The sequence below is a fragment of the Janthinobacterium sp. FW305-129 genome (assembly GCF_020858115.1).
Classification (GTDB): Bacteria; Pseudomonadota; Gammaproteobacteria; order Burkholderiales; family Burkholderiaceae_D; genus Janthinobacterium.
In genome coordinates, this window is the sequence record NZ_JACYMM010000005.1 from 55,770 (window position 1) to 112,866 (window position 57,097).

General features: G+C 63.1%; 51 protein-coding genes (2 of these 51 only partly in view). 30 read left to right on the forward strand and 21 right to left on the reverse strand.

Annotated elements, in window-relative coordinates:
* The 3 genes from flgA to IGS61_RS11375 form a co-directional block, all read left to right on the forward strand.
* On the forward strand, positions 1–179 hold the 3' portion of the coding sequence (gene flgA, locus IGS61_RS11365) for a flagellar basal body P-ring formation chaperone FlgA (RefSeq protein ID WP_230539686.1). It extends 517 nt beyond the left edge of the window; 179 of the gene's 696 nt are visible here — the last part of the coding sequence; its start codon lies off the left edge, out of view; it ends in the stop codon at positions 177–179.
* A 111-nt stretch (positions 180–290) separates the two neighbouring features.
* Positions 291–599, forward strand: coding sequence for a flagellar biosynthesis anti-sigma factor FlgM (flgM, locus tag IGS61_RS11370; protein WP_034787161.1), 309 nt, complete (start codon positions 291–293; stop codon positions 597–599).
* An 8-nt stretch (positions 600–607) separates the two neighbouring features.
* Positions 608–1,075: a flagella synthesis protein FlgN gene (locus IGS61_RS11375; protein ID WP_230539687.1), complete on the forward strand. Its 468-nt coding sequence runs from the start codon at positions 608–610 to the stop codon at positions 1,073–1,075.
* Positions 1,076–1,093: 18 nt separating this feature from the next.
* On the opposite strand, the gene IGS61_RS11380 is transcribed toward IGS61_RS11375, so the two are convergent.
* From IGS61_RS11380 to IGS61_RS11430, 11 genes are all read right to left on the reverse strand, one after another.
* Positions 1,094–1,948 carry a hypothetical protein gene (locus tag IGS61_RS11380; protein WP_230539688.1) on the reverse strand — a complete coding sequence of 285 codons (855 nt, stop codon included), beginning with the start codon at positions 1,946–1,948 and terminating at the stop codon, positions 1,094–1,096.
* A 72-nt stretch (positions 1,949–2,020) separates the two neighbouring features.
* A complete protein-coding gene (locus IGS61_RS11385; RefSeq protein WP_230539689.1) occupies positions 2,021–2,383 on the reverse strand; it encodes a translation initiation factor Sui1 in 363 nt (120 codons plus the stop codon).
* Between the two features lie 50 nt (positions 2,384–2,433).
* Positions 2,434–3,222 carry a flagellar motor protein MotD gene (gene motD, locus IGS61_RS11390; protein WP_230539979.1) on the reverse strand — a complete coding sequence of 263 codons (789 nt, stop codon included), beginning with the start codon at positions 3,220–3,222 and terminating at the stop codon, positions 2,434–2,436.
* A gap of 16 nt (positions 3,223–3,238) precedes the next feature.
* Positions 3,239–3,985 (reverse strand): flagellar motor protein, encoded by a 747-nt coding sequence (locus IGS61_RS11395; RefSeq protein WP_099377957.1) that lies wholly within the window; start codon positions 3,983–3,985, stop codon positions 3,239–3,241.
* Positions 3,967–4,698, reverse strand: a complete 732-nt coding sequence (locus IGS61_RS11400; protein WP_230539690.1) for an RNA polymerase sigma factor FliA — start codon at positions 4,696–4,698, stop codon at positions 3,967–3,969. Before IGS61_RS11400 ends, IGS61_RS11395 begins: the two co-directional genes overlap by 19 nt.
* A gap of 44 nt (positions 4,699–4,742) precedes the next feature.
* Positions 4,743–5,606, reverse strand: coding sequence for a MinD/ParA family ATP-binding protein (locus IGS61_RS11405; RefSeq protein ID WP_230539691.1), 864 nt, complete (start codon positions 5,604–5,606; stop codon positions 4,743–4,745).
* Positions 5,599–6,927, reverse strand: coding sequence for a flagellar biosynthesis protein FlhF (gene flhF / locus IGS61_RS11410; RefSeq protein ID WP_077407863.1), 1,329 nt, complete (start codon positions 6,925–6,927; stop codon positions 5,599–5,601). The genes IGS61_RS11405 and flhF overlap by 8 nt, the downstream gene beginning before the upstream one ends.
* Positions 6,928–7,267: 340 nt before the next feature.
* Positions 7,268–9,364 carry a flagellar biosynthesis protein FlhA gene (gene flhA / locus IGS61_RS11415; RefSeq protein ID WP_230539692.1) on the reverse strand — a complete coding sequence of 699 codons (2,097 nt, stop codon included), beginning with the start codon at positions 9,362–9,364 and terminating at the stop codon, positions 7,268–7,270.
* Positions 9,361–10,554, reverse strand: a complete 1,194-nt coding sequence (gene flhB, locus IGS61_RS11420) for a flagellar biosynthesis protein FlhB (protein WP_230539693.1) — start codon at positions 10,552–10,554, stop codon at positions 9,361–9,363. Before flhB ends, flhA begins: the two co-directional genes overlap by 4 nt.
* A gap of 139 nt (positions 10,555–10,693) precedes the next feature.
* Complete coding sequence (locus IGS61_RS11425; protein ID WP_230539694.1) at positions 10,694–11,692, reverse strand: fumarylacetoacetate hydrolase family protein; 999 nt, start codon at positions 11,690–11,692, stop codon at positions 10,694–10,696.
* Between the two features lie 86 nt (positions 11,693–11,778).
* Positions 11,779–12,489 carry a pseudouridine synthase gene (locus tag IGS61_RS11430; RefSeq protein WP_230539695.1) on the reverse strand — a complete coding sequence of 237 codons (711 nt, stop codon included), beginning with the start codon at positions 12,487–12,489 and terminating at the stop codon, positions 11,779–11,781.
* A gap of 256 nt (positions 12,490–12,745) precedes the next feature.
* Between IGS61_RS11430 and IGS61_RS11435 the strand changes: the two genes are divergently transcribed.
* Positions 12,746–13,138: a hypothetical protein gene (locus tag IGS61_RS11435; RefSeq protein ID WP_230539696.1), complete on the forward strand. Its 393-nt coding sequence runs from the start codon at positions 12,746–12,748 to the stop codon at positions 13,136–13,138.
* Between the two features lie 407 nt (positions 13,139–13,545).
* Here the strand turns inward: IGS61_RS11435 and IGS61_RS11440 are convergent, their stop codons facing one another.
* From IGS61_RS11440 to IGS61_RS11455, 4 genes are all read right to left on the reverse strand, one after another.
* Positions 13,546–14,547, reverse strand: coding sequence for a S49 family peptidase (locus IGS61_RS11440; RefSeq protein ID WP_230539697.1), 1,002 nt, complete (start codon positions 14,545–14,547; stop codon positions 13,546–13,548).
* Between the two features lie 40 nt (positions 14,548–14,587).
* Complete coding sequence (locus IGS61_RS11445; RefSeq protein ID WP_230539698.1) at positions 14,588–14,965, reverse strand: Rieske (2Fe-2S) protein; 378 nt, start codon at positions 14,963–14,965, stop codon at positions 14,588–14,590.
* Complete coding sequence (locus IGS61_RS11450) at positions 14,962–15,621, reverse strand: HAD-IIIA family hydrolase (protein ID WP_230539699.1); 660 nt, start codon at positions 15,619–15,621, stop codon at positions 14,962–14,964. Before IGS61_RS11450 ends, IGS61_RS11445 begins: the two co-directional genes overlap by 4 nt.
* Positions 15,622–15,710: 89 nt before the next feature.
* On the reverse strand, positions 15,711–16,706 hold the full coding sequence (locus tag IGS61_RS11455) for an RluA family pseudouridine synthase (protein WP_034785281.1): 996 nt from the start codon (positions 16,704–16,706) through the stop codon (positions 15,711–15,713).
* 696 nt (positions 16,707–17,402) lie between these two features.
* Here IGS61_RS11455 and IGS61_RS11460 point away from each other — a divergent pair.
* The 6 genes from IGS61_RS11460 (at position 17,403) to IGS61_RS11485 (ending at position 27,066) form a co-directional block, all read left to right on the forward strand.
* Complete coding sequence (locus tag IGS61_RS11460) at positions 17,403–20,573, forward strand: Rne/Rng family ribonuclease (RefSeq protein ID WP_230539700.1); 3,171 nt, start codon at positions 17,403–17,405, stop codon at positions 20,571–20,573.
* 88 nt (positions 20,574–20,661) lie between these two features.
* A complete protein-coding gene (gene chrA, locus IGS61_RS11465) occupies positions 20,662–22,002 on the forward strand; it encodes a chromate efflux transporter (protein WP_230539701.1) in 1,341 nt (446 codons plus the stop codon).
* A 29-nt stretch (positions 22,003–22,031) separates the two neighbouring features.
* Positions 22,032–23,153, forward strand: coding sequence for a GTP 3',8-cyclase MoaA (gene moaA, locus IGS61_RS11470; RefSeq protein WP_230539702.1), 1,122 nt, complete (start codon positions 22,032–22,034; stop codon positions 23,151–23,153).
* Between the two features lie 62 nt (positions 23,154–23,215).
* A complete protein-coding gene (gene moeA, locus IGS61_RS11475; protein WP_230539703.1) occupies positions 23,216–25,075 on the forward strand; it encodes a molybdopterin molybdotransferase MoeA in 1,860 nt (619 codons plus the stop codon).
* On the forward strand, positions 25,075–25,863 hold the full coding sequence (locus IGS61_RS11480; RefSeq protein ID WP_230539704.1) for a hypothetical protein: 789 nt from the start codon (positions 25,075–25,077) through the stop codon (positions 25,861–25,863). Before moeA ends, IGS61_RS11480 begins: the two co-directional genes overlap by 1 nt.
* 294 nt (positions 25,864–26,157) lie before the next feature.
* The gene (locus tag IGS61_RS11485) at positions 26,158–27,066 is read left to right on the forward strand and encodes an MHFG family PEP-CTERM protein (protein ID WP_230539705.1); all 909 of its coding nucleotides are present in this window, start codon (positions 26,158–26,160) and stop codon (positions 27,064–27,066) included.
* A gap of 9 nt (positions 27,067–27,075) precedes the next feature.
* Here IGS61_RS11485 and rmuC read toward each other — a convergent pair whose 3' ends face one another.
* A complete protein-coding gene (gene rmuC / locus IGS61_RS11490; protein WP_230539706.1) occupies positions 27,076–28,443 on the reverse strand; it encodes a DNA recombination protein RmuC in 1,368 nt (455 codons plus the stop codon).
* Positions 28,444–28,447: 4 nt separating this feature from the next.
* Positions 28,448–28,843, reverse strand: a complete 396-nt coding sequence (locus IGS61_RS11495) for a group II truncated hemoglobin (RefSeq protein WP_034785429.1) — start codon at positions 28,841–28,843, stop codon at positions 28,448–28,450.
* Positions 28,844–28,975: 132 nt separating this feature from the next.
* Between IGS61_RS11495 and IGS61_RS11500 the strand changes: the two genes are divergently transcribed.
* From IGS61_RS11500 to IGS61_RS11510, 3 genes are read left to right on the forward strand one after another with little or no spacing between them, the layout of a single operon-like run.
* A complete protein-coding gene (locus tag IGS61_RS11500) occupies positions 28,976–30,244 on the forward strand; it encodes an MFS transporter (protein ID WP_230539707.1) in 1,269 nt (422 codons plus the stop codon).
* A gap of 12 nt (positions 30,245–30,256) precedes the next feature.
* On the forward strand, positions 30,257–30,604 hold the full coding sequence (locus IGS61_RS11505; RefSeq protein ID WP_230539708.1) for a GIY-YIG nuclease family protein: 348 nt from the start codon (positions 30,257–30,259) through the stop codon (positions 30,602–30,604).
* A gap of 60 nt (positions 30,605–30,664) precedes the next feature.
* On the forward strand, positions 30,665–31,129 hold the full coding sequence (locus IGS61_RS11510) for a MarR family winged helix-turn-helix transcriptional regulator (RefSeq protein ID WP_230539709.1): 465 nt from the start codon (positions 30,665–30,667) through the stop codon (positions 31,127–31,129).
* Positions 31,130–31,139: 10 nt separating this feature from the next.
* Here the strand turns inward: IGS61_RS11510 and cqsA are convergent, their stop codons facing one another.
* Positions 31,140–32,387 (reverse strand): alpha-hydroxyketone-type quorum-sensing autoinducer synthase, encoded by a 1,248-nt coding sequence (cqsA, locus tag IGS61_RS11515; RefSeq protein ID WP_230539710.1) that lies wholly within the window; start codon positions 32,385–32,387, stop codon positions 31,140–31,142.
* A 197-nt stretch (positions 32,388–32,584) separates the two neighbouring features.
* On the opposite strand from cqsA, the gene IGS61_RS11520 reads away from it, so the two are divergent.
* The gene (locus IGS61_RS11520; protein WP_230539711.1) at positions 32,585–33,841 is read left to right on the forward strand and encodes a sensor histidine kinase; all 1,257 of its coding nucleotides are present in this window, start codon (positions 32,585–32,587) and stop codon (positions 33,839–33,841) included.
* An 11-nt stretch (positions 33,842–33,852) separates the two neighbouring features.
* Positions 33,853–34,860 carry a response regulator gene (locus IGS61_RS11525; RefSeq protein WP_230539712.1) on the forward strand — a complete coding sequence of 336 codons (1,008 nt, stop codon included), beginning with the start codon at positions 33,853–33,855 and terminating at the stop codon, positions 34,858–34,860.
* Positions 34,861–34,872: 12 nt separating this feature from the next.
* Here the strand turns inward: IGS61_RS11525 and IGS61_RS11530 are convergent, their stop codons facing one another.
* Both IGS61_RS11530 and IGS61_RS11535 read right to left on the reverse strand, forming a co-directional pair.
* On the reverse strand, positions 34,873–37,404 hold the full coding sequence (locus IGS61_RS11530; RefSeq protein WP_230539713.1) for an ABC transporter permease: 2,532 nt from the start codon (positions 37,402–37,404) through the stop codon (positions 34,873–34,875).
* A 23-nt stretch (positions 37,405–37,427) separates the two neighbouring features.
* Entirely contained in the window at positions 37,428–38,459 is a 1,032-nt protein-coding gene (locus IGS61_RS11535; RefSeq protein ID WP_230539714.1) for an adenosine deaminase, read from the reverse strand.
* Between the two features lie 554 nt (positions 38,460–39,013).
* Here IGS61_RS11535 and IGS61_RS11540 point away from each other — a divergent pair.
* From IGS61_RS11540 to IGS61_RS11605, 14 genes are all read left to right on the forward strand, one after another.
* The gene (locus tag IGS61_RS11540) at positions 39,014–40,936 is read left to right on the forward strand and encodes a PrkA family serine protein kinase (protein ID WP_034785249.1); all 1,923 of its coding nucleotides are present in this window, start codon (positions 39,014–39,016) and stop codon (positions 40,934–40,936) included.
* Positions 40,937–41,005: 69 nt separating this feature from the next.
* Positions 41,006–42,274, forward strand: coding sequence for a YeaH/YhbH family protein (locus tag IGS61_RS11545; protein ID WP_230539715.1), 1,269 nt, complete (start codon positions 41,006–41,008; stop codon positions 42,272–42,274).
* On the forward strand, positions 42,274–43,875 hold the full coding sequence (locus IGS61_RS11550) for a SpoVR family protein (RefSeq protein WP_230539980.1): 1,602 nt from the start codon (positions 42,274–42,276) through the stop codon (positions 43,873–43,875). Before IGS61_RS11545 ends, IGS61_RS11550 begins: the two co-directional genes overlap by 1 nt.
* 539 nt (positions 43,876–44,414) lie before the next feature.
* Positions 44,415–45,071, forward strand: a complete 657-nt coding sequence (locus IGS61_RS11555; RefSeq protein ID WP_077407913.1) for an energy transducer TonB — start codon at positions 44,415–44,417, stop codon at positions 45,069–45,071.
* An 86-nt stretch (positions 45,072–45,157) separates the two neighbouring features.
* Positions 45,158–46,087 carry a MotA/TolQ/ExbB proton channel family protein gene (locus IGS61_RS11560; protein ID WP_230539716.1) on the forward strand — a complete coding sequence of 310 codons (930 nt, stop codon included), beginning with the start codon at positions 45,158–45,160 and terminating at the stop codon, positions 46,085–46,087.
* A 3-nt stretch (positions 46,088–46,090) separates the two neighbouring features.
* Complete coding sequence (locus tag IGS61_RS11565; protein WP_230539717.1) at positions 46,091–46,519, forward strand: ExbD/TolR family protein; 429 nt, start codon at positions 46,091–46,093, stop codon at positions 46,517–46,519.
* A gap of 105 nt (positions 46,520–46,624) precedes the next feature.
* Positions 46,625–47,056, forward strand: a complete 432-nt coding sequence (locus IGS61_RS11570) for an ExbD/TolR family protein (protein ID WP_170840419.1) — start codon at positions 46,625–46,627, stop codon at positions 47,054–47,056.
* A 78-nt stretch (positions 47,057–47,134) separates the two neighbouring features.
* The gene (locus tag IGS61_RS11575; protein ID WP_230539718.1) at positions 47,135–48,346 is read left to right on the forward strand and encodes a hypothetical protein; all 1,212 of its coding nucleotides are present in this window, start codon (positions 47,135–47,137) and stop codon (positions 48,344–48,346) included.
* A 284-nt stretch (positions 48,347–48,630) separates the two neighbouring features.
* Positions 48,631–49,602 (forward strand): bifunctional riboflavin kinase/FAD synthetase, encoded by a 972-nt coding sequence (locus IGS61_RS11580; RefSeq protein ID WP_230539719.1) that lies wholly within the window; start codon positions 48,631–48,633, stop codon positions 49,600–49,602.
* Between the two features lie 67 nt (positions 49,603–49,669).
* Positions 49,670–52,570: an isoleucine--tRNA ligase gene (ileS, locus tag IGS61_RS11585; RefSeq protein WP_230539720.1), complete on the forward strand. Its 2,901-nt coding sequence runs from the start codon at positions 49,670–49,672 to the stop codon at positions 52,568–52,570.
* Between the two features lie 83 nt (positions 52,571–52,653).
* Entirely contained in the window at positions 52,654–53,163 is a 510-nt protein-coding gene (gene lspA, locus IGS61_RS11590; protein ID WP_035821479.1) for a signal peptidase II, read from the forward strand.
* Positions 53,164–53,180: 17 nt separating this feature from the next.
* A complete protein-coding gene (gene coaBC / locus IGS61_RS11595) occupies positions 53,181–54,401 on the forward strand; it encodes a bifunctional phosphopantothenoylcysteine decarboxylase/phosphopantothenate--cysteine ligase CoaBC (protein ID WP_230539721.1) in 1,221 nt (406 codons plus the stop codon).
* Positions 54,402–54,436: 35 nt separating this feature from the next.
* The gene (dut, locus tag IGS61_RS11600) at positions 54,437–54,886 is read left to right on the forward strand and encodes a dUTP diphosphatase (RefSeq protein ID WP_230539722.1); all 450 of its coding nucleotides are present in this window, start codon (positions 54,437–54,439) and stop codon (positions 54,884–54,886) included.
* A gap of 60 nt (positions 54,887–54,946) precedes the next feature.
* Positions 54,947–56,002: a M48 family metalloprotease gene (locus IGS61_RS11605; RefSeq protein WP_329958051.1), complete on the forward strand. Its 1,056-nt coding sequence runs from the start codon at positions 54,947–54,949 to the stop codon at positions 56,000–56,002.
* A 117-nt stretch (positions 56,003–56,119) separates the two neighbouring features.
* Here the strand turns inward: IGS61_RS11605 and IGS61_RS11610 are convergent, their stop codons facing one another.
* Positions 56,120–56,260 (reverse strand): hypothetical protein, encoded by a 141-nt coding sequence (locus IGS61_RS11610; protein WP_162835767.1) that lies wholly within the window; start codon positions 56,258–56,260, stop codon positions 56,120–56,122.
* Between the two features lie 100 nt (positions 56,261–56,360).
* On the opposite strand from IGS61_RS11610, the gene IGS61_RS11615 reads away from it, so the two are divergent.
* A protein-coding gene (locus IGS61_RS11615; RefSeq protein WP_230539724.1) for an XdhC family protein crosses the window boundary here: on the forward strand, positions 56,361–57,097 show its 5' portion. It continues 271 nt past the right edge of the window; only the first 737 of its 1,008 coding nucleotides appear in the window; it begins with the start codon at positions 56,361–56,363; the stop codon falls past the right edge of the window.

The following is a 57,097-nucleotide window of genomic DNA, read 5'->3' on the forward strand; positions in this document are numbered from 1 at the left end:
TGGTGATGCAGGGCCAGCTGGTACGCGTCGTTTCCAGTGGCAACGGTTTCCAAGTGGCATCAGAAGGACGCGCCATCGGCAGCGCCGGCGATGGCCAGACGGTGCAGGTACGCACGCAGAGCGGCCAGCAGATCAGCGGCGTGGCGCGGGCTGGCGGGCTGGTGGAGGTGGCGTTCTAAACACGGATGGATAGCGATATTGTAGTCTGGCGCACTAAAGTTCCTGGATAAGATGCCGATAAGAAGTCATATCCCGGAGTTTTTTGACTTCGACCAGACGAGGATCACGCTGTGAAAATTACCGACAACACCATTAAAAGCAATCCCGGCCTGCCGGTGGCGCCCGCGAGCACTTCCGGCGCCCGGAATGCCGAGAAAGCCCAGGCAACACCGACGACGTCGGACAATGTACGCCTGTCGCCGCAAGGACAGGCATTAGCGGCCAGTGCAACTGCCGGCAGCGGCGCCGTGTTCGACACGAAAAAAGTCGAACGCATCAAGCTGGCGATCGCCGACGGCCAGTTCCAGGTCAACTCTGAAAAAGTGGCGGACGGGCTCCTCGACACAGTCAAGGACTTGCTGCACTCACGAAATAGATAGGTTCCCTCATGCAATCAGTGACTCCGTTTTCCAGCCTGCGCGACGAGCAACAGCTCATGACCACATTGCTGGCATTGATGAAAGAAGAACAGCGGCATCTGGTTGCGGCTGACATCGATGCAATCACGGAGCTCACCGTACGCAAGACGGCACTCGTCGGACAACTGAGCCAGCTGGCGGCGCAACGCCACCAGGCGCTGGCGGCAGCCGGCTTCACGGCCGCCGAAGCGGGCATGGAAGACTGGCTGACCGGCGCCAATGAAGCCGAAGCGGCGCCCCTGTGGAAAGCCCTGCTCGAGACGACGCGCGAAGCCAAGGAACAAAACCGCCTGAACAGCCTGCTCGTCAACAAGCACATGGTTCATACGCAAGGCGCCCTGAACGCCATGCGCCCCCCGGCCCAGAGCGGCAATTTCTACGGCCCCAGCGGCCAGGCGACGACAAACACGGCCAGCCGCCGCGTCGTCATCGGCTAGCCCCCCTTCTTTGCCCGTTCAGCCGTGCGCGGGACGCCCCGTGTGCTGGCGGAATTTTGCCGCGATGGCCTGCCCCTTCGCCGCGGCGGCGGCTTGCTGCTCCGGCGTCAGTTCCGCCTGCAGCCAGTGCCAGTATTCATCCTGATACGGATTGGTGACGCCGGGCGCCAGGATATCGTCATACACGAGGCGCAGGGCCAGCAGATAGCCGTACGCTTGCGGCGCATCCTTCTGCACCACCTCGCCGTCGCGCAGATACGCCATCATCAGGGTAGCCACGCTGGAGAGTTCAGCCTCGTCCGCCTGCGCCGTCAGCTGGGCGATGGCTTGCCGCTTCCACGCCTGCACCAGCGGATCGTCGGGACGGTTGCGCAGGGCGCTGCGGTCGCCGAACGGCCCTTCCGACAGGAACAGGGTGGCCGCACCGGGCACGCCGCCTTGCGCGGCGCTGGCCAGGTAAGCCAGGCGATCGTCGCGCTGGCGCTGCGTCAGCCCCCCGCACAGCTGCTGCTGGGCGGCTTTTTCTTCCGCCGTCATCTCGCGTCCCAGCTCGAATTCCAGCCCCGGCAAGCGGTTTTCGCGCTGGAAGACGATGCAGTCGTCGATCAGGTTGAAGGCAGCATACGCGTCTTGCGCCCTGCCGCTGGCAGCCAGGCGTTCGAGCCGTTGCGCCAAGGAAACGACAACGGGCGCTTCAGCCGCAGGGACGGCGGCATCGATAGTCAAATACGATTCCAGGCTGCGTCCCGCCGGCGCGCTGGCGGCAGCGGTGGAAGATTCCGGCGCCCCGCCGCCGGGTGCGGGCCAGTACACGAGCGCCAGCACTGCCGCGATGGCAGCGGCGATGGCGATACTGGTGAATTTGACGTTCATGGTGAGGATGCGCGTGGACGGAAGCGCACGTTACCACAGGCCTGCGGCAGCGGGCCGCACGCCTGCGCACGCTCAGCCGCCGGCCTTTTTCGGCTGGTGGCCCAGCTTGGCCAGCGCGGCCATCACCGTCTCGACGTGGTCGCCCTGCACTTCGATCACGCCATCCTTGACCGTGCCGCCCGAGCCGCACTGCGTGCGCAGCTGCTTGCCCAGCAGGGCCAGCGCGATGGCGTCCAGCGGCAAGCCTTTCACCACAGTGACGCTTTTGCCGCCGCGGCCCTTGGTCTGGCGCGACACGCGCACCACGCCGTCGCCGATTGGTGCCGCCTTGGCTTGCGCCTGGCAGGCGCACTGCGCCAGCGGCTGGCGGCAGGCGGGGCACATGCGGCCCGTTTCAGTGGAATACACGAGACCGCCCAGGGAACTGCTTTTCATGATGAAGAGATAAAAAGGGAGAAGGCCGCGATTGTACCAAGCGCCGGGGTTCAGTTGGCGGGAGCCGGAGCAGGTGCTATGGGCGGCGTCGGCACTTCCGTCACCGTTTCCGGGATGCCCGACAAGATCGTCACGGCCACGCGGCGGTTGCGCGCACGCCCTTCCGGGGTTTCGTTGGGCGCCACGGGGATGTTGTCGGCGTGGCCGACGGCCGTCAGGCGCGTGGCCTTGACGCCGCTGGCGATGAACAAACGCACCACGGCGCTGGCGCGCGCGGCCGACAGTTCCCAGTTCGAGGCAAAGGTCGAATTGCTGATCGGCTGGACGTCCGTATGCCCTTCCACCTGCACGTCGTGCGTGTCATCCTTGAGCAGCACGGCGACGGCGCGCAAGGCCTGGTCCGATTCCGCCGTCAGGCCCGCCGCGCCCGGGTCGAACAGCACGCTGGCGTTGATTTCCACGCTCACGCCGCGGCTCGTCTGCGTCACGCGGACCTTGCCTTCCTTCACCAGCGGCGCCAGGGTGGATGTGAGGTCCTGCGCCAGGCGCGTCATGTGTTCGCGCTCGCGTCGGATGGCTTCCGTGCGGCGTTTCAGGGCGGGGTTCGGCAGCGGAATGGCTTGCGGCGCTTCCATGATGATGGGCGGCGCGCCCTTTTCCAGGCTGAAGGCCTGGCCGATGGCATTCTGGAAGACGCGGTATTTTCCTTCGTTGACTTGCGAAATCGCATACATGACGACGAAAAAGGCGAACAGCAGGGTGATGAAGTCGGCGTACGAGATCAGCCAGCGGTCCTGGTTGTCCGGTTCCTCGTCATACTTCCTGCGCGCGCGCCGCATCATGGTCAGTGCTCGCTCAGTGCTCGTGAAGCAGGCTGGCGACGCGCTCTTCGATGATGCGCGTATGGTCGCCCGTGGCGATGTCGTACAGCACGGCGGCCGTGATTTCGTACTGCAGCACGCGGCGCGAGACGATGGCCTTGAGTTTATTGGCCACCGGCAGGAACAGCAGGTTGGCCAGGCCCACGCCATAAATCGTCGAGACGAAGGCCACGGCGATGCCGCTGCCCAGCTTGCTCGGGTCGGTGAGGTTTTCCATGACGTGGATCAAGCCCAGCACGGCGCCCAGGATGCCGATGGTGGGTGAATAACCGGCCGCCGATTCCCACACCTTGACGGCCTGGCGCTCGGCCATTTCGTAGGCGGAGATTTCCACGTCGAGCAGCTGGCGCAGCTTGTCTGGCGCGATGCCGTCGACGATCATGCGCAAGCCCTTGGCATTGAAGCGGTCGGCCGTGTTTTCCATCAGGCGTTCGAGCGCCAGCGGGCCGTCGCGGCGCGCCGTCAGGCTCCATTGGCCGATGTCGCGCGCCAGCGCGGCGCGCGTGTCGGACGGCGGCAAGAACACCCAGCGCAGCATTTCCAGGCCGCGCACGAAGGTGCGCAGGCGCGTCTGCAGCAGCACGGCGCCGAAGGTGCCGACGATGACGATGGCGAAGGCGGCCGGCTGCAGCAGGGAGGCCATCTTGCCGCCTTCCAGTGCCTGGCCGACCAGCAGGCCCGCCAGCGCCAGCGCCAGCCCGATTACGCTGGACCAGTCCACGCCAGCTCCCTCAAGGTTGCGCGCAGGCGCGCGACGGCCTGGGTATGCAGCTGCGAGACGCGCGATTCCGATACGCCCATCACCGCGCCGATCTCCTTCAGGTTCAGCTCTTCTTCGTAATACAGGCCCATGAGTATTTTCTCGCGTGGCGGCAGCGCGTCGATGGCATCGATCACGGATTGCCGGAAATCGGTGTCAAGCAGGGAACGCAAGGGGTCGCTGCCCTCGTCCACGCAGTGGCGGTCGAGGAAGCTGTCATTGCCGTCCGGATCATGAAAGTCTTCGTAGTACACCAGTTGGTGGCCGCCGCCGTCGCCCAGCATTTCCTGGTAGTCGGCCAGCGACATTTTCAGCAGTTTCGCCACTTCCGACTCCGTCGGCGGGTGGCCCAGGCGCTGCTGCAGGATGCTCATCGCCTCTTCGATCTTGCGCATGTTCTGGCGCATGCTGCGCGGCAGCCAGTCGCTGGTGCGCAATTCGTCGAGCATGGCGCCGCGGATGCGCAGCACGGCATACGTCTCGAACTGCGCGCCATGCGTCTCTTCATAGCGGGTAATGGCATCGAGCAGGCCGATCATGCCGGCCTGGATCAGGTCATCGACCTCGACCGAAGGCGGCAATTTCGCCTTCATATGGTGCGCCAGACGCTTCACCAGCGGAATATGCTCCGTCAGCAAATAGTCCTTGTTCGATTTCCCTTTGACCGTGTACATAGGCTGCTTATTGTTTTAACTGCTATCGTGTGCGGATGATGGAATCAGGCGCTGAACTGGTGCGGGCTCCCCGTCTGGTACAAGGTACCGCCGAGCACCGGCGCCGCCGAACGGGCCAGCCGCTCGGCCAGACCGCGAAACGCCACCGAGGCGCCCGCCAGCGGAAACGCATCGACCACGCTGCGGCCCAGACGCGCCGCGCGGTGCAGATACTCATCGGCAGGCACCGACCCCATCGAGGTCAGCTTCACGGCCAGGTAACGGCTTGCCGCCTGCGCCATATTATCGTACACCACTTTTGCCTCGGATTCGGAAGCGCCGGTGACGAGAATGCCGAACGGACGGCGCCCCAGCTCCTGGCTCAGGCGCTTGATCAGGCAGTAGGCCGCCTTGATCGAGGTGGCACTGGTCGACACTTGCACCACGATATCCGACGAAGCCATCAGCGGCACGGGGAAGCAATCGCCCTCGTCGGCCACGACGCCGTCGACCAGCACGATGCCGCTCTGGCGCGCCAGCACCTCGAAAGTCTTGCCCAGGCGGCGCAGTTCATCCGCGCCCGCATAATCCATGCTGTCCATCAAATGGTTGCGCGCGCCCAGGCTGGCCACGCCGAAGCCTTGCGGCACCTGGTGGATGACCTGGTTCAAGCCGCACTGCTGGCGCGCCACGTCGCGCAGGCTGGCGCCGTGCGCCAGTCCCAGGCGCGATGCCACGCCATCGCTGCCGCCGCTGGCGTCGAGCAGCAGCACGTCATTGCCGCCATAGACGAGCGACGCGCCCAGGTTGACCAGCATGGCGCCCTTGTCGTCCTGCGGCGTGGCCGAGAGGAACGTCATGACGCGCGGCTGCGGGCCGGCCAGCATGCGGCGCAAGCCTTCGGCCTGGTCGAAATCGAAATTAGCCAAGGTGCACCCCGCGCGCTTCATTGTTGCGGGCGGCCGCCTGCGCCATCAGCAGCGGCAGTTCGGCATCGGAAAACTGCGTCGCCGCCGCATCGCGCTTGAGCTTGAAGGCGCGGTCGATCAGGTAGCCGCGGTCGGCCAGGTACAGGTCTTCCGGCACGCGCTGGCCGTTCGACACATAAAACAGGTTCAGCTTCTGGCGGATCACCACGTCGAGCACATTGCCGATCGAGGCCGCTTCATCGAGCTTGGTCATGATGCAGCCGGCCAGGCCGCTGCCCTGGTAGGCGCGCACCACTTCGTTCAGCGTTTCCTGCGTCGCCGTCGAGTTCAGGCACAGCAGGCGCTTCACGTCGGCGCCGGCGCCCGACAGCATGGCTACCTGCTCCGTCACCATCTGGTCGCGCTGGCTCACGCCCACCGTATCGATCAGCACCGTGTGCTTGTTTTTCAATTCTTTCAGGGCGATGCGCAAGTCCGCCTCGTCCTTCACCGAATGCACCATCACGCCGAGGATCTTGCCGTAGATGCGCAGCTGTTCGTGCGCGCCGATACGATAGGCGTCCGTGGTGATCAGGGCCAGTTTTTCGGGGCCATGGCGCATCACGCAGCGCGCCGCCAGCTTGGCCGTGCTGGTGGTCTTGCCGACGCCGGTCGGGCCCACCAGGGCGAATACGCCGCCCTGCTCCAGCATGGCGTCTTCGTTAGCCACAGTATTGAGGTTGCGGCTCAGGACCGTCTTGATCCAGCGCATGCTTTGCGCGCCGTCGAGGCCGGCAGGCAGCTTGTCGATCAGGTAGCGCGCCAGGCTGGCCGAGAAGCCGGCGGCCAGCATTTCGCGCAGCACGACGGCTTTTTGCGGCTCGCGCTGCTGCGTCGAACCCCACGAGATTTCCGCCAGCTGGGTTTCCATCATGCCGCGCATGGCGCGGATTTCATTCATCATGCCGCTCATTTCGGCGGCGGCGTTTTCCTTGACGTGCGCCAGCGCGCTGGCCATCATCTGCTGCATGCGGGCCATGTCCACTGGCTCGGAGGCAGCCTGGCGCGGTGCGGCAGGACGTGGCGCGGCCGGGCGCTGGGCCGGGGCGGCCGCACGCTGCGGCGTGGCGAACTGGGTCTGCAACTGGGGACGGGGCTGGGCCATTTCGGAGGCGGCCGGCGGCGACGCCAGCGAAGCGGCATCGTCATTGGCCAGCGCGAGGATTTCCACCACGCCATCGGCCTGGCGGTTCGACAGGATCACGGCATCGGGGCCCAGCGCTTCGCGCACCTTGCGCAGCGCATCGCGCGACGAGGCGCCCGTAAATTTCTTCACATTCATGACCGGCCTCCCGGGGCGGGGGTGGCGCAATATGGGCTGAACTGTGTGACCATCATCGACTCCTGTTGCTTGAGTGCTGTCTTCCACATGGACACAGATCACCCGGACAGTTTCCATTATTAGCGATGCTTGGAGGAAATGATCGAAGGAACAGGACGGGAAAGTACCCGTTATTCAGTTTGCCAGCAGGAAATTGATGAAAAAATAAGCAAAAAGGTGGCAGGGACCGTCGTCAGGTGACCGACATCCCCCATTCAAAACCCCAAGGCGGCAACTGGGGTCGAACCCTGAGGGTTCGACCCCGGCCCTTCGCTTGGGTTTGCGGTCTTAACGATGCCGACTATTGCGCCCCCACCAGCGCCGTGACGCGGATCGTCTTGGTTTCCGGCACTTCCGCATGCGACAGCACTTTGAGCTGCGGCAAGGCGCGGCGCAGGAAGCGCGACAGCAGGGCGCGCAGCGGCGCCGGCACCAGCAGCACCGGCGTCAGGCCCAGCGCTTCCTGCTGTTGGGCCGCCAGGCCCGCCTGGTGCGCGATGGTGTCGGCCAGGCCCGGTTCGATGCCGGCGCCGTCGCCGCCATTGCCCATCGCCTGCATCAGCAAACGCTCCAGGCGGCTGTCGAGGGTCATCACGGACAGTTCGGCCGAGCCAGGGAACAGTTGCTGCACGATGGCGCGGCCCAGGGCCACGCGCACCAGCGCCGTCAGGTCGTTCGGGTCTTGCGTGCTGACCGTGTGCTCGGCCAGGGTTTCGATGATGGTGCGCATGTCGCGGATGTGCACGCCCTCGGCCAGCAGGTTCTGCAGCACCTTTTGCAGGGTCGACAAGGACAGCATCTTCGGCACCAGGTCTTCCACCAGGCGCGGCGACTCCTTGCCCAGGTGGTCGAGCAGCGACTGCACCTCGGCGCGGCCCAGCAGCTCCGACGCGTGCGAGGTAATCAGATGGTTCAGGTGCGTGGCCACCACGGTGCCCGCATCGACCACCGTGTAGCCCATCGATTGCGCCTGGTCGCGCAGGCTGGCGTCGATCCAGGTGGCGGGCAAGCCAAAGGCGGGGTCGCTGGTGCTCAGGCCCGGCAAGGTGCCGCTGGCCATGCCGGGATTAATCGCCAGGAACTGGCCGTTGAACGCTTCGCCCACGCCCACTTCCACACCCTTGAGGGTGATGCGGTAGGCCGACGGCTTCAATTCCAGGTTGTCGCGGATATGCACGGGCGGCGCCAGGAAGCCCACTTCCTGGGCGAATTTCTTGCGGATGCCTTTGATGCGTTTGAGTAATTCGCCGCCCTGGGTCTTGTCGACCAGGGGAATCAAACGGTAGCCCACTTCCAGGCCCAGGGTATCGACCGGCATGATGTCTTGCCAGCTGGCTTCTTCCTGCTCGGGCGCCACGGTCGCTTGCGGCACCTCGGCCGGCTTCTCGGCCGCCTCTTTTGCCTGCTCCCGCTTCTTGCTGATCAGATAGGCGGAACCGGCCAGCAGCGAGGCCAGCAGGATGAAGACCATGTTCGGCATGCCGGGAATCAGGCCCATGCCGCCGATGATGCCGGCGGTAATGTACAGCACTTGCGGTTTCGCAAACAACTGGCCCACCAGCTGGGTGCCGATGTCCTGTTCGCTGGCCACGCGCGAGACGACGATACCGGCCGCCGTGGAAATGATCAGCGAAGGAATCTGCGCCACCAGGCCGTCACCGATGGCCAGCAGGGTGTAATTCTTGAGCGCATCGGCAAAGCCCATGTCGTGCTGCAGCAAACCCACCAGCAAGCCGCCGACGATATTGATGACGGTCACCATGATGCCGGCGATGGCGTCGCCGCGCACGTATTTGCTGGCACCGTCCATGGCGCCATAGAATTCCGCTTCCTGCGCCACTTCCGTGCGGCGGCGGCGCGCTTCGTCTTCGCCGATCAGGCCGGCGTTCAGGTCGGCATCGATGGCCATCTGTTTACCAGGCATGGCGTCCAGCGCGAAGCGGGCGCCCACCTCGGCGATACGGCCCGCACCCTTGGTCACGACGGTAAAGTTGATGATGGTCAAAATGATAAACACCACGATACCGACCGTGTAGTTGCCGCCAATCAAGAAGTGACCGAACGCTTCGATCACTTTACCGGCCGCATCGGCGCCCGTATGGCCTTCCGTCAGCACCACGCGCGTGGAGGCCACGTTCAGCGACAGGCGCAGCATGGTCGAGACGAGCAAAATAGTCGGAAAAGCCATGAAATCGAGCGGCTTGACCGTGTACAGCGCCGTCAGCAGCACGATGATGGACAGCGCAATATTAAAGCTGAAGAAAATGTCGAGGATGAAGGCGGGCAGCGGCAGCACCATCATCGCCAGCAGCATGATGATGATGACCGGCGCGGCGATGCCCTTGCTGGCGTTGTTGCTCATTCCGCTGAGCCAGGCTGGCAATCTCAGGCCGTTCATGGTGTACTTCCTTTATTCTTGTCTGCCGCGCCGGCTGCGGGCGGCGTCTGCGATGCGGGGTCGAGCGGGTCGAGCTCGGGCGGCACGTCGAGTTTTTTCGGCTTGTCGGGACGCTCGCCCTGGCCCTTGCCATAGCTGCGCAGCTGGAACACGTAGGCCAGCACTTCGGCCACGGCGCCGTACAGCGCCTCGGGAATCTCGTCGCCGATGTCCGTGTGCTTGTACAGCGCGCGCGCCAGGGCCGGCGCTTCCAGGATGGCGACCTTGTGTTCGCCAGCCAGTTCGCGGATCTTCGCCGCCACCTCGTCGATGCCCTTGGCCACCACCTGCGGCGCGCCGCGCGAATTTTCGCCGTATTTCAGCGCCACCGCATAGTGGGTCGGGTTGGTCACCACCACGTCGGCCGTCGGCACGTCGGCCATCATGCGGCGGCGCGACATTTCATGCTGCATCTGGCGGATCTTCGCCTTGATCTGCGGATTGCCGTCCGATTCCTTCGCCTCTTGCTTGACTTCCTGCAGGGACATTTTCATCTTGTTGGCGTAGTGCCACATCTGGTACGGGCCGTCGATGGCGGCGATCAGGCCCAGCGCGCCGACGATCAGCAAAAAGGCCGTTATCAGCAGACTGATCAGATGCGCCGAACCGGCGCGCAGGGATTCCACCGACAGGCCAAGCACGGCATCTTTTTGGTACTGCATCACCATCCAGGCGACGACGCCGACGACGAGGGTCTTGGCGATGGCCTTGAGCAACTCCACCAGGGCATTCTTCGAAAACATATTGCCCAGGCCACGAATCGGGTTGAGCTTGCCAAAATTGGGAGTGAACGCCTTGGAACTGAACAGCCAGCCGCCCACCAGCACGGGCGAGGCCAGGGCGACGAGCATGATGGCCAGCGCGTACGGCAGGCAAGTCAGCAGGACCGAACCCACGTCGTAGCCGATGCGCAACATCATAGCGTCGGGATTGAGTATCTGCTCCCGGTCCAGCGACAGGCCGGAAACCATGACGGCCGTCAACCGCCGCACGATGGCGTCGCCGGCAAACCACAGGCAGCAGCCGGACGCCATCAACACAGTGAACGTTGCCACTTCACGCGATCGCGGAACGTCGCCTTCCTCACGCGCCTGCTCGAGGCGCTTCGGTGACGCGGCTTCGGTCTTTTCTGCGTCGCTGTCTTCCGACATCAATCAACTCCGGTGAAGTCCTGCAGCCTGGCTAGGCGCAATACGGACTGGGCATGACGCATTATCGGTTCAAGCGGGCGCGCGCCATCGGCGGAACAGGGGCACAAATCCCCTGTATTTCCTTTACTCTCCAGTAACCTTAACGGGACTTGCGCGCCTCAGCCTGTTTCACCGTCTGCTCTATCGCGCCAAACAGCGACTTGCCGTCATCGCCCAGCATTTCCAGCCGGACAACATCGCCAAACAACAGGAAGGGCGTGCTGGCAACGCCATCGGCGATCATCTCCTGGTTACGCCGCTCAAAAATACTGGAAAATCCTTTTTTAATCTCCTTGTTGGCGACGCCGCCCGCGCTGACCACGCTGCCGGCGCGCGCGTTGCGCGTCTGGCACAGATGGGCGAGCAATTGCGGATAATTGAAGGCCATGTCGGCGCCCGCATGGGGCTGGCCCGTCAACTTGCCGTTCAGGCTGCAGCGCAAGGCGTAATGCACCTTGCCGCCGCGCCAGGCGTCGCCCAGCTCGTCGGGCGTGATGGCGACGGGAGAACAAGCCATGGCCGGTTTCGCCTGCAGGAAGCCGTAGCCGCCGGCTTGCTCGTCCGGCGCCAGGTTGCGCAAGGTGACGTCGTTGACCAGCATCAACAGCTTGATGTTCAGGTGCGCCTGGTCGGGCGTGGAACCCATGGCCACGTCGTCCGTGATGGCGGCGATGCCCGCTTCGTAATCGATGCCCCACTGCTCGTGCGCCAGGCAGATGTCGTCGTGGGCGCCGAGGAAATCGTCGCTGGCGCCCTGGTACATCCGTGGCGCGTCGCGCAGATTGGCGGGCACCTCCAGGCCGGCGGCCTTGCTGGCCCGCTCGATCTGCTGCAGGTAGGACGCACCCGCCACGCGCAAGCTGCTGCGCGGCAAGGGCGCCATGCAATTGGCGGGGTCGAATTCGAAGGCGCGATGGCCGCGGCCGCTATTGATGGTCTGGTACAGCAAGTCCAGCTGCGGGGAAATGAAACTCCAGTCGTCGAGCGCCTTTTGCAGGGTCGAGGCGATGCCGTCGGCCAGATGGGCCGTTTTCAGGTCGCGCGAGACGACCGCCAGCTGGCCATCGCGCGTGCCATCCTTCAGTGTAGCTAATTTCATGTACGGAAAACTTCGTCAAATGCGGGCAATAGGAGGCTAAAGACGCCAAAAAGCCGGGAAAACCCGGCTTCGGCGCTCAGGGGGAGTTATGCCAGGAGGGCGATCTGCTCGGGGGTCAGATAACACCACTCGCCTTCGGCGATGCCCAGCGATTCCAGGGTCAGGCTACCGATGGCGGAACGGTGCAGCGCGCTGCAATGGTTGCCGGCGGCGGCCAGCATGCGCTTGACCTGGTGGTATTTGCCTTGCTCGAGCACGATTTCCAGCTGGTGTTCGCCGCGCTTGACGCAGACGAGGGCCGCCAGCGGGGCCGGTTCGTCATGCAATTGCACGCCAGCCAGCAACAGGGCCACCAGTTCATCGGTCACGGGCTCTTGCGTCGTGGCCTGGTAAATTTTTGGAACGTGACGCTTCGGCGACGATTGTGCATGGATAAACGGGCCATCGTCGGACATCAGCAGCATGCCGGTCGTATCGTGGTCGAGCCGGCCGACGGGCTGGACTTCGCGCCAGGTGAACTGTTCCGGCAGCAGGGTCAGCACGCCAGGATGATGGCTCGGTTTGCGCGAGCATTCGAAGTTGGCGGGCTTGTGCAGCGCCAGGTACAGGTGGGCGCGGTATACCCACTCTTCTTCAAACACGTGCAGCACCAGGCCGTCGGTCTCGACGGTGGTGCGGTAATTGGTCTGGGTGACGCCATCGATGACGACATCGCCATCTTCGATAAGGGAACGGCAATATTTACGGGTGCCAAAACCCTGCGATTGCAGGATGCGGTCTAGGGATAATTTACTCATGGGCGTGACTTTACCAGAAGCGGCTGGCAGCGTGAAGCGGCGCCGCTTGCCGCCTGCGCGACGTTGCCAGCCGCACGAAACCATAGCGCAGGCAGAAATACCAAAAAGAACAAGGTGAGATTTGGCGAGAAATGGCTAATTCCTTTGAGATATATCAAGCGCTCGGAATATCGCATTGATAGACTGAAACTTCGTTAGGAATCCGCCTAACGTGCTTTAGGAATAATAACCAGGCAACGACTGACAAGGATATTGTATGAAGCACATCGACACCATTGCCTTAGAAGGCAGCATCGACGACATGCGCAACCGTATCGCCAGCGAACAGGGTGCCATGCATAAAGTGCAACTCGGCGTGGCACGCTGGCGCGGCGCCCTGGCCACGCCAGCCCAGGAAGACCGGACGATGGAGGGCACGCCCAGTCCCGCCAGCCAGGTGCGCTGGCATGCGGAGGCGCAATGCCATTTCATGTGCTGGCTGGAACAGGGCGGCTTTGCCCTGGCACAAGCGGAGTTCGATCAGGAATCGGCGCCCGTGACGGCGGACTGCGCCGAGAACGACGAGCTTGCTTCAAAGGAAGGATTGGCGCAGCTTACGCAAGCCGCCAGCCCAGCCTTGCCTGCGCACTGCAACGACTGTCCCGCCTGAAGCAAGCGCCCAGCCACCATGCCCCGCCCTTGCATGCATGCCACAAGCACACCCGCCAGCCAATGCAACCAACGCGGCCCAGCACCATGCCGCAACGCCCATCACCCTTGTGCGCGATGCACAAACGACGATACACAAAAGGAAACGGCGGCATTGCGCCGCCGTTCCCAAGCCCCATCGGGACTTTAGTGAGGAATGTAAATTCACTCAAAACCACATCTGCGATGCGGCAAGTAGTTCCAAGACCTGCCAATCAAGTTAGTACTGACAACATAGTTGATATATCGCCCCTCCTTGAAAAGAACTACGCTTTCACTATAGCCCAAGCAGCCCCATTTTCAAGCCAATTTACCACCTTATTGAAAATCATTCTCGACTGGCTTGCCTGCCAGTCAAGTGTCATGTCCTCAGCGCAACGCCGGTTGCGACTGCTGCACGGCCGCCTTCATGGCCCCCGCGCCCATGGCGGCGCCAAATTTCTTCAGCACCCGTTCCGGCAAGCCTTCATGCTGCGTGTAGTCGACGATGTCTTCCGCCTTGACGACGTCGCGCGCCACGCTGTCGACCGTGCCGAAATCGTCGGCCAGGCCCATTTCCACGGCTTTCGCGCCCGTCCAGTACAGGCCCGAGAAGGTATCGGCCGTTTCCTTCAGGCGCTTGCCCCGTCCCGTGCGCACCACGTCGATGAATTGCTGGTGGATTTCATTGAGCATGCCTTGCGCATATGCCTTGTGCTTGTCCGTCAGGGGACTGAACGGGTCCATGAAGCCCTTGTTCTCGCCCGCCGTCAGCAGACGCCGCTCGACGCCCACCTTTTCCATCACGCCCGTGAAGCCGAAGCCATCCATCAGCACGCCGATGGAACCGACCACGCTGGCCTTGTTGACGTAGATGCGGTCGGCCGCGGCGGCGATGTAGTAGCCGCCCGAGGCGCACATTTCATCGACCACCACATATAAAGGCTTGTCCGGATAGCCCTTGCGCAGGCGCTGCATCTCGTCGACGATCATGCCCGCCTGCACGGGACTGCCGCCCGGACTATTAATATGCAGCACCACGGCCACGGAGCCGCTATCGGAAAACGCCTTGTCCAGCGCGGGGATGACGACGGCGGCCGAGCCGCTGCCTTCGGATTCGATGGCGCCGCTGATGTCGATCAGGGCCGTGTGGCGGCCCAGGGTTTCGCTGTCGTCGGCCGTGTTGTAGTCATAAAACACCCACAGGGCGAACAGCACGATCAGCAGGCCGAAGACCTTGAAAAAGATGCTCCAGCGGCGGTGCGCGCGTTGTTCTTGCAGAGTGGCAAATACCAGCTTTTCCAGCACGTCGCGCTCCCAGTTCCCCGCAGGGGCACCGTGGCCGGCGGCCGGCGCGCTGCTGTCCAGCTTGTCGTTCGTGTTATCGCTCATGGTTCACTTTGCTTAATTTACGGAAGGCCTGCACCCGGCTTCAGGCCGGCAGCGGCTGGACATAGTCATCTGGCTGCCAGTACAGCTGGCCGTCGCGCTCGGTAACGGGTATCGGGCGCAAGCGGCCGCCCTTGCAGGGACCGCCGGCGCAGTAGCCGCTCTCCGGCACATAGATGGCGCCATGCGTCGAACACATCAGGTACAAGCCGCTGGACTCGAAAAACTCGCCTTCAGCCCAGTCCAGCTCGATCGGCACGTGGGCGCAGCGGTTCAGGTAGCCATACGCCTTGCCGCCGTGGCGCACGACAAAGCCCGTCGTCGCCTCGCCGCCGGCCGAGACGGGAAAGCGCACGCCCTTGCCGCCATCGGCCACGGCGCCGGCGGCGCAAATGAATACTTCGACAACTTCGCTCATCATGCGCGCTCGCTCAGCCATTGGTGCAGATCGGTCACCGTGGCGGCCGAATACAGGGGATTGCAAGCCTGCAACTGCTCGACGGGATGCGCTCCATACTCTACGGCAATACCCGCCGCGCCTGCATTGCTTGCCATCAATAAATCATGACTGGTGTCGCCGATCATCACGGTGCGGCGCATATCCTGGCCCAGTTCGCGCGTCAGCTCCTGCAGCATGGCCGGATGGGGCTTGGAAAACGTTTCATCGGCGCAGCGCGTCGCATCGAACAGGGACAGCAGTTTGACGGCATTCAGCGAACGGTTCAGGCCGACGCGACTCTTGCCCGTGGCGACGGCAAGGAAGTACCCCTGCTGCGAGAGTTCCAGCAGCATTTCATGCACGCCCGGAAACAGGGCCAGCTCATGGTCGCGCGACAGATAGTGATAACGGTAGCGCTCGGCCATGCGCGCATGGAATTTCGGCTCCACGTCGGGCATCGCCAGCTGCATGGCTTCCTGCAAGCCCAGGCCGATCACGTGCGAAGCCTGCAACTCGGTGGGAACAGGCAAGCCCAGGTCTTTGGCCGAAGCCTGGATGCACTTGACGATGGTCGAGGTACTGTCTATCAGGGTGCCGTCCCAATCGAAGACGATCAGATCAAATTGCTTTCTTGCCATGTTTTCCGACGACAACGCCGCCGGCTCCTTGAGAATGAATGATGGCGACTGACTACCTTGTGGGTAGCGTCCCCGCACGCGTTTGATAGCTATCGCGCGGCAACGGCCAATGGTTTGCCCAAGCTTACCAAGAAACGCTCGCATTCGGCAGCCAGCGGTGCGTTCAGGGTCATCGTCTTGCCCGTTTCCGGATGCGTAAACGTGATCTGGTGCGCATGCAGGAACATGCGCTTCAGGGCGCCGCGCGTGCTGTCGGCCTTCAACAGGGCACGGTTGAGGGCAAAGTCGCCATATTTATCGTCGCCGGCGATGGGGAAACCGGACGAAGACAGGTGCACGCGGATCTGGTGCGTGCGTCCCGTCTTCAATTCCGCTTCCAGCAAGGCGAAGTTGTGATATTTATGCAACAGTGAAAATACCGTGTGCGAGGCCAGGCCATCGGCCTGCACGGCCACCCGGCGCTCGCCTTCGGCCGTCGTATATTTATGCAATGGCAACTTGATATGCTGGCGCGCATTCTTCCAGTCGCCGGCCACCAGCACCAGGTAGCGCTTGTCGGTGACGCCGTCGCGCATCTGCTCGTGCAAATTCGTCAACGCCGAACGTTTCTTTGCCAGCAACAGCAAGCCGGACGTGTCGCGGTCCAGGCGGTGCACCAGTTCCAAAAACTTGGCGTCGGGGCGCGAGGCGCGCAATTGCTCGATCACGCCGAACGAGACGCCCGAGCCGCCGTGCACGGCCACGCCGGCCGGCTTGTCGATGACGAGCAGCTGCGCATCTTCGAAGATGATCTTGAATTCGGCGGCTGGCGCGCCCGTGGGCGCCTTTTCGGCCACGCGCACGGGTGGAATGCGCACCACGTCGCCGGCGGCGAGACGGTACAGCTGATCGATGCGGCCTTTATTTACCCGCACTTCTCCCGATCGCAAGATCCGGTAGATGTGGCTTTTAGGCACTCCCTTGCACACTCTTAATAAGTAGTTGTCGATGCGCTGGCCTGCTTCTTCCTCGGCGATCGTTACGAATTGGGCTTGCGGCTGAACCGGGGGTGTTGAAGGGGGAACAACATCATTTTGACTCTTCATTTACTATGTCTTCCCAGAAATCTCTCTAAGTCCTTCATTTTGAATATATAATTGTTTTTGCTGCGGCCCTGGCTGCTGCGAGTGTAAGAATAAAAGCACATTTTACACAGGGGCGTCTCCACCGGCCTCGCCAAATTGCAAATTCGGTGGAAAAAAATGTATATGCACCATCCCTGCGCGAATCAAGGTTGCACCGTAGTTGTAATCGGATAACGCGTGGAGATGCTGAAGTGAGTGTGGGATTATAAGGATAAGTACCCGTTAGCGCGACTTATCGAGTCGGGCTCGCGGGTTGATGAAGTTGATAACGCTTGCCGTTTTCGCCAAACCCCGTATGTGGCCAAATACTGAGGGTTGTCGATGATAGGCTGAGGCCAAGCCTCGCCATCGCGATCCCTGTAATGAGCCGGCTAACGATTTTGGCTCTGAATTTGCTGACCACTTGCATTCTCTGCCCCCGATGCAGTTCATTCTCATCCGGGCTGTTTCAGATGAGTTGCAAGTGTCCTGTGCACTCGGCATGACGATTGACCTCACCGCGCCTGTTGCGGCCGTAACGCATATCTCGTACGCGTTGTTGCTCCGCACGCCTGGCATTTCCCCCGCCAGCACTCCCGTTCTCGCATATATCCCTGTACTTTCGCCGCTTCCCCGGAAGCGGCTTTGAGATGGCCTACGGGTCGCGGAGTTATAAAAATGAAACGCATGTTGTTTAATGCCACGCAGCAAGAAGAACTGCGCGTAGCGATTGTCGACGGACAAAAACTGATCGACATCGATATCGAGACAGCCGGGCGCGAACAGCGCAAATCCAACATCTACAAGGGCGTGATCACGCGCATCGAGCCTTCGCTCGAAGCGTGCTTCGTCAGCTATGGCGAAGACCGCCACGGCTTCCTGCCCTTCAAGGAAGTTGCCCGCACGTATTTCCGCGAAGGCGTCGACGTGCGCAATGCGTCCGTCAAGGAAGCGCTGCGCGAAGGCCAGGAAATCATGGTGCAGGTGGAAAAGGAAGAGCGCGGCAACAAGGGCGCCGCCCTGACCTCGTTCGTCTCGCTGGCCGGCCGCTACCTGGTATTGATGCCGAACAACCCGCGTGGCGGTGGCGTATCGCGCCGCGTGGAAGGGGAAGAGCGCCAGGAATTGCGCGAAACCATGGATAAACTGGACTTGCCTGCTGGCATGTCCGTCATTGCCCGCACCGCCGGCATCGGCCGCAACGTCGATGAACTGCAGTGGGACTTGAATTACCTGATGCAACTGTGGCGCGCCATCGAAGGCGCCGGCAAGTCGGCCAACGGCGCTTTCCTGATCTACCAGGAATCGTCGCTCGTGATCCGCGCCATCCGCGACTACTTCCAGCCCGACATCGGCGAGATCCTGATCGACACCGACGAGATCTACGACCAGGCGCACCAGTTCATGAGCCACGTGATGCCCGACATGGTGCACCGCGTAAAACGCTACAGCGACGACGTGCCGCTGTTCTCGCGCTTCCAGATCGAACACCAGATTGAAACGGCGTACAGCCGCACCGTGCCGCTGCCATCGGGCGGCGCCATCGTCATCGACCATACCGAAGCGCTGGTTTCCGTCGACGTCAACTCGGCCCGCGCCACGCGCGGCTCGGACATCGAGACGACCGCCTTCAACACCAACTGCGAAGCGGCCGAAGAAGTGGCCCGCCAGCTGCGTTTGCGCGATTTGGGCGGCTTGATCGTCATCGACTTCATCGACATGGAAGTGGCAAAAAATCAACGCGAAGTGGAACAGCGCCTGAAAGATGCGCTGCATCATGACCGTGCCCGTGTACAAATGGGCAAGATTTCCCGCTTCGGCCTGATGGAACTGTCGCGCCAGCGCCTGCGCCCTTCGCTGTCCGAAGGCTCGCACGTGACGTGCCCGCGCTGCTCCGGCACCGGCCACATCCGCGATACGGAATCGTCCGCCCTGCAGGTGCTGCGCATCATCCAGGAAGAAGCGATGAAGGAAAACTCGGCCACCATCCACGTGCAGGTACCCGTGGACGTGGGCGCCTTCCTGCTCAACGAAAAGCGCGGCGAAGTACTCAAAATCGAGAACCGCCACCGCATCGCCGTGATCCTGATCCCGAACAAGCATCTGGAAACGCCGCACTACAAGCTGGAACGCATCAAGCACGACGATCCGCGTCTGGAAGACAGCCAGGCCAGCTACAACCTGGCCGAAAGCGCTGAAACCGACATGGCTTACAGCAAGCGCCAGAAGGAAGAAGCCAAGCCGCGCCAGGAAGCCGTCGTCAAGACGATCACGCCTGACCAGCCGGCACCGCTGGTCGAGCGCAAGCCCGTCGAAGCGAAACCGGCTCCGGTGGCCGCGCCTGCCGCACCGCAAGGCCTGATCGCCAAGATCATCAGCTTCTTCACCGGCGCCCCGGCACCGGTGGCGCCAGCGCCCGCCCCAGTCGCACCGGCCAAGCCGGCCGGCACCGACCGCGGCGACCGCAACAGCCGTGGCCCGCGTGGCCGTGGCCGCAACGGCAAGCCTGGCCGCGAAGAGCGCGAACCAGGCCAGGGCCGTCCAGCCCAGGACGATGCAGCGAAAGAAGCGGAAGCACTGGAAAAGGCAGCCCGTCCGCCACGCCCGCCGCGTCCGCCACGCGAACCGCGTGAAGCGCGCGAAGCTGGCGATGCAACGGCAGCGCCACGCGAACGGGGCGAACGTCCTGAACGCGCGGAACGTCCTGAGCGCGCCGAGCGCCCGGAACGCGCCGAGCGTCCGCCACGCCAGCCACGCGAAGGCCGCGAACCACGCGCCGACAAGGCTGTTGTTGCTGAAGTGAAAGCTGACGAACTGGCCCTGGTTGGCGCCAGCGCCAGCGCAATCAACGTGATCGTGGCATCGAACGGCCCGGAATCCGACGCCGCGCCAACGAGCTTGCTGAAAGCACCGGCGAATGCCGGCCCTGAAGGCGAAGAGACGGAAAGCGACGTGGAAGGCGAAGAACCGCGCCGCCGCCGCCGTCGTGGTGGCCGCAACCGCAACCGCCGCGACCGCGAAACGGGCGAGCTGATCGAATCGGCAAACGGCGAGAACGAAGGCCAGGACGCGCCAGTGATCAGCTTTACGGTCGCTCCGGCGCCGGAAGCCGCCGCTGATGCTAGCCCGGTCGCCGTCGTGGCTGCCGCCGCTGTCGTCGCCGTCGCTGCGCCGGTGGAAGCTGCCGCCGTGGAAGTGGTCGAAGTAGTCGAAGTGCTGGAAGTGGCCAAGGCCGAAGAAGCCGCTCCTGCCGCTGAAGCCGCGCCAGCTGCTGAAGCGATCGTGCCGCAAGCCCCTGTCGAGGCCGTCGTTGCTGCAGCGCAAGCTGAACCAGCCGCTGCCGAACCAGCACCAGCTGCCGAGTACAGCTTTGCCGAGAAAGCCGCGCCTGAAGCAGCACCTGCACCAGCTCCAGCTCCAGCGGAAATCATCGTCGAAGCCGTGCCTGTTGCCGTCGTGGAAGCCGCACCGGTGGTGGAAGCTGCACCGCTGGTGGAAGCCATCGCCGTGATCGAGGACGCACCAGCACCAGCCGCTGAAGCAGCACCTGCCGTCGTGGAAGCCGCTGCCGTGGCTGCCGCACCGGCGCCAGCCCCTGTCGCTGCTCCTGCACCTGCTCCTGCACCTGCCGTCGCTCCCGCTCCAGCACCAGTGGCCGCGCCGCTGGACTTGAACGCGGTGCTCGGCTCGGCCGGCCTGACCCTGGCGGCCACCGATCCGGAAAAACTGCGCCTGGCGCAGGAAGCGGCCGCCAAGGCAGTCGCTCCGGTCCGCAAGCCGCGCGAACGCAAGCCATTGCCGCCGCAATCGGATGAGCCGTTGATCCAGGTCAACACGCAGCGTCCATAAGCGCGCCGGGTTCGCCCAGCCGCCAATGATGAAAGGGGGAGCTCAGGCTTCCCCTTTTTTACGTCCTCACCTTTGCCAGCCAGCCGCCATGCACGACAACGCCAACCTGCCCCCTCCCGACCCCGTCAGCCTGCGCAGCGCCTTCTGGTACTGGCTCAAGCTGGGCTGCGTCAGCTTTGGCGGCCCGGCCGGGCAAATCGCCATGATGCATGCGGAACTCGTGGAAAAGCGGCGCTGGATTTCCGAGCAGCGCTTCCTGCACGCCCTCAATTACTGCATGCTGCTGCCGGGGCCCGAAGCGACCCAGCTGGCCATCTACATCGGCTGGCTGCTGCACCGCACGCGCGGCGCGCTGGTGGCGGGCCTGCTGTTTTTACTGCCCTCGCTGCTGGTGCTGATCGTCCTGTCCTGGCTGTACATGGCGTATGGCCACGTGGCCGCCATCGCCGGCATCCTGTACGGCATCAAGCCGGCCGTCGTCGCCATCGTGCTGGCGGCCGCCTGGCGCCTGGGCCGGCGCACCTTGCGCAGCCCCGCCCTGATGGCCATCGCGGCGGCGGCATTTGCCGCCATCGCCGTGCTACGGCTGCCATTTCCCTTGATCGTGCTCGCTGCCGCCCTGCTGGGCATGGCGGGCGGGCGCTGGCTGCCGGCCCATTTCCAGGCCGGCGGCACGCAACATGGCGGCGCGGCCCGCTACGGCCCCGCCCTGATCGATGACGACACGCCCACGCCGGAGCACGCGCAGTTCAAATGGCCGCGCCTGCTTGGCACGGCCGCCGTGGGCCTGGCGCTGGCCTTCCTCGCCTGGCTGGGCCTGGCGCTGGCGGGCGGCGCGGACCAGCCGCTGGCGCAGATGGGCGTGTTTTTCAGCAAGGCGGCCCTGCTCACGTTCGGCGGCGCGTATGCCGTGCTGCCCTACCTGGTGCAGGGCGCCGCCGAGCACTACCACTGGATCACCAGCGCGCAAATGATGGATGGCCTGGCCCTGGGCGAAACGACGCCCGGCCCCCTGATCATGATCGTCGCCTTCATCGGCTTTGTCGGCGGCTGGAGCCACGCCGTGCTGGGCGGCAACCTGTGGCTGGCGGGCGTGTGCGGCGCGCTCGTCGCCAGCTGGTTTACTTTCCTGCCCTCGTTCATCTTCATCCTGGCCGGCGCGCCGCTGGTGGAAGCGTCGCGCGGCAATTTGCGCCTGAGCGCGCCCCTGAGCGCCATCTCGGCGGCCGTGGTGGGCGTCATCGCCAGCCTGGCGCTGTTCTTTGGCCGCCACGTCTTCTGGCAAGCAAACCCGCTGCCGCACTGGGACTGGCTGGCGATTGCCATCGCGCTGGCGGCCGGCGTGGCGCTGCTCAAGTTTCAAATGGGAACCATCAAATTGCTGCTCGCCTGTGCCATCTTCGGCCTCGTGCTATCGTATCTGCCTTGAACGACTTAACGTAAGTGGTATCACCTTTCATGGCTGACAAGATTATCTACCTCGCCGAAGCCCGCAACGGGGCACCGGCGATCCCCGCGCGGCTGGAAAGCCCCAGCGGCAGCGTGGCCGACAGCCTGGGCCGGCCCCTGCATGACTTGCGCATCTCGATTACCGACCGCTGCAATTTCCGTTGCGTGTATTGCATGCCGAAAGACGTCTTCGACAAGAACCACGTGTATCTGCCGCACACGGATTTGCTGTCCTTCGAGGAAATCACGCGCATCGCGCGCCTGTTCGTCGCGCACGGCGTGGAAAAGATCCGCCTGACGGGCGGCGAACCGCTGCTGCGCAAGAATATCGAAAAGCTCATCGCCATGCTGGCCGCCCTGCGCACGCCGTCGGGCCAGCCGCTGGACCTGACCCTGACGACCAACGGTTCCTTGCTCGCCAGAAAGGCGCAAGCGCTCAAGGATGCGGGCCTGAACCGCGTCACCGTGTCGCTCGATTCGCTCGACGACGCCACCTTCAAGCGCATGAACGACGTCGATTTCGCCGTGGCCGACGTGCTGCACGGCATCGATGCGGCGCACCAGGCAGGACTGGGCCCGATCAAGATCAATATGGTCGTCAAGGCCGGCATGAACGAGCAGGAAATCGTGCCCATGGCGCGCCACTTCAAGGGCACGCCGTACATCCTGCGCTTCATCGAATACATGGACGTGGGCGCCTCGAACGGCTGGAACTTGCAGGAAGTCATCCCGTCCGCCGAGGTCGTGCGGCGCATCGCCGCGCACATGCCCCTGCTGCCCATCGACCCCAACTACACGGGCGAGACGGCGGCGCGCTGGCGCCACATGGACGGCGGCGGCGAAATCGGCCTCATTTCCAGCGTCACGCAAGCGTTCTGCGCCGACTGCAGCCGCGCCCGCCTCTCGACCGAGGGCAAGCTGTACACGTGTCTGTTCGCCAGCAGCGGCCACGACTTGCGCAGCCTGCTGCGCGGCGGCCATAGCGACGCGGAAATTTCCTCGGCCGTGGCCCAGCTGTGGCGCGGCCGCGGCGACCGTTATTCGCAATTGCGCACCAGCCAGACGGATTTGACGGGCGGCGCGCTTGAGCACGGTAAAAAGAAAGTGGAAATGTCGTACATCGGCGGCTGAATCGGGCGCGGCGCATGCCCGCCGCTGCTACCATGGCGCATGCACCCATTTTTCTACCTGACATGATCAACAAACACGACATTACCGGCCTGATCCTGGCCGGCGGCCTCGGCACGCGCATGGGCCAGCGCGACAAGGGCATGCTGCCCCTGCACGGCCAGCCCCTGGCGCGCCACGTGCTGCAGCGCCTGGCGCCGCAAGTGGGCCAGCTGGCCATCAGCGTCCACGCCGATGCCGGCGATTACGCGGGCTTCGGCTTGCCCGTGTGGCCCGACGCGCTGCCGGGCCAGCTGGGCCCGCTGGCCGGCTTGCACAGCGGCATGCGGCACGCCGGCACGCCCTACCTGCTGACCGTGCCGTGCGATTCGCCCCTGCTGCCGCCCGACCTGGCCGCGCGCCTGGCGGCCGGTTTGACGCAGGACAATGCCGACCTGGCCATCGCCGTCACCGAAGAGCTCGATCCAGCGACGGGCTCGACCGTGCGCCGCCCCCATCCCGTCTTTTGCCTGGTGAAAACATCGGCCCTGTCCCAGCTCGATGCCTACCTGCGCGGCGGCGAACGCCGCATGCGCACCTGGCACGGCCCCCTGAAGCTGGCCGAAGTGCTGTTCGACGATGGCGGCGCGTTCGGCAACATCAATACGCCGGACGAGCTGGCCGCCCTGCAGGCGCGCGGATTGAGCGTGCCGATGGCGCAAGCGATCCTGGCCGGCACCGTCGCGCCCGTCGCCGGGATCGAGGAATTGCCGTTGCCGCAGGCGTTCGAGCGCATCCTGGCAGCCGACATCATTTCTCCCATCAGCGTGCCCGCGCACGACAATTCCGCCATGGATGGCTATGCGCTGCATGGGGCCGACCTTGGGCCTGACCTTGGCGGCGACACGCCAGTGACTTTGGCCGTGGTCGACACCATCCTGGCGGGCCGCCCCGGCACGGTGGCCGTGCAACGCGGCCAATGCGCGCGCATCATGACGGGCGCCGTCATGCCCGACGGCTGCGACAGCGTGGTGCCGCAGGAACTCGTGCTTCAAGCCAATGAAACCAGTATCACACTGGCGCCGGACTGCATCCGCCCCGGCGACAACCGCCGCTTCAAGGGCGAAGACTTGATGCAGGGCAAACCGGCCTTGCTGCAGGGCAAGATACTCGGTCCGGCGGAACTGGGCCTGCTGGCCTCGCTGGGCATCGCCACGGTGCCCGTGCGCCGCCGCCTGCGCGTGGCCTTCTTTTCCACGGGCGACGAATTGCGCTCGCTCGGCGAACCACTCGATTCCGGCTGCATCTACGACAGCAACCGCTACACCCTGCTGGGCATGCTGACCCGCCTGGGCTGCGAGGTACTCGACATGGGCATCGTCAAGGACAATCCGCAAGCGCTGGAAGCGGCCCTGCGCGGCGCCTGCGCCTCGGCCGACGTCATCATCACCTCGGGCGGCGTGTCCAGCGGCGCGGCCGATTTTACGCGCGAGATCCTGGCGCGCCTCGGCGAAGTGGCCTTCTGGCAGATCAACATGCGTCCGGGCCGCCCCATGGCCTTTGGCCGGATTGCCAGCGAGGGCGACACGGCCTTGCTGCTGGGCCTGCCCGGCAACCCCGTGGCCGTGATGGCGGCGTTTTATTTCCTCGCCCGCCCCACCCTGCTGCGCCTGATGGGCGCCGATGCGGAAGCGTCCAGCCTGCCGCTGCTGCAAGTGGCGGCGCAAGCCCCGATCCGCAAGAAGCGGGGCCGCACGGAATACCAGCGCGGCATCGTCGAGCGCGATGCGGACGGGCGCCAGCACGTGCGCGTGACGGGGGCGCAAGGCTCGGGCATCCTGCGCTCGATGACGCAAGCCAATTGCATGATCGTGCTGCATGAAGCGCAAGGCCACGTGGCGGCCGGCGACCTGGTCGATATCGTGCTGTTCCATGGATTGACCTGATGAAACATCTACTTCTGGCGCTGGCCCTGCTGCCGGGCATGGCGGCGTACGCTGGCGAAGTCCACAGCAATGGCTACACGGTGCGCTTCGACGAGCGCATCGAAACGGCACCGGGCGACTTGCACGGCGCCAGCGTGGGCCGCATCAGCATCGTGCGCGCCGCCGATCAAGGTCTCGCGTGGCAGGAAAACACGCCCTTGCAGCCGGCCTGCGGCGCGATTGCGGCCGTCACCGTCCTCAACGACAGCTATGTGGCCCTGTGCGGCCACCTGGGCGGGCGCCATTACACGCAAAAGATCATCTTCATGCAAGGCAACTCGCCCGCCATGGCGAGCGTGGACCAGTTCGATTCGCCCAGTGCCGTGCGCGTGGAGCGCGACGGATCGCTGGCCATCGACGTCCTGCGGCGCGACCTGTTTCCAGGCGAGCTGACGGGTCCGCATTACTTTCCCACCGTGTACCGCTTGCACCACGACGACGCCACGTTCGGTTTCGCCCCCAGCTTTGATGGCGATGCCGCCGGGCGCTACTGGCAGCACTACCGCGCCACGCGCCAGGCGGCGCCAGCGGCGGGCGTGCTGCCGGAACTGCTGGCATCGCTGCTGGCCGCGCAGGCTGGCAAGCAGCCCATCTGCACCGAGCTGGCCACGCTCGCCGCGGACCTGCAGCGTGACGGCCAGCCGCGCGATGCACAAGCTGCGCGCACCGTGATGCTCGCCTGGCTGCACAAGTTGCCGGCCATCGGCTATCCCCGCTTCGACGCACCTGCCTGCCGGGGCACTTTCTAGCGCGACAAGCGATCGGCGCTGCGGCGCCAGTCCGCTCAACATCCTTCCTCAAGCACCACGACGGCCCGCCCAGCGCGGGCCGCTCGCATTGCCCCTTCGCAATCAATTTGCCTGCGCGGCAACTACCCCGCTATCGAGATAAAAATATTAATCATTTCTTTAAATAACATATAAATAAACACAACACTAATTGTAATATTTTATTTATTTGTTGATACTACAGTTTCTTCGGTGATAACATTCGAACTCATATAAAAATTCAATTTTGATATTGTTTTCACGAGGAAACTAATAATGAGACACCGTTCATGGATCGCGGGCGCTGGCATGCTGGGAGCGGCTTGCCTGCTTGGCATGTTGTCCCTGGCGCCGCTGCCCGCCTATGCCAAAGGGGCCCCACGGGCCGACGTGCTGGAACATTGCAGCTGGAACCGCCCGGGCGCCGACCCGTTCATGGGAGATGTCGTGGCCGCAGTGGACAGGTACCCGGACATCGCGCCGCAGGTGCGCGAAGCATTGAAGGCGCGCATGCGCGCGCGCCAGTACGATGAAATCGTCGTCATCAGCCGCGACGCCATCCGCGGCGAGGGCAATTACGATGCCCGCATCAGCGACATGCATTTCGGGCCGGGCCGCGTCTGCCGCAATGTCACGCGCGCAGGCTGGAGCGAGCAGATGCAGGAAAGGGGGCTCGTGTACTGCGTGCAGGGTGCCTGCATCCTCGTGCCCACCGTGTGCCGCAATGTCAGCCGCATCACGCAGGCGGCGGCCGGGCCGCGCGCTGCTGGCACGGCGCCGGGCGGGGCCACGCCGGGCGGTACTGCGCCAGTGGCCGCAGCGCCACCGCCGGCGGGCGTGCCCGTCATCGAACACCCCGCCGGTGCGCATGGCGGCTCGTTCACGGGCGTGCCGCCGGCCGTGGTGGCCAGCGTGCCCGTGCTGGTCTTCGACATCGTGCGCACGGGCGGCGACACGCTGCTGCCGTCGGGCATCGGCGAGGGGCGCAACGGCGGCGGACCGCCACCGCGCGGCAGCAGCATCATCGAGTCCTATGTTCCCCCCGTCATCCGGCCCTCGCTGCCGCCCACCGACCTGTCCGTCCTGCCGGCCGTGCCGGAACCGCAAACGTGGGCCATGCTGCTGGCGGGACTGGCGCTGATCGCTTACAGCGCGCTGCGCCGACATACTGCACGGCCGGCCTGAGGCGGCGCGCTACTCGCCGTCGCCGTCCGCCTTACCCAGCAGCAAGGCGGCCGCTTCGCCCGGCAAGGCTTCCACGGATTTCAATTTGCGCGCCATCTGCCGGCTGCGCAGTTCCGCGCTTTCGATATTCTTCGCCGCTTTTTCCAGGGTCAGCCGGGTTTGCGACAGCACGTCGCCGAACTTGCCGAATTCCGTCTTGACGGCGCCCAGCACCTGCCACACTTCGGACGAGCGCTTTTCCAGCGCCAGGGTGCGGAAACCCATCTGCAGGCTGTTGAGCAAGGCAGTCAAAGTGGAGGGCCCGGCGATGCTGACCCGGTGCACGCGCTGCAATTCGTCGGCCAGGCCCGGCCGGCGCAGCACTTCCGCATACAGGCCTTCCGTGGGCAAAAACAAAATGGCGAAATCCGTCGTCAGCGGCGGCGCCAGGTATTTGTCCGCGATGGTCTTTGCCTCGCCCCGCACGGCCCGTTCCAGCTCGCGTCCGGCCTGGGCCACGCCGTCGGCATCGGCCCGCTCGGCCGCCTCGACCAGGCGCTCATACTGTTCCTTGGGGAACTTCGCGTCGATCGGCATCCACACGGGCGGCCCGCCATCGGAGAGACCCGGCAGTTTCAGGGCGAATTCCACGCGCGCGCCGCTGCCCGGCACCGTTTCCACGTTCTTCGCGTACTGATCGACAGTGAGTACCTGCTCCAGCAGCATTTCCAGCTGCACCTCGCCCCACGTTCCCCGCGTCTTGACGTTGGTGAGCACCCGCTTCAGGTCGCCCACGCCCAGCGCCAGCTGCTGCATCTCGCCGAGGCCCTGGTGGACTTTTTCCAGCCGCTCCGACACTTGCTGGAACGAGGCACTGAGCCGCGTTTCCAGCGTCGCGTGCAGTTTCTCGTCGACCGTCTTGCGCATCTCTTCCAGGCGCGCGCCATTGTCGGCCTGCAAGTCGCGGATCTTGTTTTCCAGGGTGGCGCGCACTTCCAGCATGCGCTGCGCATTCGATTCCGTCAGCTGGGACAAGGTTTGATTCGTGCTGTCGGCGAAGCGCGCCAGGCTTTGCGCCTGCTCCTCGCGCCCCACTTTCCCCTGCGCCTGCATCTGCGTGCGCAGGCTGTCGAGCTGCTGCAGGGTTGCCGCCTGGAATTGCGCCAGGCCGGCCGCCAGGTCTTGCCGCGTGGCTTGCGCCGACGCCTGCAATTGCAGCCGCACTTCGCGCTCGACCCGGTCGATGCGTTCCAGGCTTTGCTGCTGGTGCTGCTGCACCAGGGCCAGCGTGGTGGCGCCATCGCCGGCCGCGCCACGCGGGCGCAGCAGCAGCAAGATCAATAAAACGATGGCGGCGATGGCGGCGCCCAGCAGGCTGTAGAACTCGATTGGGCTCATGGGATCAGTCAGGTTTGTTGCGCATCCAGTCGGCCGTCTGATAGAACGATTCCATCAGGCGCACGCGCAAGGATTCTTCGATGCCCGTGTCTTCCATGGCCCAGGCCATGGCGCGCAGCCACTGGTCGCGCTCGCTGGTGCCGATGGCGTAGGGCAAATGACGGGCGCGCAGGCGCGGGTGGCCGAATTTCTCGATATACAAGTCCGGGCCGCCCATCCAGCCCGTCAGGAAGAAATACAGCTTGTCGCGCGAGCCATCCGTCGAGGGAGGATGCATGACGCGGATGCCGGCGAACTCGGCTTCGAGCTCCATCAGATCATAAAAACGGTCGACCATTTCGCGCAGCACGGGGGCGCCGCCGATGGTCTCGTACAGGGTGGGGGCAGTGGTATCAGTCATGGCCGCCATGATAACGCAAGCGCTGGCGGCCCACGCGGCGCCGGCCAGATCTGCCTCAATAAATGGCAATATACTTGACTGATCAAGCTTTTATCAACTACTATGCAATTTTAAAACAGGGACAAGACGAACATGCCAACCGCTACAGACACCGATTTGCTGCGCAATACCAACTTCCGCTGGCTGCTGGGCGGCGGCCTCGTTTCCATGCTGGGCGACCAGTTCAGCATGCTGGCCCTGCCCTGGCTCGTGCTGAGCCTGACGGGCGATAGCCTCAGCCTGGGTATCGCCGTGGCCCTGATGGGCGCCCCGCGCGCCGTGCTGATTTTGCTGGGCGGCACCATCGCCGACCGCCATTCGCCCCGGCGCGTCATGCTGATCAGCAAATATGCGAATGCCGCCATCCTGCTGGCGCTGGCGGTACTGCTGTGGCTGGACCAGGCCAGCCTGGTGCTCGCGTATGCGGCCGCGCTGGCGCTGGGCATCGCCTCCGCCTTCGCCATTCCGGCCGGCACGGCCATCCTGCCGCAAGCCGTGCCGCCGCAAACGCTGCAAAAAGCCAACGGCTTGCAGATGGGCACACGCCAGTTGTCCCTGCTGGCCGGCCCCCTGCTGGCGGCGCTCGTGCTGGGCGCCCGCGATGGCGGGCAGCACACCCCCATGGCGGCGCTGGCCGCCGCGTTTGCCATCGATGCGCTGACGTTTGTGTTTTCCGCCTGGACCTTGCGCCAAGTCAAGCTGCGGCCGCTGGCAGCGGCAGCCGCAACGCAGGGCATGTGGCGCGACATGGCGGCGGGCCTGGCCATGGTGTGGCGCGACCTTCCCCTGCGCAGCTGTTATGCCTACTGGGCGGTGGTGGCCTTCTTCGTCATGGGCCCGCTGCAAGTGGCCTTGCCTGTGCTGGCCAGCGAACGCCTGCACGGCGCCGCGGCGCTGGGCCTGCTGATGGGTGCGCATGGCGCGGGCACCCTGGCCGGCATGCTGGCGTCCGGCCTGGGCGGCACCTGGCTGCGCCGCCATTTCGGCGCCACCCTGCTGCTCGCCGACGCCGTCGTGGCTTGCCTGCTGATGGCGCTGGGACAAATCAGCACGGCCTGGCACGGCGCGGCCCTGCTGGCCATGACAGGGTTGCTGGGCGGCTATGTGCAGGTGGCCATCTTTACGTGGATACAGCGGCGCGTGGCGCCCGCCATGCTGGGCCGGGCGATGGCGCTGTTCATGGGCATCTTCCTGGGCCTGGCTCCGCTGTCGGCGGCGGCCACGGGCGCGCTGCTGCGCCACCTGAGCGTGGGCGAGCTGTTCTGCGGCGGCGGCGCCCTGCTGCTGGCCGCCGCCGTGGCTGCCGCCCTGTGGACGGACATCCCCCGCATCGCCGGCACCCCTTCGATATCTTCACCTTGAGAAAGTTCTACCATGGATAAAACACGACAAACGGCCCTGAAAGCGGCTTACCGGCAACAAGCGCCCGCGCTGGGCATCATCGCGCTGCAGCACCTGCCCAGCGGGCGCACCCTGCTCGAACGCAGCCGCAACGCGCCTGGCGCGCTGAACCGCCACCGCTTCGAACTCGCGCTGGGCACGCACCGCAACGCCCGCCTGCAGGCGGACTGGCGGCGCGACGGCGAAGCGGCCTTCCGCTTTGATCTGCTCGACGCCGTCACGGTGCCCGACGATCCCGCCTTCGATGCGGACGCCGAGCTCGACACCCTGCTGGCACTGCACCTGGAACAACTGCAGGAGCGGGGCCAGGCCCTGTATTGAGCCGCCATGCTTTACACTTGCGCACTCAAGCACTTCGCAGCCAATTGAAAGGACGTCATGATGGATCACCCTCTCCCGCCGCCGGACGGCGCCGTCGCGCTGGACTTCTGCCTGCGCCTGGCGCGCGCCCAGGCCGTGCTGGTACGCCGCTTCGACAGCATCCTCGGCAACCTGCATGGCCTCAGTTTCAGCGATTACCAATTGCTGTACCACCTGCAGCGGGCGCCCGGCGGCCGCCTGCGCCGCATCGACCTGGCCGAACGCCTGGCGCTGACGGCGTCCGGCATCACGCGCTCGCTGCTGCCGCTGGAAAAGATCGGCCTGGTGGCGCGCCAGGCCGATGCGCGCGATGCCCGCGTCGGCTATGCCGTCATCACCGAGGCGGGGCAAGCCCTGCTGATCCACGCCGATGCGACGGCGCAGGCGCTGGGCCAGGAATTGCTGGGCAGCGCCAGCGCGGAGCAGCTGGCCCCGCTGTCCCAGTTGCTGGCCAGCATAGCCGGCAGCCAGCCCGGCAACGGCTGACGCGCTCCCCTTACACCAGCGCCAGCCTGCGCAGGCGCCGCGTGGATGGCCACTGCTCCACGCCCGTTTCGGCGCGGACGGCGGCGCAGCCCGCCAGCACCCGCTCGATGGCCGCCGCGTCGAGCCCCGCATTGAGCGTCAGGCGCACGAGGGCGCGGTTCTTCGCCGTGGCCGGCGCGCAAAACATGGCGCCGAAAATACCTTGCCGTTCCAGCGCCTGGCGCAGGGCCAGGGTGGCCGGTTCGCCGCCCGCCTCCAGCGCCACGATCTGCTCCGTGCCGTCGCTGACGTTGTAGCCGAGCTCGCGCAAGCCTTCGCGCACCTGCAGCGTGTGGCGCCGCAAGGCGGCGCGGCGCCCATCGGCGGCCATGATGAAATCGAGCGCCGCCCCCAGCCAGGCCAGTTCATGCGCCAGCAGGCAGGAACTGAAGATGGCGGGGCGCGATTCGGACAAGAAATATCCCTTGAAGCGGCTGGAACAGCTGATGAAGCCGGCGCGCCCGGCAAACGCCTTGGCCAGCGAAGCCGTGCGGAAATGCACGCGGTGTCCCAGCCCCCATTCCTCCACCAGGCCGGCGCCCTGCGGGCCATGCGTGCCCAGCGAGTGCGACTCGTCGACCACCACCACGCAATCGCTGCGCTCGGCGATGTCCAGCAATTCCAGCAGCGGCGCCAGGCTGCCGTTGGTGCTGTACAGGGCATCGACGACGATCACGCCGCGGCCATGCTTTTCCACCTGCCGCCGCAAATGCGTCATGTCGTTGTGCAAAAAGGCGACGGCCTGGGCCTGGGCCGACAGCACGCCTTCCCACAGCGACGCATGGGCCTGCATATCGAGGTAGACGGGAATGCCGGGGCCGGCGATACACTGCAGCAAGCCGACGTTGGCCGCCATGCCGGACTGCGCCAGGATGCCATCCTCGCAGCCCATGTAGCGGGCCAGCCGGCTTTCCAGCCGGTGCTGCTCGCTGCCTTCCTGCAAGTACACGGCCGACATCAGCATGCCGCCCGCGTTCGCCTGCAGGGATGCCACCTGGGCCGCCACCAGCGCCGGCTCGGCCGCGATGGACAGGTAATCATTACCCGCCAGAAAGATGGCATCGGCCGGCGTGGGCTGCCATGCATGCGGATGCTGGCCGCCCAGCAATTGTTCGATGCGCGTGACGTGATGCGCATCCATGCGCCGCACGATGTAATCGGGCAGGCAGTGTTCGGCGCGGACAAACGACGGGGTGTGCAGGCTGGTCATCATGGTCATGAGTTTTCTCCTAGGGAAATGTTTGTTGCAAATTAAAACCTTGACCGTGTTGCCAACCCGTCCATTGACGTATATCAATGTCCAGTCAGATAGTCGTTCAACCAGGAAAAATTACGCGATGATGACGTTCTGGAAAGCATCAAGGCAGAGTCATGACGCAGCAATGGCAAGGACGATGGACATACTGGCGGCAACGCATGCGCCAGACACTGCTCCATTCGCTGCTGCATGAGCGCGCACCGCATGAGCACCTGGCCACCCGGGTTGCCATGCTGGCCGCCGTGGGCACGGTGGCCATGCCGCTGTACTACCTGCTGTGGCAGTTTTTTTTCCCGCAAGCCTATGAAAACCTGACCCTGCGCCTGACGGGCGTGGGCATCTGCCTGGCGGGCCTGTTCGCGCGCCGCTTTTCGGCCCGCTGGCTGTCGCGCTACCTGCTGTTCGCCCTCAGCTACATCCTGCCGTTCTTCTTTACCTTCATGTTCCTGATGAACCATGCGTCGTCCATCTGGAGCGAATCGCTGCTGATCGGCCTGGTGGTGCTGTTTCATTTCGAGACAAGACTGGCGTGCCGCGCCTACCTGATCGGCACGGGCGCCGCCTGCCTGGCCGTCATCGTGCAGGGCGAAGGCGGCTTCCTGCTGCAGCCCACGGTGCTGCAGCAGCTGCCCGTGCACTGGTTCACCATCGCCGCGCTCTCCGTCGTGAAAGTGGGCGGCAAGGTGCTGGAACAGGAGCGCCTGTCGGGTCTGGCCGCCGGGCTCGGTTCCGTGGCGCACGAGCTGCGCACGCCGCTGACCAGCGTGGAGGCGAACGTGCGCGGCATGCGCCGCCTGCTGCCGCAACTGGCCGGCGAGACCGAGGCCATGCCGCCCCTGCAGGAGGCGCTGTCGCGCATCCAGTTCGAGGTGCGCCACATGCAGCACATGATCGACCTGTTCCTCCTCAGCGCCAGCGCCGTCAACCGCAACCTGGAACCGAGCCAGGTGCTGTCGATGCTGGACATGGTGCATTCCGTGCTCAAGCGCTATCCGTTTACCGGCAACAAGCAGCGCGCCAGCGTCACGCTGGACGTGCGCGCCGACTTCCAGTTCGCGGGACAGGACGAACTGTGCGTGGTGATCCTGCTCAACCTGCTGAGAAATGCGCTGAAAGCCGTGCAGCGGGCCGGCAAGGGCCGCGTGCGCATCATCATCGACGGCGCCCGCCCTGTGCCCCGCCTGCTGGTCATCGACACGGGCTGCGGCATCGCGAAAAACCGCCTGCCGCTGATCTTCGAGCGTTTTTATTCGTATCCCGTGCACAACGGCAGCGGCATCGGCCTGGCCCTGTGCCGGCAGATCGCCCACGCCTGGCAGGCGCGCATCCGCTGCGTCTCGCGCGAGCATGCGTATGCGATCTTCATCCTGGAATTTCCCCAGCCCGTGCCTGCCCGCTTCCAACCCATTTCCTAGCAAGGTGACGCATGCAACTGCCCGTCTACACCCATCCGACCCTCACTGTGCTGATCGATGACAGCGATTCCTTTCTGAAAAGCATGGCTTTCCAGCTCGATCCCGCGCTGGCGCGCAAGACCTTCCACGACACGAGCACGGCACTGCGCTGGCTGCAGCAAACGCACCAGCGCGTCGCCATGCCCCTGCATGTGAATTTCGACCTGCACAGCACGGCGCCCAACGACTGCAATGTCGCCATCGACATCGAGCGCATCTGGCGCATCAGCGGCCAGGCCCAGCGCTTTGCCGTGCCGTCCGTGCTGGTGGTCGATTATTCGATGCCGCAGATGAACGGGCTGGAATTCTGCCAGGCCGTGCGCGACTTGCCGTGCAAGAAGATTCTATTTACGGGGGCGGCCGATGAAAAGATGGCCGTGACGGCGTTCAACCGGGGCTTGATCGACCGCTACATCAAGAAGAGCGACGACGATGCGCTCGACATCCTGGAACAGGAAATCGTCAGCCTGCAGCGCGAATTTTTCCTGCAGCAGTCGGACACCGTGCGCGACTTGCTGTTGCTGCATGACTATAGTTTCCTGCAAGACGAGGCGCTGGCCGCCGTGGTGCACGAGCTGTGCCAGCGCCATGGCTTTGTCGAGTTTTACATCTTCCCCAATCCCAGCGGCATCCTGTTTTTCACGCGCGACGGCCACGCCAGGCTGATGATCATCGAGACGGAACGCAGCCTGCACACGCAGTATGAAATGGCGCGCGACAGCGACGCGCCCGAATCCTTGCTGCTGGCCCTGCTGGAAATGCGCGTGATTCCCTACTTTTCCGACGCCGACAGCGATGGCATGTACGCGGCGCACATCGGAGAAAACTGGTTCCGCTACTGCGCCGCGCCCACCATCTGCCTGGGCCGCGTGACGTACTTCTGGGCCCTGTTCGACGTGCCGGCGCACCAGCTGGGCCAGCCGATTCTGTCCTACGCGCAATTTTTACGCGCGCAGGCGGGCGACAGCGTGGGCGCTTAGTTAGTTGGCAAACTAGCTTTCCCGCAAGGTTTGCAGCGGCGGATGCTTCAAGACATTGCGCAAGCCCAGCCAGCCGCCGGCGATCGCGCACAGGGCGCCGGCCAGCAGACCGAAGGCCCACACGCCCGGCGCGAAGCTCCAGGCGAACTTGAACTGGTACGTGGCCAGCGCCCAGCCCATGGCGGCCGCGCCCGATGCGGCCAGCAAGCCGGCCAGGGCGCCGACGAGCGAAAACTCGATCAGCTGCGCCTGCGCCAGCTGGCGCCGCGTGGCGCCCAGGGCGCGCAGCAGGCCCGCTTCGCGCGTGCGCTCGTCCTGCGAACCCATCAGCGCCGCATACAGCACCAGCAAGCCCGAGGCCAAAGTGAAGGCAAACAGGAATTCGACGGCCGTCACCACCTGGTCCAGCACGCCCTGGATCTGTTTCAATACGCCGCCCACGTCAACCACCGTCAAATTCGGATAGTCGCGCAGCAAGGCGTTGCCCAGGTCCGCCTGCGCGGGAGGCAGGTGGAACGCCGTGATCCACGTCTGCGGCGTGTCCGCCATGGCGGCCGGATTGATGATGACAAAGAAATTGACGCGCATCGAGCCCCATTCCAGCTTGCGCAAGCTGGTAATGGCCGCTTCGACGGGCTGGCCGGCGATGTCGAAGCGCAGCTTGTCGCCGAGCTTGAGTTTGAGCGTCCTGGCGATGCCCTCTTCCACCGACGCTTCGGCCGGCGCGCCAGGCTTGTCGCTGAACCACTTGCCCGCCACCAGCTTGTTTTCTTCCTGCATGGTCGCCATCGTCGACAGATTGAATTCGCGGTCGGCCAGGCCCTTGGCGCGGTCATCCTCGTAGGTGGCGTCCGTGATGGCGTTGCCGTTCACGGCCACCAGCCGGCCCCGTATCATCGGATACAAGGGCGCATTGGCCACGCCCGCCTGGGCCAGGCGCGCGGCGATCGGGTCTTTCTGCTCGGGCAGGATATTGATCATGAAGCGGTTCGGCGCATCGGGCGGCGTGGCATTGCGCCAGGCCACCATCAAGTCGCCGCGCACCACCGTCAGCAGCAGCAAGGCCATCAGGCCCAGGGCCAGCGACACCACCTGGATGACGGTGGCGCCCGGACGGCGCTGCAAGGACGTGACGGCGAAGCGCCAGCCCTGGTGATTGAAGGCGCCGCGCAAGGTTTTCAGCGAGCGGATGCCCAGCCAGCCGGCCAGGGCGAACAGGCCGAAGCCGCCGAGGAAGCCGGCCGCCGTCAGCAGCGCCAGTTTCACGTCGCCCGCCTGCCACAGCAGCAGCACGACGAAGGCGGCGATGCCGAGGCCATACGTGGCCAGGGCCAGCGCCTGCGGCGGCTCCTGCTCGCGGCGGATCACCCGGTTATGGGGAACATTGCGCAACTGCAAAATCGGCGGCAGGGCAAAACCCAGCAACAGCAGCATGCCGGTGGCCACGCCCTGCAGCGCGGGCAGCAGGGACACGGGCGGCAAATCGCTCTGCACCAGCTTGCCCAACAGTTCCAGCAGCACCAGGTGGCCGCCGAAGCCCACCATCACGCCGATCACGCTGCCCGCCAGGCCCACCAGCAGGAATTCGATCACGTACATGGCAGTGACCTGGTTTTGCGTCAGGCCCAGGCAGCGCAGCATGGCGCAGGCATCGAGGTGGCGCAGCATGAAGCGGCGCGCCGCCATGGCCACGGCGACGGCCGCCAGCATGGCCGACAGCAGGCCGACGAGCGACAGGAAACGGTCGGCGCGGTCCAGCGTCGATTGCATCTGCGGGCTGCCCGATTCCAGCGATTCGATGCGCACGCCTTTTATCGACTGCGCCTTGATCTGGCTTTCCAGCCAGGCTTGATATTGCGCAAGCTCGGCCGCCTTGGCGGGCGGCGCCGACAGCAGCAGCCGGTATGACACGCGCGAGCCGTTCTGCACCAGCGCCGTGGCGGCCAGGTCACTCAAGGGCAGCATCACGCGGGGGGCGAAATTGAGGAAGGACGCGCCCCGGTCCGGTTCGCTGGCGATCAGTTGCGTGACCGTAAATGCCTTGTCGCCCAGGATCAGCGTGTCGCCCAGCTTCGCGTTCAGGCTGGACAGGATCGCCGCATCGACCCACACGGTGCCCGGTGCGGGCACCTGGTCCGTCGGCTGGCCCACGGCATCCTGCGCTTCGCTCGCTTTGGTGGTGATTTTCAGCTTGCCCCGCTGCGGGTAGCCGGGCGAGACGGCCTTGATGGACGCCAGCTGCGAGGTCGATTGCTCGCCCTCGCCCGCCTGCGCCATGCTGGGGAACGTCACCGTGTCGGCCAGGATAAAGCCGCGCTTCTGCGCTTCGGCGCGCCAGGCCGCGTTGACGGGCTGGTCGGCGTTGATGACGAGGTCGGCCCCCAGCAGCTGGTGCGCGTCGCGGTTCAGGCCCGCGCGCAAACGGTCGACGAAGAAGCCGACGGCCGACAGGGCCGCCACGGCCACGATCAGCGCGACGAGCAGGAAACGCAGTTGCCCGGCGCGCCAGTCGCGCCCGGTCATTTTGAGGGAGAGGCGGAGCATGGGCGGCGGGTCTTTATAGTCAGTTATTGCGCGGCGCCGTGGGCGGCGGCATGCTGGGCGAAATACGCATCGACGGTGGCAAGAAACGCGTCTTTCTGTGCCTGCGGCAGGAAGGCGGCGATGAAACCGTTACGCGCCAGGCGTTGCGCGTGGGACAGGCCCAGCGGCAAGGCGTCGAAGATGGCGTCGAAGTTATCGTTCATGTAGCCGCCGAAGTAGGCGGGATCGTCCGAGTTCACCGTCACCAGCAGGCCCGCGTCGAGCAGTTGCACCAGGTTATGGTCATGCATCTGGTCGAACACGCGCAGCTTGGTGTTCGACAGGGGGCAGACGGTCAGCGCGACCTGTTCGCGCGCCAGGCGGGCCGTCAGCTCCGCGTCTTCCAGGCAGCGCACGCCATGGTCGATGCGTTCGACTTTCAAGTCGTCGAGCGCCGTGCGGATGTAGGCCGGCGGGCCTTCCTCGCCCGCGTGGGCCACCAGGTGCAGGCCCAGCTCGCGGCAACGGGCAAACACGCGCGAGAATTTCTCGGGCGGGTTGCCCACTTCCGACGAATCGAGGCCGATGCCGATGAACTTGTCGCGGTGCGGCAGCGCGTCTTCCAGGGTCTCGAATGCCTCTTCCTCGCTCAGGTGGCGCAGGAAGCACAGGATCAGGGCCGCGCTGACGGGGCTGTCCTGGCAGGCGCGGTGGATGCCGTTGATCACGTCGGCCATGGCCACGCCGCGCGCCGTGTGCGTTTGCGGGTCGAAGAAGATTTCCGTGTGCAAGACGTTATCGGCTTCGGCGCGGCGCAGGTAGGCTTGCGTCATGTCATAGAAATCCTGCTCTTTCAAGAGCACGCTTGCGCCAGCGTAATAAATGTCGAGAAAAGACTGCAAATCTGTAAAAGCATAGGCGCTGCGCAAGTGTTCCACCGATTCATAGCCCAAAGGCACGCCATTGCGCTCTGCCAGTGCGAAAATCAGTTCTGGCTCCAGCGAGCCCTCGATATGGATATGCAGTTCGGCTTTGGGCATGCCGCGGACGATCGCGCGCAATTGGGGGTGCATCATGGGTGTTCCTTATAGGGTGAAGATAACAATGCTGGCTCGCGCACGCGCACGCGCGGCGCGCGGGGCCATCGGACATGCAGGCATCTTAGCGCAAGATGGCCAGCCGCACCGGCGCCCGGCCGCCATGGCCCGCACCGGCACGCACTGGCGAATTGTCGTATGATGGTTTAAAAGGTACAAAAAAGTTCATTGAAATGGATGAAAAATTTGATGTTTTATCCAATTAAATCAACAATTTACAAACAAGTATTAAGGATATGCTGACATATCTTTTGACTTCCTGATCCTTTAGAGCAATAATAAATTTCATGGGGTAATGGTAGGTGCAACAAGCGCTATCAACAGTGAAAAAAAGCCGGCTGGCCACGTCAGCACACGGCATCAAGCGCCAGTTTTTTGGTCCGGGCAATCCGGACTCGCAAAGACAGCCGGGCTTGAAACAACAATAAAAATCGGTACGGGGTACAGGAAAAGTTCAGACGGCAAGCCCAGGCGAGTGCCAGGCGGGCGGCCATGGTGACTGGCAGTTCAGGTTTACATTAAAGGACATTGACATGACCATTTTTGATAACTATGCAGCACGCTACGAGCGCACCCGCGAAGAGGAAATGTCGCTCACCGAGTACCTGGCCCTGTGCAAGAAGGACAAGCTGACGTATGCCAGCGCGCCCGAACGCATGCTGGCCGCCATCGGCGAGCCGCAGCTGGTCGACACGCGCAACGACACGCGCCTGTCGCGCATCTTCGCCAACAAGATCATCAAGATCTACCCCGCCTTCCGCGAGTTCTACGGCACCGAGGAAGTCATCGAGCAAGTCGTCTCGTATTTCCGCCACGCGGCGCAAGGCCTGGAAGAACGCAAGCAGATTCTGTACTTGCTGGGGCCTGTGGGCGGCGGCAAGTCGTCGATCGCGGAAAAACTCAAGTCGCTGATGGAACACGTGCCCTTCTATTGCCTGAAAGGCTCGCCCGTCAACGAATCTCCGCTGGGCCTGTTCAACGAGGAAGAGGACGGCACCATCCTGGAAGAGGATTACGGCATCCCGCGCCGCTACCTGCGCAACATCCCCAGCCCGTGGGCCGTCAAGCGCCTGCATGAATACAATGGCGATATCAACCAGTTCCGCGTCGTCAAGCGCTATCCGTCCGTGCTGAAACAGATCGCCATCTCGAAAACGGAGCCGGGCGACGAAAACAACCAGGATATTTCCTCGCTGGTAGGCAAGGTCGACATCCGCAAGCTGGAAGACTATGCGCAGGACGACCCGGACGCCTACAGCTATTCGGGCGGCCTGTGCCTGGCCAACCAGGGCCTGATGGAATTCGTGGAAATGTTCAAGGCGCCCATCAAGGTGCTGCATCCGCTGCTGACGGCCACGCAGGAAGGCAATTACAAGGGCACGGAAGGCTTCGGCGCGATACCGTTCGACGGCATCATCCTGGCCCACTCGAACGAGTCGGAATGGAAGACCTTCAAGAACAACCGCAACAACGAGGCGTTTCTTGACCGTATCTATATAGTCAAGGTGCCGTACTGCCTGCGCGTCTCCGATGAAATCAAGATCTACGACAAGCTGGTCGCCAATTCCTCGCTGGTGAAAGCCCCGTGCGCGCCCGGCACCCTGCGCATGATGGCGCAGTTCGCCATCCTGTCGCGCCTGAAAGACCCGGAAAACTCCAGCATTTTCTCGAAGATGCTCGTCTACGATGGCGAAAACCTCAAGGATACGGACCCGAAAGCCAAGTCCATGCACGAATACGTCGATTACGCGGGCGTGGACGAGGGCATGAACGGGCTGTCGACGCGCTTTGCCTTCAAGATCCTGTCTAAAGTGTTCAACTTTGACAATTCCGAAGTGGCCGCCAATCCCGTGCACTTATTATATGTACTGGAACAGCAGGTCGAGCGCGAGCAGTTCGCGCCGGAACTCGAGCAGCGCTACTTCTCATATATCAAAGAGCACCTGGCGCAGCGCTATGTGGAATTCATCGGCAAAGAGATCCAGACGGCTTACCTGGAAAGCTATTCGGAATACGGCCAGAACATTTTTGATCGCTACGTGACGTTTGCCGATTTCTGGATACAGGACCAGGAATACCGCGATCCGGACACGGGCGAAAGTTTTGATCGCGAATCGCTGAACAATGAGCTGGAAAAGATCGAGAAGCCGGCGGGCATTTCCAATCCGAAAGACTTCCGCAATGAAATCGTGAACTTCGGGCTGCGCGCGCGGGCGTCGAACGGCGGCAAGAATCCCGCCTGGACCAGCTACGAAAAGTTCCGTACCGTGATTGAAAAGAAAATGTTCTCGAATACGGAGGAATTGCTGCCCGTGATTTCCTTCAATGCCAAGGCCAGCGCCGACGATGCCAACAAGCACGCCGACTTCGTGGCACGCATGGTGGAAAAAGGCTATACGGCCAAGCAGGTACGCCTGTTATGCGAATGGTACTTGCGCGTACGCAAGTCATCGTAGCGCGGACAGCGGGCGCGCCCCGCCCGGAGACTGGCGGGGCGCGCAAGACGAGAAGCAAGGAGGCACCCTTTGACATACCTCATCGACAGGCGCTTGCAAAGCAAGAATAAATCCGCCGTCAACCGCGAGCGTTTCCTGCGGCGTTACAAGGGCCAGATCAAGGATGCCGTGGGGCGCGCCATCAAGGGGCGCTCGATCACGGACGTCGAGAATGGCGAAAAGGTCAGCATCCCCGTCAAGGACGTGGGCGAGCCGTCGTTCGGCCACGCGCATGGCGGCGTATGGGAAGTGGTCAATCCCGGCAACAAGGAATACCTGAAGGGCGACCAGATCGCCCGGCCGAAAGGCGGCGGCGGCAGCGGGCGGGGCAAGGCGGGCAACAGCGACGAGACGACGGAAGACGATTTCATCTTCGAATTGTCGCGCGAAGAATTCATGAATTATTTCTTCGAGGACCTGGAATTGCCGCACATGGTGAAAACCCAGCTGACGGCCACCACGGAATTCAAGAACCAGCGCGCCGGCTACAATATGTCGGGCACGCCGTCGAACATCCACGTGCTGCGCTCCCTGCGCGGCGCACTGGGGCGGCGCATCGCCGTGGGCGGCGGCGCCCGCAAGCAGCTGGCGCAGGCCGAGGAAGACCTGGCCGAACTGCTGCACGAAGGCGCGCCCGACAGCGACCCGCTGGTCACGGAGCTGCGCCGCCTGATCCACCACCTGCACACGCGCTTGCTGGCGATACCGTTCATCGACCCGTTCGACTTGCGCTACAGCAACCGCATCAAGGTACCCAAGCCGATGACGCAAGCCGTGATGTTCTGCATCATGGACGTCTCCGGCTCCATGGACGAGTCGCGCAAGGACACGGCCAAGCGCTTCTTCATCCTGTTATATCTGTTCCTCAAGCGCGTCTACGACAAGATCGAGGTGGTCTTCATCCGCCACCATACGGCGGCGGCGGAAGTCAACGAGCACGATTTCTTCAATTCGCGCGAGTCGGGCGGCACCGTGGTGTCGTCGGCCTTGCACTTGCTCAACACGATTATTGACGAACGCTATGGCGCCGGGCAGTGGAACAGCTATGTGGCGCAGGCATCCGACGGCGACAACTGGGACAACGATTCCGTGCTGTGCCGCCAGCTCCTAATTAATACCATCATGCCCAAGGTGCAGTACTACACCTATGTCGAGATCACGGACGGCCCGCAGCAAAACCTGTGGGAGCAATATGCGGGCGTGCTCGACCATCACGCCCATTTCGCCATGCAAAAGATCGTCACGCCGGCCGATATCTACCCGGTCTTCCGCGAACTGTTCAAGAAACAGGTGAAATGATGAGTGCAGCCTTTGACCGCGCCAGCAATACCCCGGGCGAACCGTTCGTGCGCCTGCGCCACCCGAACGCCTTGCCCGAGCAGTCGGAATGGACGTTCGAACTGATCGAGCAAATCCACGAGGAAATCCGCCGCGTGGCGAAACAGTTCGGCCTCGACACCTATCCGAACCAGCTGGAAATCATCACGGCCGAACAGATGATGGATGCCTACACTTCCGTCGGCATGCCCGTCTCGTACAACCATTGGTCGTTCGGCAAGCATTTTCTGTCTACCGAGAAAAGCTACAAGCGGGGCCAGATGGGCCTGGCCTACGAGATCGTCATCAACTCGAATCCGTGCATCGCCTATTTAATGGAGGAAAACAGCCTGACCATGCAGTCGCTGGTGATCGCGCATGCGGCCTACGGGCATAACTCCTTTTTTAAAGGCAATTACCTGTTCCGCGCCTGGACGGATGCGGACGCCATCATCGACTACATGGTGTTTGCCAAGAATTACATCGCCGAATGCGAGCAGCGCCATGGCGTCGATGCCGTGGAACTGCTGCTCGACTCGTGCCACGCCATCCAGAACTATGGCGTGGACCGCTACAAGCGGCCGGCGAAACTGTCGATGGCGAAGGAATATGCGCGCCAGAAAGAGCGCGAAGCCTATGTGCAGTCGCAGATCAACCAGCTGTGGCGCACCCTGCCCCGGCGCGACGAGGATGAAGACGAGGACGACCAGCGCAAGGCCGCGCCCCGCTTTCCGCCCGAACCCGAGGAAAACCTGCTGTACTTTATCGAGAAGTACGCGCCGCTGCTGGAACCGTGGCAGCGCGAGATGGTGCGCATCGTGCGCAAGATTTCCCAGTATTTCTATCCGCAGCGGCAAACCCAGGTCATGAACGAGGGTTGGGCCACTTTCTGGCACTACACGATATTGAACCAGTTATATGATGAAGGCGTGGTGGGCGACGGCTTCATGATGGAATTTCTCAAAAGCCATACCAACGTCGTCTACCAGCCCCCCATCGACAGTCCGTACTACAGCGGCATCAATCCGTATGCGCTGGGTTTCGCCATGATGAGCGACATCCGCCGCATCTGCGAGCATCCGACGGACGAAGACCGCGCCTGGTTCCCCGACATGGCCGGCAGCGACTGGCGCAAGAGCCTGGACTTCGCCATGCGCAATTTCAAGGATGAAAGCTTTATCGCCCAGTACCTGTCGCCGCGGCTGATCCGCGAATTCCATTTCTTTGCCGTGCTCGACGACGACAAGAATGAAAAGCTGGCCATTTCCGCCATCCACGACGATGCCGGCTACCGCTACGTGCGCCAGCAGCTGGCCGAACAGTACAACCTGGGCAACCGCGAGCCGAACATCCAGGTGTGGTCCGTGAATACGCGCGACGACCGCGCCCTGACCCTGCGCCACACGCAATTCCAGCGCCGCCCGCTGAACCAGCAGGCGGCCGAGGTGCTCAAGCACGTGGCGCGGCTGTGGGGCTTCGATGTGCACCTCGATACGGTCGACCCGCAGGGCGCCGTTCTGGGCACCCTGAATTGCCGGCGCGAGAAGCGCAACCGGCGCGACGACCCCGTTGTCCGGCCATGAAATGATTTGTTGATAATAATCAATGGCAAGAATATAAGCGTTTCCTATGCCTACATAGGAATTCAGTATGGCCTGACGGCGTCAAATGGGCCGCCGGGAGCGCCTTTTTTGACCTGGGTGAAGTTCATTGCGCACCTGTCTGGTGCGCGCGGATGGCTAAGTGGTCTGGTTCCGAGCCAAAACATTTCCAAAAAGAAAGATTTTTCTCCAAATTTAGCAGTTTCCATATTGGATATCACGAAATATAATTCCGCCAGATCGGCACATCGGAGAACTTAGCAGCGGTCGCCCAAAACGGCTGTAAAAAACCGATAAGACCGCCTTTTTTTCTGTCCGAAAGCGTGCAAAGATGACATAAGCAAGTACGTTTTCAGGGCGCAAAAGCGCCAAAAATTTAACCGGTTTTAGGCGTTAAAAATCTGTGTAAAATAAAGAATTCGTATGTATAATTCGGCGACGTCCCGGATACGGCTGGAGCTTTGTGTCGTCATTTTGGGGTTCAGTTGCAAGACAAGAGATGGTATTTGGAGAAAGCAGGCATGAATTTTTCGAACGAGAAAAGTCCCAAGAACTACACAGGCATCACTATCGTTGTCCTGCTGCACGTTCTCGCGGCTTACGGGATCGTGACGGGCTTGGGCAAGCGGTTGGTCACCAAAATGATGGAACCGGTTGAAACCAAGATTATCGAGGAAGTCAAACCGCCTCCACCGAAGGATCTTCCACCGCCACCACCGCCGCCAGAAATGAAGGCGCCACCGCCGCCATTCATTCCGCCAGTCGAGGTGAACGTGCAGCAGCCGCCACCACAGCAGAACGTGATTGCAAATGCGACTGCCGTGAAGCCAGCATCGAATGTATTGGCACCGCCAACGCCGCCTGCACAGCCTGCGCCAACTCCTGGACCAGCCAAATCGGTGCGTACGCCGGCCGTGGTTGACTTCAGCGTCTGCGAAAAACCGGCTTATCCAAAGTCGTCGCAGCGTAACGAGGAAACCGGTGTGGTGACACTGTCGTTCCTGATCGGTGTAGACGGCAAGGTCGCTGATTCGAAGATCGTGAAGTCCAGCGGCTTCAGGGACCTGGACAAAGCCGCGGTGCAAGGTATCAGCCGCTGTACATTTAAGCCGGCAACAGTTGACGGCAAGCCGGAACAAGGCTGGCAGCAAATGCAATACGTTTGGTCGCTGGATTAAAACCCGAGACAGTTATCCCCTGTCTCACACTATGATTTCGTTGTCATTACGTTCAGCGATCTGTTATTTTTAATTTTGGAGGAAGCATGTTTAAGAATACCCGTTTGTCCGCATTTTTTGCCGCGGTTCTGTTGTCCGTTACCGCTACTACCGCTCTGGTAGCAGCTCCGGCATTCGCTGACGCGCCAGCATCGGCTGCCGCTTCGGCTCCTGCGGCAGACGCTGCACCAGCACCAGTTGCTGCAGATGCAGCCGCTCCAGCAGCAGACGCAGCAGCTCCAGCCGCTGATGCAGCCGCTCCAGCCAAAACCGAAGAAGTCCACAACCCGTTCGGCCTGCAAGCAGTGTGGGACGGCGGCTTCGTGCCACGCGCCACCCTGATCATCATGGTCATCATGTCGATCGGTACCTGGTACATCATCATCACCAAGCTGATCGATCAAATGAAGATCTTCAAGCAAGCTAAAGAAGCCGCTGCCAAATTCTGGAAAGCACCTTCGATCGCTGCTGGTTCGGCAACCCTGGAAGAAGGTTCGCCATTCCGCTTCATCGCTGAATCGGGCACCAAGGCAACGGCTCACCATGACGGCGCCCTGCTGGAACAAATCGATCTGTCGACCTGGGTGACGATGTCGATCCAGCGCGCTTCGGACAAAGTCCAATCGCGTCTGCAAGATGGCCTGTCGTTCCTGGCAACCGTTGGTTCGACCGCACCGTTTATCGGTCTGTTCGGTACCGTTTGGGGTATCTACAACGCACTGACCGCTATCGGCATGACCGGTAACGCATCGATCGACAAAGTGGCAGGTCCAGTTGGTGAAGCACTGATCATGACCGCTTTCGGTCTGCTGGTCGCTGTTCCTGCCGTTCTGGGTTACAACTGGCTGGTTCGTCGTAACAAAACCGCAATGGAAGACATCCGCTCGTTCAGCGCCGACGTTCACTCGGTTCTGGTTTCCGGCGTAATGTCCACCAGCGAAGCTGGCCGTGCTGCCGGCGCTAAAAAGATCGGATAAGTCATGTCGATGTCCGTCGGCTCCGACAGCGGAGAACAAGATCAGGTAATGTCAGAAATCAACACGACGCCGCTTGTCGACATCATGTTGGTTTTGCTGATCATTTTCTTGATCACCAGTCCGGTTGTCCTCAAGCTGCAGAAAATCGATCTGCCGATCGAGGCCAACCAAGCCCTTCAAACCAAGCCGCAAAACGTTAACATCGTTGTTAACAAGGATGGCGAGATTTACCTGGGCCAGACCAGACTGAGAGACACGAACGAATTGTTCGATTATCTTAAAGTTGAAGCAGTGAAAGTACCGCAGCCGGAAGTACACGTTCGTGGCGACCAAGAAACACGCTACGAATCGATCGGCCGGGTTATTTACACGACCCAACGTGCCGGGATCCAGAAGGTCGGCTTCATCACCGAACCACCTGACAAGGGCTGATAGCGACTGACAGCGGCGTCCCGGCAACATGGGGGCGCCACTGAAGGAAGCTTGCCGGGCGGCAGTTTCGCCCGGTGCTTCGTTGGACTTCTTAAAGGAAACACTATGAGTATGAATGTCGGTTCGGGAAGCGCAGCAGGCGCGGATCCGGAACCAATGATGGAACTGAACATGACGCCCCTCATCGACGTGATGCTGGTGCTGATTATCATGTTGATCATCACGATTCCTAAGCAAAACCACTCGGTGAACCTGAACATGCCGGTCGGCACCCCGCCGCCACCGACAACCGAACCAGTGGTCGTCACGATCGATGTCGATTTTGATGGCACTATCTTGTGGGACAATCAGGTCGTACCTGATCGTAATACGCTGGAAGCCAAGCTGAGCAACGTTGCTGCGCAAGCAGATCAGCCGGAAGTGCATCTGCGTCCTAACAAGCTGGTGGAATACAAAGTCGTCGCCGGTGTGATGGCGTCGGCGCAGCGTCTGGGCGTGACTAAAATCGGTCTGGTCGGCAACGAGCAATTCCAGTAAGCTGCAGCAATCAGGTTCTCTTTACATCCGAATAGGCAGGACTTCCTGCCTATTCGCTTTTTACTGAAAGACTTTCTCATGTCCAAGTTTCGTCTCGCTCATCTCGGCCTCGTCATGGCCGCTATCGGTTTTACCGCAGCAACTCCCGTAATCGGCCTGGGCTCGCTGGCATACGCCGCGGACACCGTGCGCGCCGAAGTGGGCAAGCCATTGCAAGAAGCGCAAAAACTCGCTGGCAGCGGCAAGAACAAGGAAGCGCTGGCCAAACTGCGCGAAGCAGACAGCGTCGGTGGCAAGACTGCCTTTGAAAGCTACCAGATCGAACGCGTGCGCGCTTCGGCCGCCGCCGCCGCCGGCGACAACGGCACCGCCATCAAGGCTTTCGAAGCCGTCATCAATTCCGGCCGCCTGAGCGCCGCCGAAGCCCCGAAATTCACGCAAGCGCTGGCCGGCATGTACTACCGCGCCAAGGACTGGCCAAATACCATCACCTGGATCAAACGCTCGCTGAAAGACCGCGACGACGCGCAAATGCGCGAACTGCTGATCCAGACCTACTACGTCAGCGGCAACTACGCCGAAGCGGCCAAGGAACTGCAAGCGCGCGGCGGCAACTCGGAAGCGAGCCTGCAAATGCTGGCCAACATCCAGTTGAAGCAAAACGACAAGGCTGGCTACGTCGCCACCCTGGAAAAACTGGCCGGCAGCTATCCAAAGACCAGCTACTGGGCTGACCTGCTGAACCGCGTCTCGGGCAAACCAGGCTTCTCGCAACGCCTGGGCCTGGACGTCCAGCGCCTGCGCCTGGCCAACGGCCTGTTCACCAAGCCTTCCGAATACATGGAAATCAGCCAGCTGGCCCTGCAAGCAGGCAATCCTGGCGAAGCTTTGAGCATCATCGAGCAAGGCTACAAGAAAGGCGTGCTGGGCACCGGCACCGATGCGCCACGTCACCAGCGCCTGAAAGACCTGGCCCTGAAAACCCAGGCCGACCTGAAGGCCAACGCCGCCAAGTCGGAAGCGGAATACGTCAAGAACAAGGACGCCGACAGCTTGAGCAAGCTGGGCTTCGCCCTGGTGTACGACGGCCAGGCCGAAAAAGGCCTGGGCTTGATGAATGACGCGGTGAAACTGGGCACGGCCAAGTATGCGGAAGAAGCCAAGCTGCATCTGGGCATCGCCTACATTCACGCCGGCAAGAAATCCAATGCAACGACGGCACTCAAAGCCGTCAAGGGCACGGATGGCGCGGCTGACCTGGCCCGTTACTGGACGTTAATGAACAAGTAATTGACATCGAACCCAAGCTACTGCGCGTCGCGCTTTGCAGCCTGTGATGCTCACCGTACTACAGTACGGTTGCGCTTCTCGGCCACAAATCACTGCCGCTCGCTACGCTTGGGTTCGACGTTGAGAGTGCATTGAATCAATACTAAAGCGTTGCCAGCATACCCGCCGGCAACGCTTTTTATCATTTCAGCAGTGAAATTCGCCCTGTGCCCACCCTGCCGGGTGTGCATCCCTGAAACAGTCCGTATAATCCCCCTTTTGGCACAGTTTTTCATCAGATTCCCATGAAGGTATTCCGCGGACTTCCCAATGCCCAGGCTCGAGCGCCCTGCGCTCTGACCATCGGCAATTTTGACGGTGTCCACATCGGCCATCAAGCCTTGCTGGCGCGCGTGCGCGAAGCTGCCACAGAACTCGGCATTGAAGCGGCCGTGATGACGTTCGAACCGCATCCGCGCGAATTCTTCGCGCAGCGCGCGGGCGACCTGTCGAAAGCGCCACAGCGCATCGCCAACTTGCGCGACAAGCTGCAATCGCTGGACGACGCCGGCATCGACCGTGTCGTCGTCGAGCATTTCAGCGCCCAGTTCGCCGCCTTGACGCCGCAGGAATTCACGGAAAAAGTCCTCGTCGACGGCTTGCACGTGAAATGGCTGATGGTCGGCGACGACTTCTGCTATGGCGCCCGCCGCGCCGGCGACGTGGCCATGCTGCAGGAAGCGGGCCGTCAATATGGTTTCCATGTAGAAACATTGCCGACGGTAATGAACGGCAGCACGCGCATCTCCTCGTCGGCCGTGCGTCTGGCGCTGGCCGCCGGCGATTTCCCGCTGGCCACGCAGTTGCTGGGCCATCCGTACGCCATTTCCGGCCACGTGATCCACGGCCAGAAACTGGGCCGCACACTGGGTTTCCCCACCCTGAACCTGCGCGTGGCGCACCGCCCTGCCCTGTCCGGCATCTTCATCGTGCAAGTGCACGGCCTGGGGCCGCAACCGCTGCCTGCCGTGGCCAGCCTGGGCGTGCGCCCTACCGTCGACGACAGTGGCCGCGTCTTGCTGGAAGTGCATCTGTTTGATTTTAATCAATCCTGCTACGGCAAGCTGGTACGCGTGGAATTCCTGCAAAAGCTGCGCGACGAAGAAAAGTACGACGATTTGCCCACCCTGACGGCCGCCATCGAGCGCGACTCGAACCAGGCGCGTGCGTATTTCGCACTGCGCCGCAGCGCCATTACCGCCACCGACCGAATTTGATCCCGGCCAACTCCGCCGCCTGGCGGCATTTGCCGCCGCAAACTATTCAACACCATTAAAGAAGATTATGTCCGATCAAAACAAGCCAGCCACGCCCAAGCAGAACAAGAAGCCTGAAAGCAAATACCCGGTCAACATGACGGAAACCCCATTCCCGATGCGCGGCGACATGGCCAAGCGCGAGCCGCAATGGGTGCAGCAATGGCAAGACAAGAAGATTTACGAGCGCGTGCGCAAGGCTGCCGCCGGCCGTCCGAAATTCATCCTGCATGACGGCCCGCCGTATGCGAATGGCGACATCCACCTGGGCCACGCCGTCAACAAGATCCTGAAGGACATGGTCGTCAAGTCGCGCTCGCTGGCCGGCTTCGACGCGCCCTACGTGCCGGGCTGGGATTGCCACGGCATGCCGATCGAGATCCAGATCGAAAAACTGCACGGCAAGAACCTGCCGACGGCCGACGTGCTGGAAAAGGCCCGCGCCTACGCCAACGTGCAGGTCGAGCGCCAGAAGAAGGATTTTATTCGCCTGGGCGTGCTGGGCGAGTGGGACAACCCATATCTGACCATGGCGCACGGCAATGAAGCGGACGAATTGCGCGCGCTGGGCAAGCTGCTGGAAAAAGGCTATGTCTACCGCGGCCTGAAGCCCGTCAACTGGTGCTTCGATTGCCAGTCGGCGCTGGCCGAGGCGGAAGTGGAATACGCGGAAAAACGCGACCCGGCCATCGACGTCGGCTTCAAGTTCGCCGAGCCGGCCAAGCTGGCGGCCGCCTTCGGCCTGCCTGCCCTGCCGACCGATAACGGTTTCATCGTCATCTGGACCACCACGCCGTGGACCATCCCGTCGAACCAGGCGCTGAACGTGCACCCGGAAGTCAAATACGCGCTGGTGAAAGCCGAGCGCGATGGCCAGCCATTGCTGCTGATCCTGGCGCAAGACCTGGTCGTGGCCAGCCTGGCGCGCTTCAAGCTCGAAGGCACGACGATCGCCACCTGCGACGGCGCGGCCCTGGCCGGCATCAGCTTCCGCCACCCGCTGCATGCGGCCGACGCTTTCTACGACCGTTTGTCGCCCTTGTACCTGGCCGAATACGTGACCACGGAAAGCGGCACGGGCGTGGTGCACTCGGCGCCAGCCTACGGCCTGGACGACTTCATCTCGTGCAAGGCGCACGGCATGAAGGACGACGACATCATCAAACCCGTGATGGGCGACGGCAAGTTCGCCTCGACCCTGCCCCTGTTCGGCGGCATGACCATCTGGGAAGCGTCGAAACCGATCTGCAATGCCCTGAAAGAAGCGGGAGCCTTGTTCGAAGTCAAGATGTTCGACCACAGTTACATGCATTGTTGGCGTCATAAGACGCCGATCATCTACCGCGCCACGTCGCAATGGTTCGCCGGCATGGACGTGACGCCGAAGGACGGCGGCGCGACCCTGCGCGAGACGGCCTTGCAAGGCATCGCCGATACCGAGTTCTTCCCGGACTGGGGCCAGGCGCGCCTGCACGGCATGATCGCCAACCGTCCTGACTGGACCTTGTCACGCCAGCGCCAATGGGGCGTGCCGATGGCCTTCATCGTGCACAAGGAAACGGGCGACCTGCATCCGCGCACGCCGGAACTGCTGGAGCAGGTGGCCAAGCTGATCGAAAAGGACGGCATCGAGGCATGGCAGGCGCTGGATCTGAAGGACCTGATCGGCGACGAAGCGGCCATCTACGCCAAGAACAAGGACACGCTGGACGTGTGGTTCGATTCCGGCGCCACGCACCAGACGGTGCTGGGCGGCCCGCAGGCGCACGGCTCGCACTCGACGCAGCTGCAATTCCCGGCCGACCTGTACCTGGAAGGCTCGGACCAGCATCGCGGCTGGTTCCACTCGTCGCTGCTGGTGTCGTCGATGCTGAACGGCCGTCCGCCATATAAAGCCCTGCTGACGCACGGCTTCACGGTCGATGGCGAAGGCAAGAAGATGTCGAAGTCGCTGGGTAATACCCTGGCGCCGCAAAAGATCTCGGACACCCTGGGCGCGGACATCCTGCGCCTATGGATCGCTTCGACCGACTACACGGGCGAGCTGTCGATCTCCGACGAAATCCTGAAACGCGTGACGGAATCGTACCGCCGCATCCGCAACACCCTGCGCTTCCTGCTGGCGAACACCTCGGACTTCAATCCGGCCACGGACGCCGTGCCGGTGACGGAAATGTTCGAGATCGACCGCTATGCGCTGGCCAACATGGCATCGCTGCAAACGCAGATCGAGAACAACTATGCGCGCTACGAGTTCCACCCCGTCGTGTCGAAGCTGCAGACCTACTGCTCGGAAGACCTGGGCGGCTTCTACCTGGACATCCTGAAGGACCGTCTGTACACCTCGGGCTTGACGTCGCACGCGCGCCGCTCGGCGCAGACGGCCCTGTGGCACATCACGCAAAGCCTGCTGCGCCTGATGGCCCCGGCCCTGTCGTTCACGGCCGAAGAAGCGTGGGCAGTCTTTGCCGGCGCGGAGGCGTACGCCGCCAGCGATGAAACCATCTTCACGCAAACCTGGTGGCAGCTGCCGGCAGTGGCGGATGCGGCCGAGCTGCTGGAGAAATACACAGCCCTGCGCGCCGTGCGCACGGACGTCACCAAGCAGCTGGAAGACTTGCGCACCTCGGGCGCCATCGGTTCCTCGCTGCAAGCGGAGCTGACGATCAAGGCCGCGCCGATGAAGTACAAGCTGTTGACCACCCTGGGCGAGGACTTGAAGTTCGTCTTCATCACCTCGCAGGCAACGGTGGCCGAAGTGGCCGACGAAGCGGCCGAGGAAGTGGTCGTGGCCGCGTCGACGGCGCCGAAGTGCGAGCGCTGCTGGCACTACCGTGCGGACGTGGGCACGGACGCCGCGCATGCCACCCTGTGCGGCCGCTGCGTCAGCAATCTGTTTGGAAAAGGCGAAGTTCGCCGTTTCGCTTAGACTGTCACCCCGGGGCGCTGCCTGCGTCCCGCGTCCAACCGCCGCCTGCTGCCAGGCGGCGGCTTTATCTTCCCTGGAAAAATATGGCCACTAAAAACCGTTTTTCATCGAAATCGTCGTCCTCAGCGTCGCTGGTGCCCTGGCTGGGCATTGCCGCCATCGTCATCCTGTTCGACCAAATCACCAAGATCACGATCCTGAAGACCTTCCGCTATGCGCAAGAGATGGTCATCACCTCGTATTTCAACCTGGTGCTCGCATATAACAAGGGCGCCGCGTTCAGCTTCCTGTCCGACCAGGGCGGCTGGCAGCGCTATTTCTTCACCGGCATCGCCCTGGCGGCCGCCGTCTACATCATCTACCTGCTGAAAAAGCACGCGGGCCAGCGCATGTTCTGCTGGGCCCTGGCGCTGATCCTCGGCGGCGCGCTGGGCAACGCCATCGACCGCCTGGTGTACGGCCACGTGGTCGACTTCCTCGACTTCCACTGGAAAAGCTGGGGCCATTTCCCCGCTTTCAATATCGCCGACAGCGCCATCTGCATCGGCGCGGCCCTGTTCATCATCGATGAACTGCGCCGTGTAAACAAATAGACAAGCAGGAGAACGGCATGGAATTGTCCGGCAAAAAAATCGTCCTGGGACTTTCGGGCGGCGTCGCCTGCTACAAGGCGGCGGAACTGTGCCGCGCGCTGACAAAGGCCGGCGCCTCGGTGCAGGTGGTGATGACGGATGCGGCCAGCCACTTCATCACGGCCGTCACGATGCAGGCGCTGTCCGGCCACCCCGTGCACACCAGCCAATGGGATGCCCGCATCGATAACAACATGGCGCATATCGACTTGACGCGCCATGCGGACGCCATCCTGATCGCGCCGTGCTCGGCCGATTTTCTGCGCAAACTCGCGCATGGCGTGTGCGACGACCTGCTCTCGACCCTGTGCCTGGCCCGCCCGGCCCACCTGCCTTTGCTGGTGGCGCCGGCCATGAACGTGGAAATGTGGCAGAACCCCGCCACGCAGCGCAACGTGCAGCAGCTGCACGACGACGGCATCACCCTGTTTGGCCCGGCCGCCGGCGAACAGGCTTGCGGCGAAGTTGGCCTGGGCCGCATGCTGGAACCGGAACAGCTCTTGACGGAGCTGATCGCCGCCTTCCAGCCCAAAGTCCTGGCCGGCAAGCGCGTGCTGGTCACGGCAGGCCCCACGTTTGAAGCCATCGACCCCGTGCGCGGCATCACCAATCTGTCCTCGGGCAAGATGGGCTATGCGGTGGCGCGCGCGGCGCGTGAAGCGGGCGCCGAAGTGCTGCTCATTTCCGGCCCCACGGCCCTGGACGCGCCGTTCGGCGTGCGCCGCATCGACGTGCAAAGCGCGCAGCAGATGCACGATGCGGTGCTGGCCCACGTCGACGGCCAGCATGTCTTCGTCGCCGTGGCCGCAGTGGCCGACTGGAGAGTCGCCAACGCCAGCGACCAAAAGATGAAAAAGCAGGCCGACGGCTCCGTGCCCGAACTGCAGTTCGCGCAAAATCCCGACATCCTGGCCACCGTGGCGGCGCGCACCAACCTGGCCGGCTATCCGTACTGCGTGGGCTTTGCCGCCGAATCGGAAAACCTGGTGGAATTCGGCTCGGTCAAGCGCGAGAAAAAAGGCATTCCTCTGCTGGTTGGCAATATCGGCCAGAACACGTTTGGCCAGGACGACAACACCATCATCCTGTTCGACGAGGAAGGCCATACCGTGCTGCCGCGCGCCTCGAAACTGAACCTGGCGCGCCAGCTGATTTCGGAAATCTCGAAACGCCTGGCAAAAAATTCGCTGCTCAAATAATCCTTTTAAACGACTTAGCTTAGTTAGTTAGATTCATGAAAAATATCGACATCAAGATCCTCGACGCCCGCATGCAAGAACTGCTGCCGGCCTACGCCACACCGGGCAGCGCGGGGCTGGACCTGCGCGCCTGCATCGACGAGGGGATCACCATCGAAGCCGGCCAGACCGTGCTCATTCCCACGGGCCTGGCCATCCACATCGGCGACCCGTCGTATGCGGCCATGATTTTGCCGCGCAGCGGCATGGGCCACAAAAACGGCATCGTTTTGGGGAATCTGGTAGGCTTAATCGACTCCGATTACCAGGGCCAGCTGATGGTATCGACCTGGAACCGGGGCCAGAGCGCCTTCACGCTCAATCCCATGGAGCGCCTGGCGCAACTGATTATCGTGCCGGTGCTGCAAGTGGGCTTTAACGTCGTCGAGGAATTCGGCGACAGCGAACGCGGTGTTGGCGGTTTCGGCAGCACCGGCAAACATTAAGGATTGACACTTATGCCAGGTTTCCGCCATCTGATCCCAGCCCAGACTTCGCTGCGCCGATTGGCCACTCCCCTCCTGTTGGCCGGCGCGGCCATTCTGGCCGGCTGCACCACGCCGGTGACGACTGTCAGCGGCCCGTTCAACGTCGTGCCGGCGCCCGAGGCGCCGGCCCTGACGGCGCAGCAAAAGGCGGCGCAGGAAGAGCTGGTGAAGATGGTAACCCTGCAGGACCGCCTGTCGAAAGTCTCGGCGCCCCTGCTGATCAACAATGCGGACCTGTGCAAGACGTATGCGCGCAACCTGCTGGGCTTCACGGCGCAGAACAAGTATTCCTATCCTGGCATCTATGCCGACGCGGCGCAGGCGGCACTCGGCTACGGCGAACAGATGCAGGTGTCCGGCGTCTTGCCGGGCAGCGGCGCCGCGCGCGCCGGCTTGCGCAAGGGCGACGGTTTGCTGGCCGCCGAAGGCAAGCCGCTGCCGGCAGGCCCGAAGGCGGAAGGCCCGTTCGGCGCCATCGTCGGCCCGCTGGCCTCGAAGAACGCAAGCCTGAACATGACCATCGCCCGCGACGGCCAGCAGCAGGACCTCAAAATTCCCGTCACGCGCGCCTGCGCCTTCCGCGTCGCCCTGGGCAATGCGGACAATATCAATGCGTATTCGGACGGCGCGCGCATCATGCTCACGCGCGGCATGATCAATGCGGCGCAAAATGACGAAGGCATCGCTTTCGTCATCGCCCGCGAAATGGCGCACAACATCCTCGACCACGCGCGCAGCCAGCGCTCGGCCGGTACGGCCGGCACCATCATCGACAGCCTGGGCGCCGTGCAGCCCGACGTCTCGATGCTGACGGGCGCCGCCGGCATCAAGGCCATGCCGCAGGAACTCGACGTGCAAGCCGACACCCTGGCCATCTACCTTCTGGCGCGCGCCGGCTACAACGTCGACAACGCCGCCCGCTTCTGGCAGCGCATGGCCACGCAAGTGCCGGCCACGGTCGCCAACGGCTACACGGCCCTGCACCCGGGCACCAACTCGCGCATGGCTGCCGTCAACCGCGCCGTCATCGACGTGCGCGCCAAGCAGGCAGCCAAGAAACCACTCAAGCCTTAGCACGGAGGCGCCTGACAAAACCGTCGCGAGCGGCAGTGATTTGTGGCTAAGAAGCGCAACCGTACTCTAGTACGGTGAGCATCGCAGGCCGCAAAGCGCGACGCGCAGCAGGTTTGGTCAGGCGCCGGGGAAGTTCGGGAAGTAGGTGCCCATGATCCAGGTCAGGGCGCCGCAGAACACCACGGCCAGAAACAGGACGATGAGCAGCTTGCCGAACTTGGGAATACCCTCTTCTTGCGTCTTGACTTCATTTGACATGAAAATTCTCCGCAGGGTGGTGGAACAGGTAGTATATCCACAATCTTGAATACTTTTCCATACTTTGCCGCAAACATACGGCATGTAACTCGCGTGCGCCATGGACAGCATCGACCTTGAAGTTCTGAAGACCAGCGCCGCCTGGCTCGCCGCCGGGCACCGCTGCGAACTCGTCACCGTCATCAAGACCTGGGGCTCCAGCCCCCGCCCCGTGGGCGCCACGCTGGCCATCTGCGACGATGGCACGGTGGTCGGCTCCGTCTCCGGCGGCTGCATCGAAGATGATTTGATCGACAGGGTGCGCGTGCACGGCATCGAGCGCACCTTGCCGGACATCGTCAGCTACGGCATCAGCGCCGACGAGGCGCACCGCTTCGGCCTGCCCTGCGGCGGCACCATCGAACTGGCCATCGAACCGCTGCATGCGGGCAGCCGCGTGGCCGAACTGCTGGCGCGCCTGGAAGCGCATGAACTGGTCGAGCGCCGCCTCGACCTGCGCAGCGGCGCCGTCAGCCTGCGGCGCGCCGCGCCGGGCGCCGTGCTGGCCCTGGAAGACGCGGTACTCACCACGCAGCACGGCCCGCGCTGGCGATTGCTGATCATCGGCGCCAGCCAGCTGTCGCGCTTCGTGGCGCAAATCGCCATGGCCATGGATTACCACGTCATCGTCTGCGACCCGCGCGAGGAATACCGGGGCGGCTGGAACGTGCCCGGCGTGCCCCTGCTGCACGCCATGCCGGACGACCTCGTGCTGGAATTAAAGCTCGACAGCCGCAGCGCCGTCGTCGCCCTCACGCACGACCCCAAGCTCGACGACCTGGCCCTGATGGAAGCACT

Excerpts from the sequence above, each read along its gene's own strand:
- IGS61_RS11560 (WP_230539716.1), top strand. The coding sequence starts at position 45,158 with ATGTTTAAGAATACCCGTTTGTCCGCATTTTTTGCCGCGGTTCTGTTG.
- IGS61_RS11610 (WP_162835767.1), bottom strand. The coding sequence starts at position 56,260 with ATGTCAAATGAAGTCAAGACGCAAGAAGAGGGTATTCCCAAGTTCGGC.
- IGS61_RS11385 (WP_230539689.1), bottom strand. The coding sequence starts at position 2,383 with ATGAAAAGCAGTTCCCTGGGCGGTCTCGTGTATTCCACTGAAACGGGC.
- IGS61_RS11565 (WP_230539717.1), top strand. The coding sequence starts at position 46,091 with ATGTCGATGTCCGTCGGCTCCGACAGCGGAGAACAAGATCAGGTAATG.
- IGS61_RS11445 (WP_230539698.1), bottom strand. The coding sequence starts at position 14,965 with ATGATGAGCGAAGTTGTCGAAGTATTCATTTGCGCCGCCGGCGCCGTG.
- IGS61_RS11575 (WP_230539718.1), top strand. The coding sequence starts at position 47,135 with ATGTCCAAGTTTCGTCTCGCTCATCTCGGCCTCGTCATGGCCGCTATC.
- coaBC (WP_230539721.1), top strand. The coding sequence starts at position 53,181 with ATGGAATTGTCCGGCAAAAAAATCGTCCTGGGACTTTCGGGCGGCGTC.
- moaA (WP_230539702.1), top strand. The coding sequence starts at position 22,032 with ATGGCTGACAAGATTATCTACCTCGCCGAAGCCCGCAACGGGGCACCG.
- flhF (WP_077407863.1), bottom strand. The coding sequence starts at position 6,927 with ATGAATGTGAAGAAATTTACGGGCGCCTCGTCGCGCGATGCGCTGCGC.
- flhB (WP_230539693.1), bottom strand. The coding sequence starts at position 10,554 with ATGTCGGAAGACAGCGACGCAGAAAAGACCGAAGCCGCGTCACCGAAG.
- motD (WP_230539979.1), bottom strand. The coding sequence starts at position 3,222 with ATGCGGCGCGCGCGCAGGAAGTATGACGAGGAACCGGACAACCAGGAC.
- dut (WP_230539722.1), top strand. The coding sequence starts at position 54,437 with ATGAAAAATATCGACATCAAGATCCTCGACGCCCGCATGCAAGAACTG.
- IGS61_RS11530 (WP_230539713.1), bottom strand. The coding sequence starts at position 37,404 with ATGCTCCGCCTCTCCCTCAAAATGACCGGGCGCGACTGGCGCGCCGGG.
- cqsA (WP_230539710.1), bottom strand. The coding sequence starts at position 32,387 with ATGACCATGATGACCAGCCTGCACACCCCGTCGTTTGTCCGCGCCGAA.
- IGS61_RS11525 (WP_230539712.1), top strand. The coding sequence starts at position 33,853 with ATGCAACTGCCCGTCTACACCCATCCGACCCTCACTGTGCTGATCGAT.
- IGS61_RS11555 (WP_077407913.1), top strand. The coding sequence starts at position 44,415 with ATGAATTTTTCGAACGAGAAAAGTCCCAAGAACTACACAGGCATCACT.
- IGS61_RS11540 (WP_034785249.1), top strand. The coding sequence starts at position 39,014 with ATGACCATTTTTGATAACTATGCAGCACGCTACGAGCGCACCCGCGAA.
- chrA (WP_230539701.1), top strand. The coding sequence starts at position 20,662 with ATGCACGACAACGCCAACCTGCCCCCTCCCGACCCCGTCAGCCTGCGC.
- IGS61_RS11430 (WP_230539695.1), bottom strand. The coding sequence starts at position 12,489 with ATGAGTAAATTATCCCTAGACCGCATCCTGCAATCGCAGGGTTTTGGC.
- IGS61_RS11435 (WP_230539696.1), top strand. The coding sequence starts at position 12,746 with ATGAAGCACATCGACACCATTGCCTTAGAAGGCAGCATCGACGACATG.
- IGS61_RS11425 (WP_230539694.1), bottom strand. The coding sequence starts at position 11,692 with ATGAAATTAGCTACACTGAAGGATGGCACGCGCGATGGCCAGCTGGCG.
- flhA (WP_230539692.1), bottom strand. The coding sequence starts at position 9,364 with ATGAACGGCCTGAGATTGCCAGCCTGGCTCAGCGGAATGAGCAACAAC.
- IGS61_RS11455 (WP_034785281.1), bottom strand. The coding sequence starts at position 16,706 with ATGAAGAGTCAAAATGATGTTGTTCCCCCTTCAACACCCCCGGTTCAG.
- ileS (WP_230539720.1), top strand. The coding sequence starts at position 49,670 with ATGTCCGATCAAAACAAGCCAGCCACGCCCAAGCAGAACAAGAAGCCT.
- lspA (WP_035821479.1), top strand. The coding sequence starts at position 52,654 with ATGGCCACTAAAAACCGTTTTTCATCGAAATCGTCGTCCTCAGCGTCG.
- rmuC (WP_230539706.1), bottom strand. The coding sequence starts at position 28,443 with ATGAGCCCAATCGAGTTCTACAGCCTGCTGGGCGCCGCCATCGCCGCC.
- IGS61_RS11510 (WP_230539709.1), top strand. The coding sequence starts at position 30,665 with ATGGATCACCCTCTCCCGCCGCCGGACGGCGCCGTCGCGCTGGACTTC.
- IGS61_RS11400 (WP_230539690.1), bottom strand. The coding sequence starts at position 4,698 with ATGTACACGGTCAAAGGGAAATCGAACAAGGACTATTTGCTGACGGAG.
- IGS61_RS11495 (WP_034785429.1), bottom strand. The coding sequence starts at position 28,843 with ATGACTGATACCACTGCCCCCACCCTGTACGAGACCATCGGCGGCGCC.
- IGS61_RS11480 (WP_230539704.1), top strand. The coding sequence starts at position 25,075 with ATGAAACATCTACTTCTGGCGCTGGCCCTGCTGCCGGGCATGGCGGCG.
- IGS61_RS11485 (WP_230539705.1), top strand. The coding sequence starts at position 26,158 with ATGAGACACCGTTCATGGATCGCGGGCGCTGGCATGCTGGGAGCGGCT.
- moeA (WP_230539703.1), top strand. The coding sequence starts at position 23,216 with ATGATCAACAAACACGACATTACCGGCCTGATCCTGGCCGGCGGCCTC.
- IGS61_RS11460 (WP_230539700.1), top strand. The coding sequence starts at position 17,403 with ATGAAACGCATGTTGTTTAATGCCACGCAGCAAGAAGAACTGCGCGTA.
- IGS61_RS11375 (WP_230539687.1), top strand. The coding sequence starts at position 608 with ATGCAATCAGTGACTCCGTTTTCCAGCCTGCGCGACGAGCAACAGCTC.
- IGS61_RS11535 (WP_230539714.1), bottom strand. The coding sequence starts at position 38,459 with ATGATGCACCCCCAATTGCGCGCGATCGTCCGCGGCATGCCCAAAGCC.
- IGS61_RS11505 (WP_230539708.1), top strand. The coding sequence starts at position 30,257 with ATGGATAAAACACGACAAACGGCCCTGAAAGCGGCTTACCGGCAACAA.
- IGS61_RS11580 (WP_230539719.1), top strand. The coding sequence starts at position 48,631 with ATGAAGGTATTCCGCGGACTTCCCAATGCCCAGGCTCGAGCGCCCTGC.
- IGS61_RS11450 (WP_230539699.1), bottom strand. The coding sequence starts at position 15,621 with ATGGCAAGAAAGCAATTTGATCTGATCGTCTTCGATTGGGACGGCACC.
- IGS61_RS11570 (WP_170840419.1), top strand. The coding sequence starts at position 46,625 with ATGAGTATGAATGTCGGTTCGGGAAGCGCAGCAGGCGCGGATCCGGAA.
- IGS61_RS11500 (WP_230539707.1), top strand. The coding sequence starts at position 28,976 with ATGCCAACCGCTACAGACACCGATTTGCTGCGCAATACCAACTTCCGC.
- IGS61_RS11440 (WP_230539697.1), bottom strand. The coding sequence starts at position 14,547 with ATGAGCGATAACACGAACGACAAGCTGGACAGCAGCGCGCCGGCCGCC.
- IGS61_RS11380 (WP_230539688.1), bottom strand. The coding sequence starts at position 1,948 with ATGAACGTCAAATTCACCAGTATCGCCATCGCCGCTGCCATCGCGGCA.
- IGS61_RS11550 (WP_230539980.1), top strand. The coding sequence starts at position 42,274 with ATGAGTGCAGCCTTTGACCGCGCCAGCAATACCCCGGGCGAACCGTTC.
- IGS61_RS11520 (WP_230539711.1), top strand. The coding sequence starts at position 32,585 with ATGCGCCAGACACTGCTCCATTCGCTGCTGCATGAGCGCGCACCGCAT.